The following is a 56911-nucleotide window of genomic DNA, read 5'->3' as shown; positions in this document are numbered from 1 at the left end:
CCTCGTCGCCCCTGCCCACCTGGGCGACGACCTCGATGCCGTCCTCCAGGTCGAGCAGCGCCGCGATGGCGCCGCGGATCAGGTGCTCGTCGTCGGCCAGCAGCACGCGGGTCGTCATGCGGGCACCGCCGCCCGCAGCAGGTAGCGGCCGCCCGCCACGGGCTCGGCCTCCAGGGTGCCGCCCGCCGCGCGCACCCGCTGCGCGAGCCCGGCCAGGCCGATCGGCGCGTGCTCGCCGACCGGTCCGCTGACCCCGTCGTTGGACATCTCCAGCACCCCGTTCTCGATCGTGATCGTGCAGCGTTCTGCCCTGCTGTGCTTCAGTACGTTCGTCGCGCCCTCGCGTACGACGGTGGCCAGCAGCGTCCTGGTCTCGGCCGGCAGCGAGCCGGTGTCCGCGCGCACCGTGCAGCGCACGTCCGCCGCCTCCAGCACCGCGCGCACGCTGGACAGCACCTCGTCCAGGTCCATGGCGCGGTAGTTCTGCACGACGGTGCGCACCTCGCGCAGCGAGCGCCGGGAAAGGTCGCGCACCTCGAACATCTCGGCCGCCGCCGCCTCCGGGTCCCCGCGCAGCCTCCGCTCCGCCTGCTCGGTGCGGACGGCGACGTCGGTGAGGCTGCGGCCGAGCAGGTCGTTCAGGTCGCGGGCGAAACGCAGCCGCTCCTCCGAGACCGCCAGCTTGGCCATCGCCTCCTCCCCCTCGTACGCCTCCATGGTGAGCCGCCACAGCTTGAGGTTGGCCAGCAGGGCGCCGACGCTGATCGTGGTGAAGACGGTCTGCACGAAGATCAGCAGCGGGACGGTGAAGTTCCCGGCGAGCGAGGCGTACACGTTGAACAGCACGATCGACACGGCGCACACGGCGATGGCGGTGCGGACGCGCACGAACAGCGCCAGCAGCGCCAGCCAGGTGGGCAGCGCGAACACCTGCCCGGCCGCGGCCAGCAGCACCGCGATCACCCCGGTGATCGCCAGGATGGCGGCGGGACGCTTCCCGCCGCGCACGGCGATCCTGAACGGACGCGTGCTGAGCACGTTGAAGATCAGCAGCAGGACGGCGCCGATGAGGACCAGCCACAGCGGAACCCCGAACTCCCGCCAGCGCAGATACAGGTCGTAGTAGCCGAAGAGCGGGACCAGCAGCAGCAGGTCCGCGCAGTAGACCATCAGCCAGCGGACCTTGGTCAGTTTGCTGGCGTTCCGCAGCCGGTCGAAGACCTTCACGCCGGCACCGCCGCGCGCAGCAGGAAGTGCCCGCCCTGCGTGGGGCCGGCGGAGAACGAGCCGCCCTCCGTGAGCAGCCGCTCCGACAGTCCGCGCAGGCCGCTCCCCGGCGCCGCCCCCAGGTCCGTCACCCCGTCGTTGACCATCTCCAGCACCCCCTCGTCGATCCTGATCACGCACCGCGTGGCCGCACTGTGCTTGAGGATGTTCGTGCCGCCCTCGCGCACCGCCCAGGCCAGCAGCATCCTGGCGGACGGCGACAGGCCGTCCGTGCTGGCCTCGATCACGCAGCTCGCCCCGGCGGCCTCCAGCGCCGCGCGCACCCCCGCGAGCTCCTCGTCCAGGTCGAGCGCCTGGTAGCCGTGCACCGCCTGCTGCACCTCGAACAGCGACTCACCGGCCAGCGCGCGGACCGCGGCCATCTCGGCGGCGGCCCGGTCCGTGTCCTTGGTCGCCAGCTTGGCGGCCAGCTCGCTCTTCAGCGTGATGACCGACAGGCTGTGCCCGAGCAGGTCATGCAGGTCGCGGGCGAAACGCAGCCGCTCCTCCGCCACGGCCAGCCTGGCCCTGGCCTCGCGGCTCTTGTGCGCGTCCCTGATCACCCACCACAACCAGCGCCACACGAGCATGGCGGCGATCATGATGAACGAGTTGAGCGCCTCGATGAGCAGGATGCTCTGCCAGGGCTGGCCGGTCACGAAGCCGGCGTAGGCCGCGACGCCGGCGGACAGCGACGCCGCCAGCACGATCGTCGCGCGCAGCGGCAGATAGAGGGCGGCCAGCGACATCCACAAGGTCAGCGTCTGCATCCACATCGCCGTCGACGCGCCGTCGAGAGGCGAGGTGAAGAACAGCACCACCGACATCAGGCCCGCGGCCAGCAGCTTCAGCGTGGGTTTCGGACGGTGCTCGAAGGCCTCGGTCAGCAGCATCGGGCTGAGCACGAAGAAGCCGGTCACCAGGACGGCGTTGACCACCGATGTGCCGACGGGCAGCTTGCCGCTCACCGCGTCGCCGGTGATGTAGACGACGGACATGAGCCAGACCAGGCCCATCGTGCCGTACATCCAGTAGAGCAGCAGCTTGCGCGCGGTGTCGGGACGTGTCGCCATCACGCCCTCCCCCTGCTGACTGTTGCCTCTCTGTCAGCGGAATCCTATCTTCAGGCAGGACTTCGCCAAAGAATTCGGGAAACGTCCGGCTTTGGGGTGACTCCGCGCAGTGACAACCATGCGAGGCCGCGACGGGCGGCGTAATCGGCGAGCGTACGGGCGTCGCGCTCGCTCATGTCACCCGCGTCCGCCAGCACCGGCGTCAGCGCGATGCTGCGCCACGCCGCCACGGGGTCCGTCAGGCCATGAGCCCGCGCGACCTGCTCCGCCGCCGCCCGCACGGACGCCGCCACCAGCCCCAGCCGGGCGCCCCGCGTGCTGCGCGGCTCGATGGCGGCCAGCAGGTTGACCGTGCCGACCTCGGCGCCCGCCTCGCGGGTGGCGCGCAACATCGCTGCGTCGCCGGGGGCCAGGCCGTCGCGGCGCAGCGGCAGCGAGAAACTCACCTTCAGCCGCCGCTCGCGTTGCACGGCGTGGATCGCCCGCGCGCGGCGCAGCACCGCGGCCCGGTCGGCGCTGTCACGCACCTCGAAGTCGACGGCCTCGGCGTCGAACGCGCCGACCACCCGGCGGTACGCGGCGGCAAGGCCGCCCGGCCTGGTGCAGGTGGCGGCCAGCTCCGGGCCGTCGGGGCCGCCGAACACGGGCGCGGCGTCGCCGCCCATCGCCCTCAGCTTGCCGATCCGGTTGGCCACCGGGTTCCTGCCCGGGTCGAGAAGGCCGGCGCGGGTGTGGGCGCGGGCGGCCCCGGCGCCTTCCTGATCGGGGACGTCGCTGTCCTGGCTCGCGTCGTCAGCCGTTGCGGCGCTCTGGTCCGCGCCGCCGGCCATGACCGGCGGGTCCGTGTCCGGCAGGCCGCTCCACTTGGGTGAGCAGCCGTCGCCGCCCGCCACCAGGTGGCCGAGCGCGTACCGGCGCACCCCCGTGCGACGCGCCTGTCCTGGCAGGTCGAACGTGGGCTCGCGGGCCGTGTCCACGAACCCCACGAACGCCGCGTGCGGCGCCCCCGCCGGAGTCGGCGGCGGCGTGCCGGACGGGCGCGCGGCAGGCGGACGCGACGGCGCGGTGGCGTCCGCCGGTAGCAGGCGCACCACCGTGACGGTGCCGGCCGCGAGCGCGAGCGCCCCGAGAACGGCGAACGGGCGCGGGAGCAGGCCGGGCTCCCTCTTGTGCCGAGGCATGGGCCACCCCGAGTGTTCGGTCGGCTACTTACAGCACTGCCCCCGCACGCTAGCAAGCCCGTACGGCGCGGCGCGGGCCTTTTCCGGTTCACGTCCGTTGTGTGCGGATAATGTGGACCATGAAGCTGCGGATCTTCACCGAGCCCCAGCAGGGCGCCACCTATGACGACCTGCTCGCCGTCGCCCAGGCCACCGAACGCCTGGGTTTCGACGCTTTCTTCCGGTCGGACCACTACCAGCGCATCGGCGCCGGCGACCAGGGCCCCGGCTCCACCGACGCGTGGATCACCCTTGCCGGCCTGGCCAGGGAGACGTCCGGCATCAGGCTGGGCACGCTGGTGTCGCCGGCCACGTTCCGGCTGCCGGGGCCGCTGGCGATCACCGTGGCGCAGGTCGACCAGATGAGCGGCGGCCGGGTCGAGCTGGGCTTCGGCACCGGCTGGTTCGACGGCGAGCACTCCGCTTACGGCATCCCGTTCCCGCCGATGAACGAGCGCTTCGGGCGGTTCGAGGAGCAACTGGAGATCCTCACCGGGTTGTGGGCGGCGCAGGAGAGCTACTCCTTCGAGGGCAGCTACTACCGGCTGGCCGACTCCCCCGCGCTGCCCAAGCCCGCCCAGCGGCCCCGGCCGCCGGTGATCATCGGCGGGATCGGGGCCAAGCGCACGCCCCGCCTGGCCGCCGCGTACGCCGACGAGTACAACGTGCCGTTCCACACCGTGGGCGACACCCGCGACGCCTTCGACCGGGTGCGCCAGGCCTGCGAGGGGACCGGGCGGACCCTGCGGCTCTCGGCGGCGCAGACGACCGTGGTCGGCAAGGACCGTGCGGAGGTCGAGCGGCGCGCCACCGCCATCGGTGAGGATCCCGATCGGCTGCGGGAGGGCGGTCTGGCGGGGACGCCGGAGGAGGTTCTGGAGAAGATCGGGCAGTTCGCGGGGATCGGGGCCGAGCGGATCTACCTGCAGATCCTCGACCTGGGCGACCTGGAGCACCTGGAGCTGATCGCCGCCGAGGTGCTGCCCCACGTGTGACGACCGGCCACACGGCTGCCCGGCCGGGCGGCCCAGCGCGGCGGCGGCCCCGCATGGGCGGCGGCCCCGCGTGGGCGGCGGTTCGGGGTGGGCGGCGGTTCGGGGTGGGCGGCGGTTCGGGGTGGGCGGCGGTTCGGGGTGGGCGGCGGTTCGGGGTGGGCGCGCGGGCGGTAATCGGTTGGCGGCGCTTTGCGAGGTTGCGGCAGACTTGGGATGTGCTGCTGACGATCACGACCACCGCCAGGCCCGCCACCGACCTGGGCTTTCTCCTGCACAAGCACCCCGATCGCGTGCAGGAGTTCAGCCAGTCGTTCGGCAAGGCCACGGTGTTCTATCCGGAAGCGGCCGAGGAGCGCTGCACCGTGGCGCTCCTGCTGGACGTGGACCCGATCGCCCTGGTCAGGTCGCGCGGCAAGAACTCCCCCGACTTCACCCTGTCGCAGTACGTCAACGACCGCCCGTACGCGGCCTCGTCGCTGCTGGCGGTGGCGCTGGCCGACGTGTTCCGCACGGCGCGGGCCGGGCGGTGCAAGGCCAGGCCCGAGTTGCCCGGCACGCCGCTGCCGCTGGAGCTGCGGCTGCCCGCGCTGCCCTGCCGGGGCGGTCCTGAGCTGGCGCGAAGGCTGTTCGAGCCGCTCGGCTGGGAGGTGGACGCACGGCCGGTGCCGCTGGACGACGGTTTCCCCGAGTGGGGCGAGTCCCGATATGTCGGGCTCACCCTGCGTGGCGCCATCCGCCTCGCCGACGCGCTCAACCACCTGTACGTGCTGCTGCCGGTCCTCGACGACGGCAAGCACTACTGGGTCGCGCCCGACGAGGTGGACAAGCTGATCAGGGCCGGTGAAGGGTGGCTGGGCGGCCATCCGGAGCGCGGCCTGATCACCCGGCGGTACCTGGGACGGCGCTGGGCCCTGGCGCGCACGGCGCTGGCGCGGCTGGCCGAGCTGGGCGACGAGACGGAGGAGGAGCTGGAACCGGCGGTCGAGGAGGACGCCCCCGCGAACGTGACGGCCGCCGACGAGGCAGCCGCCGCAGAAGCCGAAGCCGCCGACGAGGCAGCCGCCGCAGAAGCCGAAGCCGCCGGCCCTCACCCTGAGCCCCTCCCCCAGGACCAGCCCACCACCCCCAAGCCGAAGCCCCTCAACACCCTCCGCCGCGAGGCCATCCTCACCAAGCTGGAGGAACTCGGCGCGACCACCGTGATCGACCTCGGCTGCGGCCAGGGCGAGCTGGTCGGCGCCCTGCTCACCAGGCCCAGATTCGCCCGGGTCTCCGGCATGGACGTCTCCCCGATGGCCCTCACCATCGCCGCCCGCAAACTCCGCCTCGACCGCATGCCCGACGCCAGGCGCGCCCGCCTCACCCTGTTCCAGGGCGCGCTCACGTACACCGACAAGCGCCTGTCCGGTTACGACGCCGCGGTGCTCATGGAGGTGATCGAGCACGTGGACCCGCCGCGCCTGCCGGCGCTGGAACAGGTGGTGTTCGGCCGCGCCAGGCCCCGCCACGTGCTGGTCACCACCCCGAACGTCGAGTACAACGTCCGCTACGAGTTCCTGACCGGCCTGCGCCACCCCGACCACCGTTTCGAGTGGACGAGAGCGGAGTTCGCCGGCTGGGCCACCCGGGTGGCCGGCCGGTACGGCTACCAGGTCGCCTTCGCCCCGGTCGGCGACGACGACCCCGAGCTCGGCCCGCCGACCCAGATGGGAGTGTTCACCCTTGATCAGCGTTCCTGAGCTCTCCCTGGTGGTGCTCGTGGGGGTGTCGGGCAGCGGCAAGTCCACGTTCGCGCGCAGGCACTTCAAGCCCACGCAGGTCATCTCGTCCGACTTCTGCCGCGGCCTGGTCTCGGACGACGAGAACGACCAGGCGGCCACCCCGGCGGCGTTCGACCTGCTGCACCACATCGTCGGCGTGCGCCTGTCCAGGGGGCTGTTCACGGTGGTGGACGCCACGAACGTGCAGTACGCCGCCCGCAAGAGCCTCATCGACCTGGCCAGGCGGCACGACGTGCTGGCCGACGCGATCGTCCTGGACGTGCCGGAGGAGGTGGCGATCGAGCGGAACACGGCCCGCCCGGACCGTGACTTCGGCCCCGGCGTGGTGATCAGGCAGCGCAAGGACCTGCGGCGCTCGCTCGGCAAGATCTCCAACGACGGCTTCAGGCGGGTGCACGTGCTGCGCGGCCTGGAGGAGGTCGAGGCCGCCACGATCGCGTACGAGAAGGCGTGGTCCGACAAGACGGAGCTGACGGGCCCGTTCGACATCATCGGCGACGTGCACGGCTGCCGCTCGGAGCTGGAGACGTTGCTGCGCGAGCTGGGCTGGGAGGGTCTGCGGCACCCCCACGGGCGGACGGCGGTGTTCGTCGGCGACCTGGTGGACCGCGGGCCGGACACGCCGGGCGTGTTGCGCCTGGTCATGGACATGGTGGAGGCGGGCACCGCGATCTGCGTGTCGGGCAACCACGAGCAGAAGCTGGTGCGCGCGCTGAACGGCCGCAAGGTGAAGGTGGCGCACGGTCTGCAGGAGTCGCTCGACCAGCTCGCCGCGCAGCCGCCCGAGTTCGTGGCGCGGGCGAGGACGTTCATGGACGGCCTGCTCAGCCACTACCGGCTGGACGGCGGCCGGCTGGTCGTCGCGCACGCGGGGCTGAAGGAGGAGTACCACGGCCGCGCGTCGGGCCGGGTGCGGGCGTTCGCCCTGTACGGCGACACGACGGGCGAGACCGACGAGTACGGCCTGCCGGTCCGCTACCCGTGGGCCGACGAGTACCGGGGCAAGGCCATGGTCGTCTACGGCCACACCCCCACGATCTCCCCCGAATGGGTGAACAACACCATCTGTCTCGACACGGGCGTCGTGTTCGGCGGCCACCTGACCGCGCTGCGCTACCCGGAGCGTCAGCTCGTCCAGGTTCCGGCGGAGAAGATGTGGTACGAGCCGGCGAAGCCGCTGTCGGCCACCGGCGGCCGCGACCCGGGCATGCTGGACATCAACGACGTGACCGGCACCCGGCACGTCGAGACCAGGACCGGCGGCCGGGTCAAGGTCATGGAGCAGAACGCCGCCGCCGCGCTGGAGGTCATGAGCCGCTTCGCGGTGGATCCGCGCTGGCTGGTGTACCTGCCGCCGACCATGGCCCCGCCGGAGACGTCCAGGCTCGACGGCTACCTGGAGCACCCGCACGAGGCGTTCGAGGAGTTCGCCGCGGCGGGGGTGCGCGAGGTCGTGTGCGAGGAGAAGCACATGGGCTCGCGGGCCGTGGCCGTGCTGTGCCGGACGCCGGAGGTGGCCGCGGCCAGGTTCGGGGTGGACGACGGCAGCGCGGGCGCGCTCTACACCCGTACGGGACGGCCGTTCTTCGCCGACACCGCGCCGCTCGTGGAGCGGCTGCGGGAGGCGTGCGCGCCGCTGTGGCCCGCGCTGGAGTCCGACTGGGTGGTGCTCGACTGCGAGCTGCTGCCCTGGTCGGCCAAGGCCGGGGAGCTGATCAGGTCGCAGTACGCCTCCGTCGGCGCGGCGGCCCGCGCGGCGCTGCCGGAGGCGGTCGCGGCGCTGGAGGCGGCGGCCGGGCGCGGGCTGGGTGTGAGCGATCTGCTTGACCGCGCCCGCCGCCGCTCGCAGAACGCTGCCCTGTTTCGCGACGCTTATGCCCGCTACTGCTGGCCCGTCGACGGGCTGGAGGGCATCCGGGTGGCTCCGTTCCAGATCCTGGCCTGCGAGGGGCGGGCCACGGCGCTGGAGCCGCACGCCTGGCACCTGTCCACGCTCGCGCTGCTCGACTCGCCGCTGATCACCGCGACCCGGCACGTGTTCGTCACGCTGGACTCGCCGGAGTCCAGGGCGGCGGCGACCGCGTGGTGGGAGTCGATGACGGCGGACGGCGGCGAGGGCATGGTGGTCAAGCCCGCCTCGTACGTGCCCGGCCGGGTGCAGCCGGGGGTGAAGGTGCGCGGGCGCGAGTACCTGCGCATCATCTACGGCCCCGACTACACCGAGTCGCTGGACGTGCTGCGGCGCCGCTTCCTCGGCAAGAAGCGGTCGCTGGCGCTGCGCGAGTACGCCCTCGGCCTGGAGGCGCTGTCGCGGCTGGCGGACGGTGAGGCGGGCTGGCGGGTGCACGAGCCGGTCTTCGCCGTGCTCGCCCTGGAGTCCGAACCGGTCGACCCACGCCTCTGAGCTGCGACCTTGATGGAATAGGTGAGTGATCGCCGGGTAGTTCCCCGACCATTCGGGGAGGTAACCGCATGGCTACGCAATACACCCATCATGAGCATCTAGGGCACGTCATCTTCATCACGGCGGCCGCCGCCATCGGTGGGTTCCTGTTCGGGTACGACAGCTCCGTCATCAACGGCGCCGTCATCGGCATCCAGAAGCACTTCCAGGTGGGCTCGTTCGAGACCGGCTTCGTGGTGGCGATCGCGCTGCTGGGCTCCGCCGTGGGCGCCTGGGTGGGCGGCGGCCTGGCGGACCGATGGGGGCGTACGCGCTCCATGCAGGTCGCGGCGTTGCTGTTCGCGGTCAGCTCGATCGGGCAGATGTTGCCGTTCGCGGTGTGGGACCTGGGGTTCTGGCGGGTCATCGCGGGCTTCGCGATCGGCATGGCGTCCGTGCTCGGCCCGGCCTACATCGCCGAGGTCGCCCCGCCCGCCTACCGGGGGCGGCTGGGATCGTTCCAGCAGCTCGCCATCGTGCTCGGCATCGCGGTCGCGCAGCTCGTCGACTATTTGATCGCCCGCCTGGCGGGCGGCGACGTCAACAACGAGCTGTGGGGGCTGGAGGCGTGGCAGTGGATGCTGGGCGTCTGCGTCGTGCCCGCCCTGTTGTTCCTGCTGTTCGCCTCCACCATCCCCGAGTCGCCCCGCTACCTGGTCATGTCCGGACGGACGCGGCGCGCCCGCGAGGTGCTGGCCGAGATCGAGGGCGACGACGTGGACCTCGACAACCGCATCACCGAGATCCAGCACGTGCTGCGCACCGAACGCGTCCCCGGCCTGAAGGACCTGCGCGGCCGGACGATGGGTCTGCTGCCGATCGTGTGGATCGGTATCGTGCTGTCGGTCTTCCAGCAGTTCGTCGGCATCAACGTGATCTTCTACTACTCGTCCGTGTTGTGGCAGTCGGTCGGCATCAACCAGAGCGACTCCCTGCTGATCAGCTTCTCCAGCTCGATCATCAACATCGTGGGCACGTTCATCGCGATCTCGCTCGTGGACAAGATCGGCCGTAAGCCGCTGCTCCTGATCGGCTCGGCCGGCATGGCGGTCGGCCTGGCCACGGCCGCGTGGGCGTTCAGCTTCGCGGGGGGCGAGGGCGAGTCGGTCTCGCTGCCCGACCCGCAGGGCGCGATCGCGCTGGTGGCGGCGAACCTGTTCGTGTTGTTCTTCGCGCTGTCGTGGGGCGTGGTCGTCTGGGTGCTGCTGGGCGAGATGTTCCCCAACCGCATCCGCGCCGCCGCCCTGGGCGTCGCCGCCGCCGCGCAGTGGATCGCGAACTGGCTGATCACGGTGTCGTTCCCGGCGCTGGCGGAGTGGAACCTGCCGGTCACCTACGCCATGTACGCGCTCTTCGCGGTGTTGTCGTTCATCTTCGTGAGCAAGTGGGTGCGCGAGACCAAGGGCCGCAGGCTGGAGGACATGGGCTGATCACGCCCGCTCGCCGGCCACAGAACACGGCCTGCTTACGCCCTTTCATCGGCTAACCTCCGGCATGTGCTCGACGACGTCCTCGGCCCCTCCCTCGACGTGCTGTTCTGCGGCATCAACCCCGGCCTCATGTCCGAGGCCACCGGCCACCACTTCGCCCGCCCCGGCAACCGCTTCTGGCCGGCGCTGCACCTGTCCGGCTTCACGCCGCGCCTGCTCGCGCCCGCCGAGCAGCACCTGCTCCCCTCGTACGGGCTGGGCATCACCAACATCGTCCCCCGGGCCAGCGCCAAGGCCGCGGAGCTGACCAGCCAGGAACTGGTGGCGGGCGGCGAGGCCCTGGCCGCCAAGGTCGCCGCGCTCGGCCCGAAGGTGCTGGCCGTGCTCGGCATCTCCGCCTACCGCACCGCGTTCGCCCGCCCCAAGGCGGTCATCGGTCCGCAGCCGGAGACGGTGGGCGGGGCCCGCGTGTGGGTGCTGCCCAACCCGAGCGGCCTCAACGCCCACTGGACGGTGGCCACGATCGCCAGGGAAATGGGCCGCCTGCGCTCCTCCCTCGTGACGGAATGACCACCGATGCTGCGACATCTCGTGATCGCCACCCTGTTATCCCTCGATGTGCCCACCCAGGTCGCCCCGCTGCACGTAATGACGTGGAACGTCTGCGCGGGCACGTACAGCGGTTGCCCCCTCCACCGCCGCACCACCGCCGAGCTGGCCTGGCACGTCGCCGTACTGGCCACCAAGGCGGACGTCATCTTCCTCCAGGAGTTCTGCACGGGCGCTGACGCCGGCCTGGAACGCGAACTGGAGGCGCGCACCGGCCGGCCGTGGAGCGTCAAGTCGGCCGCGTTCGCCCACCCGGACGGCTCGCCGTACCAGTGCTCCCCCGACTGGAACGGCCGGGCACGCGGCGTGCAGAGCGTCACCCTGGCCCTGGCCCGGCAGGACGCCCGCTTCGAGGTGCACGCACTGACGACCCCGCCCTGGGGGCTGCGCAGGCCCGCGATCTGCACGGCCGACCGGGCGTTCTGCACCGCGCACCTGTCGTCCGGCTCGGTCTACGACGACCGGCAGAAGGGCGCGCCCTACCGGCACCGGCAGCTCCGCGAGCTGTTCGCGCTCGGCCGCCGGGGTGTCGTCGGGGGCGATCTCAATCTCGTCCCGCGCGCCGCTGCCGCCGCCTATGAGGGACGCGACGAGTGCGACCCGCGCGAGCGCTGGACCTACGTCACCCGGAAACGGAAGATCGACTACGTGTTCGCGGGCGACGGCCGCATGCGGGGCTGCTTCGTCGATCACGCCAGGAAGGGGTGGTCGGACCACGTACCGGTGCACGCGTGGGTGGCGGCACGATAACAGAGCGGCCCCCGCCGCCTTCGAGAAGGTGGTCGACACCCCGACCGGCGAACCGCCACGAGTACGGGGTCATGAACAGGGCCGAGGCTCCGGCGCCTCAGCACCCGGAGAACCCCGGCCCTCATCGCAGGCGAAACCCGATCACCCGCGGGAGATCACCTGGCCGCGAAGTCCTGCGTCCAGTAGAGCGTGCCCGACGAGTCCTTCGCCAGGCCGACACCGATCAAGTTGTACTTGCAGTTCATGATGTTCGCCTTGTGCCCGGAGCTGTTCATCCAGGACTGCATGACCGCGGCAGGCGTGCGCTGCCCCTTGGCGATGTTCTCGGCCCAGCCTGAGCCCCCGGTGAAGCCTGCCGCCCTGATCCGGTCCATGAAGGAGCGGCCGTCCTGGGAGGTGTGGCTGAAGTAGTTCTTCGCCGCCATGTCGGCCGAGTGCCCGAAGGCGGCGGCGCGAAGCTGCGGGTCGTGCTTGACGGCGGAGCAGCCGCCCTTGGCCCGCTCGGCGTTGACCAGCGCGACGACCTCGTTCTCCTCGGCCGTGCCGACGGTGCCGGTGGACGGCGTCGAGGTGGTGGGGTTCGGCGCGGGCGCCGTCGTGCTCGGGGAGGGAGCGGGCGTGCTCGGGCTGGGGGTCGGCGTTCCCGGACCCGGCGTGCCGCTGCCCGGCGTGCAGGTCAGTTTGACGGCCTTGGACTTGACGGGACGGCCGCGGTAGTCGGTGGCGGTCGCGTAGTAGGTGCCGGGCGCGCAGGCGAGCGTGAGCGTGAGGCGGCCCTTCCTGGTGGCGCCGCTCTTGACGACCGGGTCCTTGCCCGGGACGGCCCGCAGGATGCGGATGCGCAGCAGCGCGGAATTGAAGCAGCCGCGGCGAGCGGCGGAGGTCTGAATCTTCAGTGTGTCGCTGACCTGCGGCTTTGCCACACTCACGCGACACCGCGCCGTCTCCGACGCCGCGGCAGCCTGCGCGGCGCTCACGGGCGCTGCGATCGCTGCCAGGCTGACGGCTGCGGCGAGTACCCCAAGGGGTCTACGCATAGGGGGTTTCCTCCAGTTGCGGTAGACGCTGGATGGCACCGCATTCTGTCGGGACCGATACCGACTTGTCATCTAAAACGGAATATTTCCCTAAAGCGGGTGTAAACCAAAGTGATCGGTGGGACGTCTGTGCAGGCCATCGGGCCTGCACACCGGAGGGACCGAAACCCCCTTGCGTGGCCGGGATGCCGCCGAGGCTCGGCCGATCGGACTGAAAGATCATCCGCGCGGTGTGGCGGGCCAAGGGTGATGTCGACCACCCATGCGCGGCGTCTCACGCCAGGCGCGCCGCCGTCAGGGCGCAGCAACTCCACCGCGCTCGCCTGATACGCTGCAGCCCGGACGGTCACCTCCCCTGCCGCACCGGCATCCCGCGCCATGCGCCCCGAGCCCCGCGCCATGCGCGCCGAGCCCCGCGCCATGCGCCGACCGGCGCTTCCGCCGCCCCTCGCGGCGCGTTCTCCGGCTTCACCGCCACCGTCCTGGCACCCCAACGACCAACGGATCAGGACGATCAGTCGTCGAACGGCGTCCGGATCCAGGACCATGTGAGGAGCGTTCCAGTGCAGCGCTACATCCTGACCGGCACCCCCGGAGCGGGCAAGACCGCCATCCTCCGGCGGCTGGAATTCGACGGCCACACCGTCGTCGAGGAGGCGGCGACCGACGTCATCGCCCTGCGCCAGGCCGAAGGGGACGATGAGCCGTGGACGAGCCCGTCCTTCGTGGCGGACGTCGCCACCCTGCAACGGCAGCGCCAGGAGCGGGCCGACGGCCTGCCGGGCGACGTGCACTTCTACGACCGCTCCCCGATCTGCACCTACGCCCTGGCCGTCTACCTCGGCCATCCTGTCCCGCCGGTGCTGGCGCGAGAGTTGGAACGCCTCGAAGAGCTGCGGATTTACGAGAAGACGGTCTTGTTCGTGTGCAGCCCCGGGTTCGTGACGCCGACGGCGGCGCGGCGGATCAGCTCCGAGGAGGCTCGTCGGTTCGAGCGGATTCACCGGGACATCTACGGCTCGCTTGGGTACGAGTGCGTCCCGATCCCCTGGGGGCCGCTGGAGGTCCGGGTGGCGGCGGTGAAGGAATGGCTCATAACGGCTCGATGACCGCAATCTGCACTGCTGCTCTGATGCACTAGATCTCGCGGCAACCATCCAGGACTTGGCGCGGAGCTCCTCGTGGTCCTTCATGTGAAAGGCCACCAGTCCCGGACCGCGGTCCTAGGGCGCTTCTTCTCGAGGGAGACCGCTTGAATCATCATCTTCAGAATGCGTTCTGACATAGACTCGCAGGGTGAGCACCAGCCCTGCCGACACCGTCACCTTCTCTGACTTGTCGAGAAATCCCCGCGCAGTCGCCGAGCGTGCGGCACGCCTGGGACGCGTCCGTGTCACACATCGGGATGCGCCGGACTTCTACCTGACTGCGGCAAGCCGTGAAGAGGAACGCGATCAGACGCTGGCCACCGCATCTCGTCTGTTCCTTGCCTTGCTCAAACACGACCCCACTGCACGTGCGCTGGTCATCGCCATGCCGGAGGTATTTCCCTGGGTTCGACACCTGTCACGGGACGAACTACGGGCTTTCACCCTCGAACTGGTCGAAGCGCTCTCCGACGCGGTCGAGTTGGACGTTGACACCACCACTCAGGAGGTCATCGCAGGCTGGCGGGCCACGGCAAGAATCAAGGCTGATCCTGCGGACTACGCCAAGGCCCGCCAGGCTACGAGCGGCGACTTCGGCCAAGCGCAGGTCTCGGCGTGAGCCCGAAGCGGGGAGATCGAGTCACGATGCCTCCGCAGGATGACGAGTGGGATATCCGGTTCGGCACCAGCGACGCAGCCATCGGCTGGGAAGAATTGTGCCGTCATGCTCTGGCCAACACACGCCGATGTTTCGAGACGCTGCGCCTGGCGCCCCGTTCACGCGCGAGTCCCGATCGGCAGCATCGACTACGCGGAGCTCTCGCGACCTATCGTCACAACGGCAAGGACTTGGAGCAGTGGGAGTTCGAGGTCACCAGCGGGGGGCGGGTGCGCTACGCGATCGATGACTCCAACCGCATGGTCTGGGTCGTCTATGCATCTCCTCGACATCCCAAGGACACCGAGTGATGATCTGGACCGCTCCAATATTGAGTGCGAGGTCCTGATACTCGAGTTAACGCACAGGGGTGCAGGGGGCCGGGAGGCCCCTTGCCTGCGGGATCGTGGCGAAGCCGCGATCCCGCGACGAACACAGCCCGAGCCGAAGGCGAGGCCCGCTCGGGGCGGGCTCCCAACGGCCAGCCCGGTAAACGGGATTCGGGTGGGAGCAAGGCTCAGTGCTGGGAGAGCAGGTGAGCGAGCTCCTCCTCAACCTCCTGACTGGCCACGAACAACAACTCGTCCCCCGCCTCCAACGGATCATCCGCAGTGGGCACCAGCACCCGCCCTTCCCGCAGAATCGCCACCAAGGCGGAGTCCACCGGCCACGGCACCGACCCCGCCCGCTGCCCCACCACCGGCGCGTCCTCCGCCAAGGTCAGCTCCACAAGGTTGGCCTGCCCCTGCCGGAACGTCATCAGCCGGACCAGGTCGCCAACACTGACGGCCTCCTCAACGAGCGCGCTGAGCAGTCGCGGCGTGGAGACGGCCACGTCCACCCCCCACGACTCGTTGAACAGCCACTCATTGTTCGGATGGTTGATCCGCGCCACCACCCGCGGCACCCCGTACTCCGTCTTGGCCAGCAGCGAGACAACGAGATTCACCTTGTCATCACCAGAAGACGCAACGACGACGTGACAGTTGTTCAGCCCCGCCTCGTCCAGCGAGGCGATCTCGCACGCGTCCGCGAGCAGCCACTCAGCACGCGGCACGCTGTCGATCTTGATGGCCCGGGGGTCGTTGTCGATGAGCAGGACCTCGTGCCCGTTCTCCAGCAGCTCAGCCGCGATGGACCGGCCGACGGCCCCCGCCCCGGCGATGGCGACGCGCATCTCACTCGTCCTCTTCCGGTGCCGCGGCGAGCACCTTGTTGATCCGGTCCATGTCGTTCTCCGCGGCGATGACGTGCAGTACGTCGCCTTCCTGCACCACGGTGTCGTCGGCGATGGTGACGGCCTCACCCATGCGGTTGATGAAGGCGGCGCGGGTGCGGGCGCGGGTCTCGAGGTCGATGACGCGGGTGCCGATCCAGGTGGAGTTCACGGTGACCTCGGCCAGGACGACGGTGCCGGTGGGGTCGCGCCAGAGCGGCTCGGCGCCTTCGGGCAGGATGCGGCGCATGATCTGGTCGGCGGTCCACCGGACGGTGGCCACCGTGGGGATGCCGAGCCGCTGGTAGACCTCGGCCCTGCGCGGGTCGTAGATGCGGGCCACCACGTTGTCGACGCCGAACGTCTCACGCGCCACGCGGGCGGAGATGATGTTGGAGTTGTCGCCGCTGGAGACCGCGACGAACGCGGTGGCCGATTCGACGCCGGCCTCGGTGAGCACGTCGCGATCGAAGCCGACGCCGGTCACCCGCCGCCCGCGGAACCCGGCGCGCAGCCGGCGGAACGCCTGCGGGTCGCGGTCGATGATGGCGACGGAATGTCCGCTGTCTTCGAGGATGTGCGCGAGGGTCGATCCCACCCGGCCACATCCCATGATCACTATATGCATTTCCCCCCGCATCGTCAGCGGTCGGCCGGTTGCTGGACACCAGTATGGCCCCAGGGGGGAGCGCCGCGTTTAGGGCCTCGGCATGCGGCTAGCATCTCGTTACGTGGCGAAGGTAACGGATCTTGTCAAACGCTTGCTCGTGGGGCGCGCCCTGCGAAGCGGGCAGCTCCACGAGCAACTACTCCCCAAACGGATCGCACTGCCGGTCTTCGCGAGCGACGCGCTGTCCTCCGTCGCGTACGCGCCCCAGGAGATCCTGGTCATCCTGTCCCTGGCCGGGGTCTCCTTCTATTCCTTCAGTCCCTGGGTCGCCATCGCCGTCGTGGTCGTGATGCTCACGGTCGTGGCCTCGTACCGGCAGAACGTGCACGCCTATCCCAGCGGCGGCGGCGACTACGAGGTCGCCACCACCAACCTGGGCAAGAACGCCGGGCTCACCGTCGCCAGCGCGCTCATGGTCGACTACGTGCTGACCGTCGCGGTGTCCGTCGCGAACGGCGTCGACTACGTCGGCGCGACGATCCCGTTCGTGGGCCAGCACAAGCCCGCCGTCGCCATCGTCATCGTCGTCCTGCTCACCGTGGTCAACCTGCGCGGCATCCGCGAGTCCGGCGCCGCCTTCGCCATTCCCACGTACGCGTTCATGATCTCCGTTCTGGGCCTGATCCTCTGGGGCGGCTTCCGGCTGCTGGTGCTGGGCGAGGACCTCGAGGCGCCCAGCGCGCACTTCACGATCGAGCCCGAGCAGACGAACCTCACCGCCTTCGCCGCGGCGTTCCTGGTCCTGCGCGCGTTCTCGTCGGGCTGCGCGGCGCTGACCGGTGTGGAGGCGATCAGCAACGGCGTGCCCGCGTTCAGGAAGCCCAAGAGCAAGAACGCGGCCACGACGCTGCTGATGATGGGCCTGGTCGCGATCACGATGTTCAGCGGCATCATCGCGCTCGGCCTGGCGTCGGGCGTGAAGGTGGCCGAGCCGTCCGTCGTCGCCGAGGACCTGCTCAAGCCGGACGGCACGCCCGTCGGCCCCGACTACTACCAGCAGCCGATCATCTCGCAGGTGGCCGACGCGGTGTTCGGGGGCGGGTCGCTGCCGTTCATCGTGATCTCGGCGGTGACGGCGCTGATCCTGTTCCTGGCGGCGAACACGGCGTTCAACGGCTTTCCCGTGCTCGGCTCGATCCTGGCGCAGGACCGTTACCTGCCGCGCCAGCTCCACACGCGGGGCGACCGGCTGGCCTTCTCCAACGGCATCATCATCCTGGCGCTGGGCGCGTGCCTGCTGCTGTGGGGGTTCCAGGCGGACGTCAGCCGCCTGCTGAACCTGTACATCGTCGGCGTCTTCGTCTCCTTCACGCTCAGCCAGACCGGCATGGTCATCCACTGGACCCGCCACCTGAAGACCGAGACCGACCCCAGGGTCCGCCACCAGATGCACCGCTCCCGCGTGATCAACTTCTTCGGCGGGGTCATGACGGGCCTGGTGCTGATCGTGGTGCTGCTGACGAAGTTCCTGGTCGGGGCGTGGATCGTGGTGATCGCGATGCCGATCCTGTTCCTCATGATGAAGGGCATCAGGCGGCACTACGACAAGGTGGCGGCCGAGCTGGAGCTCACCGAGGACTACGAGCCGGCCATGCTGCCCGCCCGCAACCACACGATCGTGCTCGTCTCGAAGATCCACAAGCCGACCATGCGGGCCCTGGCGTACGCCCGCGCCACCCGTCCGTCCACCCTGGAGGCCGTCACGGTCGGCGTGGAGGGCGACGAGGCGCGCAAGTTGCAGGAGGAGTGGGAGCGGCGGGGCATCCCGGTGCCGCTGAAGATGCTCGACTCGCCGTACCGGGAGATCACGCAGCCGATCCTCGACTACGTCAAGGCCATCCGCCGGCGCTCGCCGCGCGACGTGGTGACGGTCTTCATCCCCGAGTACGTGGTCGGCCACTGGTGGGAGCACCTGCTGCACAACCAGAGCGCGCTGCGGCTGAAGGCGCGGCTGCTGTTCAAGCCCGGCGTGATGGTGACCAGCGTGCCGTGGCAGCTCCATTCGTCCGACAGGCTGCTGGGCAGGCCCGAGCCGTTCGCGCCCGGCGCGGTGCGGCGGCCCTGGCACCAGACGGTCAAGGAGGAGTCGCAGCAGCTAGCCGACAAGCGCCCGTAGCCGCCACGTGTCGTTGGGGCCCCAGCCCGGGGGCGCTGCCACGGCGGCCCAGCCGTCGACGATGTTGGCGCCGTACCGGTGGCCGTGGCCCGGCGGCACGTCCAGCGCGCTCGTCATGTCCACCAGCACCTGCCAGAACGTCACCAGCGGGAACCAGTTCATCTGCGGGTTGACGCCCGGCCCGCGCGGCCCCTCCAGCCACGCCGGCCTGCGGTAGATGAGCTGCGGCGACCACCACACGACGGGGTCGGAGGCGTTCTGCAGGTAGACCACGCGCGGGCGCGGCCACGGCGCGGCCGGCCGGTACAGGTCGAAGGGATGCTGGGCGAACCTGGCCGTCCTGCCGTCCTGGTAGACGGGCCGCCACACGGGGCTGCCGCGATCACGGCCGCTGGTGAGACGGTGCCAGATCGGGTTGGCGTTCGGCGGGCCCACGAACACCGCGCCGTCCGCCCGCGCCACCAGGTCCGCCAGGTCGCCGAACGCCTGCTCCAGCTCGTACGAGCCGAGACTCTCCCCCGACAGCAGCAGCCTCGGCCGCTCCCCCGCGGGCAGCCGCGCCCACCGCTCCCGCACCGCCTCGAACAGCGCCCTGCCCGCCGCGGCCGCCTTCTCCCTGTCGACCAGGAACGACACCCAGCTCGGCAGGTACGAGTACTGCATCGCGACCATCGCGGAGCGGCCGTTGTACATGTACTCCAGCGTGTCGGCGATGTGCGGATCGACCCAGCCGGTGCCCGTCGTGCCGAGCACGGCCAGCACGGGCCTGCCGAACGCGCCGGTGCGCTCCAGCTCGCGTACGGCCAGCGCCGCCTGCGCCTGCGGAGTGGCCGCGCTGTCAAGACCGATGTAAACCCTGATGGGCTCCTCCGCGGGCCTCCCGGAGAAGGCCCGCAGCCGGGCCGGCGTCGCGGCCGTCCCGGTGAACCGGCGGCCCTCCCGGCCCAGCGACTCCCAGCTCACCAGCGAGCGCGGCCCACCCGACACGTACGCCGACACCGGCGGGCGCACCCCCGGATGCGTGCCGTCGTTGGCGACGGACGAGATGTCACTCACCCTGGCCACGAACCCGTTGAACAGCACGTCGTTGGCGAACACCGCCACCAGCAGGCCGATGACCACCACCCCGACGGCATGACCCACGTACACCGGGACGTACCGGTCCAGCCAGGAGATCAGCTTGCGGCCCCCGAGGCGTACCAGCCGGGCGGCCAGCAGCGCGGCGGCGAACAGCACGGCCGCCATGGCCAGGATCACCGGCGGGAACCACTCGATCCGCGTGTCCATGCCCATGAGCGCCCGCAGGTCGCGCTGCCAGTCGTAGCTGTACCACAGCGCCACCACCACCAGCGCGGCACACCCGCCGAGCATCACCCGCCAGGCGGCCCGCCGCCCCCGATCAGGCAGTTTGATCATCGTACGGCACAGCGCCCCGACCGCCGCGCCTGCCGCGTACCCGAGAATGCCGGTGACCGCGCCCATCACGCCCTGGTAGAGCCACGTGCGGGGCAGCAGCGACGGCGTCAGCGAGGCGCAGGCGAACAGCGTGGCCAGCAGCGTCCCCCCGAACCCGAGCCGCCGCCGCACCACCCTTTCCATGAACACCCAGAGTAATGGATCAAGTCCGATAAGTGGTCATCCGGGTAGGGGCACTAAGGTGTCGGATGTGGAACAGGCATCTCTGGAGTTGACGGTAGGTCCGGTCGCCCATGGCGGCTGGTGTGTGGCGCGCCATGAGGGGCGGGTGGTGTTCGTACGGCACGCCCTGCCAGGCGAGCGGGTGATCGCCGACGTCACCGAGGAGACCACCCGCTTCCTGCGGGCCGACGCCGTCGAGATCCTGGACGCCTCCCCCGACCGCGTCGTCCCGCCCTGCCCGTACGCGGGCCCTGGCCGCTGCGGCGGCTGCGACTGGCAGCACGCCACCCTGGACGCGCAGCGCCGCCTCAAGGCCCAGGTCGTGGCCGAGCAGCTCCGCCGCCTGGCGGGCATCGAACGCGAGGTCGTGGTCGAGGAGGTGCCGGGGGCCAAGGACGGGCTCGGCTGGCGCACCCGCGTGCAGTTCGCCGCCACCCCCGCGGGCGAGCTCGGCTTCCGCCGGCACCGCTCCCACGACATCGAGGTCGTCGACGCCTGCCTGATCGCCCACCCGGAGGTCGAGGCCGTCGGCGCCGAGGACCACGCCTGGCCGGGCGCCGCCGGCGTCGAGGTCATCGCGTCCTCCGGCGGCGACCGCGCCGTCGTCGTCGCCCCGCGCCCCCGCCGCAGCGTCACCGTCCCCGACCTGGAGGCGCCCGCCTCCGTCCTGCTCGACCAGGGCAAGGGCCGCACGGTCCCGCGCCGCGGCTCGGGCGTCCTGCACGAGCAGGTCGGCGACCGCGAGTTCCGGGTCGCGGGCAGCGGCTTCTGGCAGGTCCACCCCGGAGCCGCCGAGACGCTCCTGGACGCGGTGCTCTCCTACGCCGCCCCCGAACCCGGCGAATGGGCGCTCGACCTCTACTGCGGCGTCGGCCTCTTCGCCGCCGGCCTCGCCGAGATCGTCGGCCAGGAAGGGGCGGTGTTCGGGCTGGAGTCCGAGGCCGCCGCCGTCCGCGACGCCCGCGCCAACCTCCGCGACCTGCCGCAGGCCCGGGTGGAACGGGGGCGCGTCGAGGAAGCCCTGGACCGGTTCCAGATCGAACGGGCCGATCTGGTGGTGGTGGATCCGCCTCGGGCCGGGTTGGGGCGGGACGTGGTGGAACGCATTGTGTCGCTGGACGCTCTGCGGATCGTGTACGTGTCCTGCGATCCGGCTACGTTGGCCCGGGATCTGGCTTGGCTGCGGGAGGGGGGCTATGTGCTTTCCGACCTGCGCGCTTTCGATGCCTTTCCGATGACTCACCATGTGGAGTGCGTCGCCCTGGTCGTCAAGGAGTAGGTCGGCCGACGCGCACCCACCCGTTGCCTCGATTGCCGAGTGGGCCGTCCGATGCCCGCCCCGAAAGGGCCTCGCCTTCGGCTCGGGCTGTGTTCGAGCGGGATCGCGGCTCTGCCGCGATCCCACAGGCAAGGGGCCTCCCGGCCCCCTGCACCCCCGGGCAACAGCCTCGTGAGCAAACGGGGAATTCATCAACATCGGCGCCATGGCCGGCGATCCAGCAGAAGACGACTTGTCACTGCGCCGACTCAGCGGCTTTCAGCGCGTTCGCCGTTTCGTCCGCACCCAGTGATCGCGAACGATGCGCAGAAGGCACTGGATTCGTCTTCGAGCACCTGATCGTCGGTCCTGCCGGGCCGCCTGAGCACCTACCGACAGCCCGGCCTGCGCCTTGAACCGAAGGCAAGTCCCAAAGCGCTGTCGCGATGACCGGGCGAGAAGGCGATGTGTGCCCGTGCTCGTAGATCACTGCCGGTGGTCACGTCATGCGTCCAGGCTCGTTGCCGCAACTTGAGTGCCGCGACTCGCAACGGTGACTTGCGTCCCCGCCATGGGCCGTCGCGAGCGATCCACATCGTTACCGTCCGCCACAACACCGTCACTCCTGACGCTGACGGTCGCGGCGGCCAACGCCCCTTGGCCACAGAAGAGACGGGACACACTGCCATAAATATGCACATATAACCGGCACGCCAGCGCCATAAAGACCGAATCGCTCGTTGAGGCCGATAAATACGGCCTATAGACCAAGCAGTACGGCTAGGAATAACATCACCCCATGCCCAAGAGTGATCGCGCGATGCCCGACGGCGCACGGAGCCGCAGTCCGCGATGCACGCATGCCAGCCCCGTACCTCCGCCCATCCACACAGAAGGAGCTGCAAGGCGGCCGGTTCATCACCGTCGGCGTCATCTGCTGCCCGAACCGGCACGTCGCCCCTTGAGATGACGTGCTGCGGCCCGACCACCTACGCCCGTTTCAGCAAGTCGCTCGCCGCGGGCGTGGGACCGCTGCGCGCAGGCGGGCGTCCATCCCGGCAGGTATGAGAAAGGAAAATCACGTGGCAGATACACACGACAGCAATCCCAGAGATGCCCCCTCCGAAGAGGACACCAGCACCGGTGCGGGTGCTGAAGCGGGCGACAGAGGAAGCAGAAGCCACCTGTCTTTTCTCAACGGGCTCCACGCCTTTCCTCACCCGAAGCCCGCACGGCCTGGCCACGTCAGAATCGACTGGTCCGAATCGGCGGGCAGGAGTGCCTCCTTCAGGGTCCGCAGCCACACATGCGAGTGCATGCCCACCATCTACGAGCTGTGCGCCGCAGGCGGCCTGCTGTACATCCGCCGTACCGAGAGAACAGCTCAAGACGAGCGGGTGTATGAGAGCCCTTGGATCCCGACACCCGAAGGGATCGCACTCTGGACCGCCCTTCTCGAAGGACGTGCCCGATAGCCCTCGCACCACAGCGGGAGGCCCCTCGCGACTCTCCCGCGAGGGGCCTCCCGCATCACGTACGAGCTCAGTTCATGCCATGCCAGGGAGTTGCGTCGTCGTCCGTGTCCGCACACCCGGCGGTCGTGGTCCACAGGGTCATCGGCGCGTCCATCTTGACCACGTTGGTCATCCCGTTCTCGCACATGACGAAGGTCGGCCCATGGAAGTCGAGGTCGTCGCCGGCGAGGGCGGGTGCGGCGGCGAGGAGCAGGGCGGCGGCGGTCATGGTGAAGGCGGCGAAGGCGGCTTTGTACATGGTGGTCCCCCGTTGTGGCGTGAGGTGATCTTTCGCCAGCCTTCGTACCCGCGGATGTGGATCAAGTGGTTCAGGGTTCGATGCGAAGATCTTTACCCGGCTGCCGCGCCCTCGCCTTCAAACCTTGATCCACGCCTCAGCCCGGCACCACCCGAGACCTGGAGCTCCTCAATCGATGATGAGATCGCCGCCGCTCTTGGCAGGGCGGCGGCGATCAAGCAAACGTTGCGGATTGAGGGCTTTGTCGTTCTTGACGGTTCCATACGGCCGTAGCTCGAATATTGGCGGGCTCGTTACACGCTCCCTCCGGGATCGATATGGCCGACTTCAGCTGGCCGCTGATGGCCCGGCCTCGTCAGCCGGCGGTCTGCTGGTCGCAGAACACCTTCTTGACGAGCCCGTCCACGAGCGTCTGGAAGCTGGCCGCCGGGCCCCTGGTGGCGTCGTCCACCCAGGTCACCGCGCCGGTCACGGTCGTCTTGCCGTCGGGCGAGCTGTACATCAGCGCGCCGTAGCCGTGCGGCGGGCTGCCGTTGTGCCGCAGGACGGTGCAGTTCGGGCCCAGGTTCTCGACGAACAGCCCGAGGCCGTAGCCCATTTTCGGGTTCGGTGTGCGCATCTCGGTGAGCAGCGCGGGCGGCAACAGCTTGCCGGCGTTCAGCGCGGAGATGAACGTCTGCAGGTCCTTGGGGGTGGAGGCGAGGTTGCCTGCGCCGGCCGTCATGGTCAGGTTCTGGCGGCTGATGTCGACCGTCCTGGTCCTGCCGTTCTCCTCGTAGCGGTAGTAGCCGTGGGCGTGCGGGCCGGGGAGCTGGGCGCGGTCGCCCGGCACCGAGGTGTCCTTCAGGCCGAGCGGGCGCAGGATGCGCCGCCGCAGCTCCTCGGCGTAGCTGCGGCCGGTGATCTTCTCGATCAGCAGCAGGGCCAGCGTGTAGGTGGTGTTGGTGTACTGCTGGTCGGTGCCCGGCTCGAACCGGGCCGGCTTGGACAGCGCCACCCGGATCAGCTCTTCCGGCTGGTAGCTGCGGAACCGGTTGTCCAGCCAGTCCTTGTTCATCGAGGGGACGCCCGTGACCCACGACCCGTCGGGGTCGAAGTCACCGGTGTAGTTGAACAGGCCGCTGGTGTGATCCAGCAGCATCCGCACGGTGATCCGCTCGTCCAGCCCGAATTCGGGCAGGTAGCCGGCCACCGGGGCGTCCAGCTCGACCTTGCCCTCGGCCACCAACTGCAACACCAGGGTCGCGGTGAAGGGCTTGATGTTGCTGCCCGCCCAGAACGAGCCGTTCACCGGCGGCTTGGCGCGCCGGCCGAGCTCGCGCACGCCGGCGCTGGCGGCCCACTCGCCCTGCTCGTCCTGCACGCGCAGTTGCACGCCGGTGAAACCGGCGTCGATGAACGCCTGCATGGCCTGCTGTAGTTCCGGGCGGTCCCGGTTCGTGGTGGCTGTCGCGGGGGTGGCCGTCCCGGCCAGCAGTGCGGCGGCCAGCGCCGTGACCGCGATGCGTCGCGTCGTTCGGGTTCTCATGGTTTCCCTCGTCTTCGTTGTCGTCGGGTTCTACGAACGGTCAGGGCTACGCGGCCGGGCCGAAGACCTCGGCCAGGAGGCGCTGGCTGGCCTGCTGGAAGGCAGCGCCCATGGACATCTCGGCGTCGTCGACGTAGGCGAGCGTGGCGGTCAGGCTGGTGGCGCCGTCGGCGGTGCAGAGCATCAGCGCGGCCTGGCCCGCGTTGCCGCCGTTGTGCGAGATGAGGGTGCCGCCGTTCTGGACGAACACGCCCAGCCCGTAGCCGGCCTTGGCCTCGGGGGTGAACATCTCGGCCAGCAGGTCGGCCGGCAGGAGCTTGCCGGTGACCAGCGCGGTGATGAAGGTCTGCAGGTCGCGGCTGGTGGAGATCATGTCGCCGCCGCTGGAGATCCAGGACGGGTTGTGCCGGGTGACGTCGACGAGGGTGTCGTCGTATCGGTAGTAGGCGTGGACGTGCGGGGCGGGCAGGTCGGTCTCGGTGGTGGGCTGGTGGGTGCCGGTCAGGCCGAGCGGCCCCAGGATGAGGCGCTGGAGCTCGTCGGCGACCGGGCGGCCGGTGACCTTCTCGATGAGGAGCCGGGCCAGGACGTAGTTGGTGTTGGCGTAGCTCCAGTCGGTGCCGGGCTCGAAGCGGGCGGGCTTGGACAGGGCCAGCCGGACCAGGTCTTCGGGCTGGTAGGTGTGGAAGCGGTTGTCCACCCATTCCTTGCCTGCCTGGGTGGCGGGGATGCCGGGGGCGAAGGTGCCGTCCTCGTAGTACTCGCCGGTGAAGTTGAAGATGCCGCTGGTGTGCTGGAGCAGCATCCGTACGGTGATCCGCTCGTCCAGGCCGAACTCGGGCAGGTAGCCGGCCACCGGGGCGTCCAGCGCGATCCTGCCCTCGGCCACCAGCCGCAGCACCGCGGTGGCGATGAAGGTCTTGGTGTTGCTGCCGATCCGGACGTGCGCGTCGATCGGCGCGGGGGTGGTGCCGCCGCGTTCGGTCGTGCCGGCACTTCCGGCCCACTCGCCGCGCTGGTCGCGGACGCGCAGCGTGACGCCGACGAAGCCGGCCTCGACCATGTCCTGGAGGATCTGCTGCAGCTGCGGGCGGTCCTGCGGGACATCGAGGGCTTCGGTGATCTTGCGGGCCATCTCGGTCATGGTGGGGTTGGCCTCGCCTGAGTGGGTGGCCGCGTCGAGGGCGACCAGGACGGTGCGGCGGAAGTCGCCGGCCTCAGCCGGGTCGCGCAGCAGGCGCATGGACGCGGTGAGCGCCGGCAGCACCTGGTCGGCCAGGTCGGCCACACTCTTGCCCCAGCTCACGCCCTTGGGCGCCTTGGCCAGAATGTGCCCGACGGTGCCGGTGGCCGAGGTCAGGGCGAGGGAGCCGGCGGTGGCGACCTGGTGTGCCGAACCGGCGGCGCCGGCGGCCGACATCAGCGACACGGCGCCCCAGGCGGCGATCCGGAGGGTGTGCTGGTCCTGCTCGGCAAGGGTGATGGACATGGTGACGCACTCCTTAGAGGGGTTCGTTCGCGGCGGGTTCGTCCGTCGAACGAGAGCAACGTTAGGGGAGTTGTCAGAGGTTTGGCAACTAATTGCCAAATCAAATTGCCAAGCTTCGGATCGAGAGGCAATAACTTGTCTGCGCGTAGGCAAGTAGGTTAGTCTCAAGCCCGCACGCCGCAGCCACGCAGGAGTACAGGCATGCGCGAGCAGCCAGTTCTCGGCCGACGGCTCAGGCAACGGAGAACCGAACGCGGCCTCACCCTCGCCGCGCTCGCCGGCGAGGGCATGTCCACCGGATACCTGCCCCGCCTGGAATCGGGCGCCCGTCAGCCCACCGAGCGCGCCATCGCCCACCTAGAGGACGTGTCTCGAAGAATGACGAGCCAGTCGTTGATCGACGGCTGAGCGGGCGCGGTAGTCGACGGGGTCGAAGGCCGGAGGCCGCCTTGTCCGCGCGGACGGTCTGGGGGCGGGTACGCAGGCGACCGCGCCCGAGCCGGGGCACCCGAATCGCGGCCATGACCGCGGCGCATCACCGCACTGCCCAGCGGTGAGCACCCGTGTCAGCAGCCGCCGGCCCCGTTCGCAGGCCAGATGCAGCTTGGTCGACAGCCCACCTCGGGAGCGTCCGAGGGGCGTGATCTGCGGCCTCGGACCCTACTCCGCCGGACGGCTCGGCCTGCCGCGTGTCGATGGGCCCGGCAGATGGTGGAGTCCACCCCGACGTGCCAGCCGACCAGCTTCTGGGCATCGGCCAACGCATGCAGCCGGGTGAGGATCTGCTGCCAGCGGATCCCGTCGATCAGTTGACGCTTGCTCCACCGCGACGGCCGACCCGGCCTTCAGCCCGTAGGTAGCCACGGCTCCAGCCGCGCCCACTGCGCATCGGTGAGGTCGAACGGCCGCGTCACCGCCAAGGTGGCGTAGCTCCCGCCGCGCACCTCAGTCCGGCACCACCCCGATCCCCCACTCCTCACGCAGACCCGCCAGCGCCTCATGGAACCCGGGGAACGTCTTCTTCACGCACCCCGGCTCATCCAGCGTGATCCCCGGCGTGCGCAGCCCCGTGACGCTGAACGACATCGCGATCCGGTGGTCACCGTGGCAGGCGATCTCGGCCGCGCGGGGCCGGGTTGGGGTGATCTCGATCCAGTCGCGTCCGACGGCCACGGGCACGCCCAGCCGCCGCAGGTTCTCGGCACAGGCCTCCAGCCGGTCGCACTCCTTGACCCGGGTGTTGTAGACGTCCTCGATGCGTACGGGGCCGTCGGCGAAGGGGGCGATGGCGGCGAGGGTGGGGACGGTGTCGGAGATGTCGCGCATGTTGACGGTCAGGCCGTGCAGGCGGCCGGTGCCGGTGACGGTCACGGAATCGTGCGACATATCCACAGATGCGCCCATGCGCGACAGGACCTCGGCGAAGCGTACGTCCCCCTGCAGCGCACCCGACCCGAGTCCGGGCACCGTGATGGTGTTCCCCGTCAGGGCCGCAGCGGCGAGCGGGTAGCCGGCCGCGGAGGCGTCGGGCTCAATGGTGTACTCCGTCGCCCGGTACCCCTGCGGCGGGACGTGGAAGGTCTGCCCCTCGCGCCGCACCTCGACCCCGAAGCTGCGCATCATGGCGAGCGTGATCTCCACGTACGGCACCGAGACGAGATCGGTGACGGTGATCTCCAGCCCTTCGGCGGTCAGCGGCCCGACGAGCAGCAACGCGGTGAGGAACTGCGACGACAAGCCGGCGTCCAGCGTGATCCGGCCGCCCTTGATGCCGTTGGCCCGGATCGTGAGCGGGTGATGACCCTCCTCGCCCTCGTGCGTCAGGTCCACACCGAGTTCCCGTAGCGCGCGGGTGAGGGGGCCGAGGGGGCGGCGGCGCATCTGCGGGGAGGCGTCGAAGTGGAACACGCCGTGCCCGGCCGCCGCGAGTGCGGGCAGGAAGCGCGCCGTCGTGGCGCCGTCGCGGCAGAACACCTCCGCTTCCCCGTGAGCAGGCCCCTCCGGCCGACCCTCGACTGTCCACACCTCGCCACCCCACGCAGAACCGCCCGCAGCCGGGCCGCCACCCGTCCGCGCCCGGCCGCCCCACGCAGAACCGCCCTCAGCCGGGCCGCCACCCCTCCGCGCCCGGCCGCCCCACGCAGAACCGCCCTCAGCCGGGCCGCCGCCCGTCCGCGCCTGGCCCCCGTTCGCAGACTCCACCAAGCCGCCCGCAACCACCCGCGCCCCGCCGCCGAACGCAGCCCCCTCCGGGCCGCCCGTGAACGCCCCCGGCCCGCGCTCCACCCGGTACCCGAGCGCGCCCAACCCCTCCACGAACCCTTCCGTGTCGTCGGACACCAACGGCCGCCTCAACACGGTGGCCCCCCCGGGCGGCGGCGGCCAGGAACAGCGCGCGGGCCGTGATGGATTTCGATCCAGGAACCTGCATCATCGTCATGCAGGCAGCCTAGACACGGACGAACTAGGTCGTGTCCCGAGATCTTTGATGGCGGTTTGGTGTAGATCATCCGTGTGGATGAGGAGCGTCTGAAGCGTCATGACCTTACGGACGAGGAGTGGGCGCGGCTGGCGCCGCTGCTTCCTGCGCAGAACGTGCACGGGGCACGGTGGAGCGATCATCGGATGGTGATCAACGGGGTGTTCTTCCGGACCCGCGCGAGCTGCGCCTGGCGGGACCTGCCGCCGTGTTACGGCAGGTGGAAGACGATCTACAACCGGCATCGCCGCTGGTCACTGGACGGGACGTGGGAACAGATCCTGGACGGACTACGCGCCGGGTGCGACGAAGCCGGGGGCAAAGATTGGACGGTCAGCGCTGACTCCACGATCGTGCGGGCGCACCAGCACGCGGCCGGGGCCCGGTATGCCCCGGCTGTCGACATCACCCAAAGGGGGCCGGTAAAGATCACGAACGGGTGACGAAGGGCGGTCGCGAAGCGCTCGGCCGATCCCGGGGCGGCCTGACCACGAAGATCCACCTGGTCGCCGACCGGCGGTGCCGTCCGATCGCCCGGCTCACCTCGTCCGGCCAGCACGCCGACTGCCCGAAGTTCATCGCGCTGATGGAGTCCATCCGCATCCGCCGCCGCGGTGTGGGCCGCCCTCGTAAGAAGCCGGCCCGCGCCCTGGCCGACAAGGCATATTCCTCCCGCGCCAACCGCCGCTACCTGCGGCGCCGCGGGATCAAGGCCGTCATCCCGGTCAAGAAAGATCAGGCCGCTCACCGCGCCAACCGCGGTTCGAAAGGCGGACGGCCACCAGTCTTCGACCGCGATGCCTACAAAGAACGCAACACCGTCGAACGCTGCGTTAACAAGCTCCGCCAGCACCGCGCCGTCGCCACTCGCTACGACAAGAGAGAACGCATCTACCAAGGCATCATCGACGTCGCCTCGATCCGCATCTGGCTCCGCCATCCCGTCACGTGACGGGCACACCCTCACCATCGCCGAGGGCGGCCACCGTCTCCTCCAGGATGGCCATGAACTCGGCGGTCGGGAGCTCGGCCGCGAAGACCGTTCCCGCATGCTCGGGATGCGTGAGAAGGTGCCTCTCCCGCCAGAACTCCGTCGTGATCACCATACGGTCCTCGTCCCGCCAGAGGAATGACGTCACGTTGTCGGTCGTGGGGCCCCAGCCCCAACGGCCAAAGAAACCGAACCGCTCGTACTCCTGCTCGCCGTGCCTGACCCCGGCCAGAAGCCGTCGATGAGTAGCGGCTGGAGACAGACCGGCGAACGGCTCCGCCGCAATCTCTCCGAAACGCACTCCCACAGCGGTGCGTTCCACATAGTGGCGGAACTGCTTGACGAAAGTCATGTTGTCGTCGCACGTCAACCACTGATCCGCGACCCACAGGTCAACCCGGCGCAGCGCCGAGCCGTCCCAGTCTCCAACCTCGACGGCGAACCTGTGCTTGTCACCCAGAAGCCCAGCCACCCGAGCACCGTGGCAGATGCATCGCCCACGAACAAGCCACACCTGTCGCTCACACCATGCATGATCACGGGACACGGCCTAGACGCGGACGAACCAGGCCCTCAGCCCTCGGCCTCAGCAGACGGCGGCGGCACCGATCCGGCCCTGGCGAGCACCCCCACGACACCCAGCACGCCCACGGACAGCGTGGCGAGCAGGACCAAGCCCAGCAGATCCTCCTTCCGCACCATCCCGACGGCGATGATCGAAGCCATCGGCACCAGCACAACCGCCACCCGCCGTCCGACGGGAGAGCGGAACGCCGGCACCGCCGCGATCAGCACGACCGCGACCGCGACGGGGATACCCGCCCATCGGACGACCATGGCGCCCAGAACGGACAGCCCGACCAGGGCGGCCGTCCACTTGAGCAGGCGCGGGGTGCCTGCCGAGCCGGGGCCCGGCGACGGAGCCAGGGCCAGCATCACGGCGCACAGCGCGGCGGGCAGCATGCCCATGGCGATGTCGCTCGCATCGACGGGGTCCGCCTGGATGAGCACGCCGTCGGCGTTCCACAGCGCGAACTCGTACTCGGCGCGATAGATCGACCACCCCGAGAGCAGCGCATAGCCCGAGGCGCACGCGACCGCGGCCCAGGGCCGGTTGAGCCAGGCGAATAACGCGATGAGCCCGTACGGGAGCGCCTGCAGGCCCGTCTCCCCCATCAGCCGCAGGCCTTCCCGGTTGAACTCGCCCCGCAGGACCCACTCGCCGTAGCTCGCCGCGGCGTCCAGTCTGAGCACGAAGAGTGCGATGGGGGCGAGGAGTGCGGCGATGTTGAGCGCGTCCCGCCAGTGCAGGTTCGAACGGCCTTCGACGGCGCGCCGCAGCCGGATCGCCAGGCCGCCGCGCAGCACGTCGCAGGCGTCCGTGAGCGACGGCCGCCGGCGGCCCGGCTCCGCGCTCGCGAGCAGCACCGCTACCATCTCGTCCTCGTGCCGGGCGCGGTGCTCTTTCGGGTACGCCGCCAGCAAGCGCCGGAAGCCCCGCTCCAGCCCGGTCATGCGCCACTCCCCATCGGCCTCAGGCCGTGCCGGGTGCGCAGCCGGGCGGTGGCGGTCTCCACGTTGCGTCGCAGTTGCTCGGTCTCGGCCGCCAGGCGCTGCTCTCCCGGCGAGGTGAGCCGGTAGTAGCGCCGGGCGCGGCCGTCCACGGTCTCCTCGCGGTCGGGCTCCACCAGACCTTCGCCTTCCAGGCGGTCAAGGGCCGCGTACAGGGTGCCCGCTCGTAGCCGGACCCGCTCTTCGGAGATGCGCAGCACGTCGGTGATGATGCCGTAGCCGTGCTGCGGGCCGGCGGCGAGCGCGGTGAGGATCAGGAACGTCGGCTCCTGCATTGATCGGCTATTCACATCACCGATATATACCGATGATCTGACTATGCCGCAACCCGGCCGCGCTCAGCCGAGAGCGGCCGCTGCGGCCCGCCGTTCGTCGAGCGCCTCCCGGGCCGATTCGGGGAGCGACCGTGAGCGTCCCCGCCGAGCGGGGCGGGAAGCGCTTCGCGTTCTTCGCCACGTTCGCCGGGCTGAACCTCACGATGCCGAACGCGGACCCGCGCCCGCCTCCTCGGCTGGGCCCCGGCCCGCTCGCCGACCTGGAGGGGGGCCACTGCTTCACCGCGGGCTGACGCGGGGTCAAAGTTCACCTCGCTTTCACCTGGACCGCCGGATGCGAGCCCCTCCACGGGTAGGGAGGGATCATGCGCTACAACGTGCTGGCCTGCGATTATGACGAGACCCTGGCCAGGAACAGCCAGGTGGACGAGGCGACGATCGAGGCGCTGGAACGGCTGTCCCGGGCCGGGTTCAAGCTGCTGCTCGTCACCGGGCGCGAGCTGGACGACCTGCTGTCGGTCTTCCCGCACCCCGCCCTGTTCGACCTGATCGTGGCCGAGAACGGCGGTCTCCTGTACGACCCGCGCCAGCGCACCACTGACACCCTGGCCGCGCCCCCGCCTCCCGGGCTGGCCGAGCGGCTGCGGGCCGAAGGGGTGAGCCCGCTGGGCGTCGGACAGGTGCTGATCGCCACGCGGGAGCCCCATGACGTGCACGTGCTGCGGGCGATCCGGGAGCTGGGCCTGGAGTTGCAGGTCATCTACAACAAGGGCGCCGTCATGGTGCTGCCTCCCGGCGTGAACAAGGCCACCGGCCTGTGCGCCGCCCTCGACCGCCTGTCGCTGTCGCGGCACAGCGTGGTCGCGGTGGGCGACGGTGAGAACGACCACGCGTTCCTGACGGCGGCCGAGTGCGGCGCCGCCGTGGCCAACGCCCTGCCCGCGCTCAAGGACGCCTGCGATCTGTGCCTGGACCAGCCGGACGGGCGGGGTGTGGCCGAGTTGGCGAAGCTGCTGCTGGCGGGCGACCTCGACGAGCTGGACCTGCCCCGCCACCACGTGCTGCTCGGCCACGCGGCCCAGGAACGCCCGGACGAGGAACACGCGGACCAGGAACACGCGGCCCAGGAACATCCTGACGAGGAACACGCGGCCGAAGAACGCCCGGACGAGGAACGCCCGGACGAGGAACGAGTCGATGAACGCGCGGGCCAGGAGGAGGTGCGGTTGCCCGCGTACGGGGTCGGCCTGCTGGTGGCGGGCCCGTCCGGCAGCGGCAAGTCCACGGTCACCACCGCGCTGCTCGAACGCCTCACCGGCGACGGCTACCAGTGCGTCATCGTGGACCCGGAGGGCGACTACGCGGAGTACCCGGGCGTCACGGTGCTCGGCGACCCCGACCGGGTGCCGGCCGTGGACGAGGTCGTGCACGTCCTGGAGCAGCCCGCGCACAGCGTGGTGATCAACCTGATCGGCCTGCAGCTACGCGACCGGCCCGCGTACTTCGCGGAGCTGCTGCCGCGCCTGACCGGCCTGCGCGCCAAGCTGGGCCACCCGCACTGGCTCATCCTGGACGAGGCCCACCACCTGATGCCCGCCGAGGTACGGCACATACCCCTCCAGCACCCCGGCGACCTCGGCGCGCTGCTGCTGATCACCGTGCATCCTGACGCGCTGAGCCCGGCCGCGCTGCGTCTGGTGACCAGCGCGATCGCGGTGGGCAAGGCGCCGGCGGACACGCTGGCCGCCTTCGCCACCGCCCGCGGCCTCCAGCCCCCGTCGCTGCGCCCGGCGCCGAAGAGCGACATCGCGCTCTGGCTGGACGGCGCGGACGAGGCACGCGAGCTGACCCTGGCCCCGGCCCGCGTCGAGCGCACCCGCCACCGGCGCAAGTACGCGGCGGGCACCATGGCCAAGGACAAGAGCTTCTACTTCACCGGGCCGGAGGCGCGGCTGCGGCTGCGGGCCAGGAACCTGCACACGTTCGTCGAGCTGAGCGAAGGCGTGGACGACGACACCTGGCTGCACCACCTGCGGCGCGGCGACTACTCGGGGTGGATCAGGGAGCAGCTCGGGGACGCCGAGCTGGCGGACGAGGTGGCCGCCGTGGAAGAGGCCGACCTGTCGCCACAGGACAGCAGGCAGCGCGTGGCCGACCTGATCGGCGCCCGTTACACGCTGCCCGCCGAGCCCACCGACTTCGACCCTGACCACAGGGACCGCTGACCACAGGGACCGCTGACCACCCGGGGGCGGTCGAGCGGGCCCGCAGGCGGATCAGGCGGGTGCGACCGGCGGTTTGATCGGCGTGCGACCACGGCCGAGCAGCCACAACATGGCGCCCAGCGCGGCCACCTGCAACGGCCACCCCATCACGATCTTGGCGAAGCCGAGGGCCGCGACCGCCTCGTCACCGCCGCCGAACAGGTACACCGGCCCCTGCACGGCCACCCGGACCGCGCAGGGCAGCAGGAGCAGCCACGTCAGCCGCTGGCAGAGCCGCACGATCCCGGGATCCTTGTGCCAGGCGGTCGGATCACCCGTCACCGAGCCGATCAGGAACCCGACGACCGGCCACCGCGTGACGATCGAGATCAGCATCGCCACCGCGTAACCGGCGTTGTACAGGATGCCGGGCAGGAAGTAGTCCTTCGCGTCGCCGGACCTGCTGGCGAAGAACGCGCCGATCGCGATGCCGATCAGGCTGTTGATCACGAACTGCGGTGTGGATCGCTGGACGACCCGGATCAGCAGCAGCACCACCGACAGCGAGACGCTGATGATGAGCGACAGCTTCAGGTCTTCGCTGAAGATCCAGGACAACGTGAACGCGATCGTCGGGACGGCCGCCTCGATGATGCCGCGCACTCCGCCGAGGGCCTTGGCGAGCTGCGCTCGCACCGCCGCCTCAACGGTGTCGTGGGCGACCTCTTCCGCCTCAGCACTCACCTGATCAACTCCCTGGGCGCAGCTCGTAACGCGGATTGAACATCACCTTGCGCCCGTCCTGCATGCTGACCAGGCCTTCGGCCTTGACCGTGCGGCCGGGCTCGATTCCGGCGATCTTGCGGCGGCCGAGCCACACCAGGTCGATCACGTCGGACCCGTCGTACAGCTCGGCTTCGAGGGCGGGGGCGCCGCCCCTCGGACGCAGGGTCACCGTACGTAGCGTACCCGCCACACAGAAGCGGCGGCGACCGCCACACGAGACGATCGGGGTCGCGCCGACCTCGTCGGCGTCCTCCCGGAGCTCCTGGGCTTCGATTTCGGACTGGCTGGTGGCCAGCCGACTGAAGAACCCGCGCAATCCCCCGCGTTTAGGGGGTTCTGCCGTACTCATGATGCATCAGCCTATGTGATGTCAGCTCTTAGCGAATCTCACTGATTTCAGGTCCCCGTTTGAACGGGTTGAAACCCTGCCGCTGCTCGCCCGCCTCGCCCGCTTGCTCGTTCGGACGGCGCAGCGGGATGGGCTCCTCGCGGGCCATCGGCTCGTCGCCGCGGACCACGACGACGTCCTTGATGAAGTCGATGTACGCCTGCGCGACCGCGTCGTCGGCGGCCGCCTTGCCGGAGATCACCGCCAGCAGGAACCAGCGCGGGCCGTCGATGCCGAGATAGCGGGCCGGGCGGCTGTTGCCCTCGACCTTCATCTCGCCGGTCAGCTCGCTGCCGAACGGGCCCTGCCGCTCCTCCAGGTGCTTGGCCTGGGCCAGGATCTTGGTCTTGACCTCGTCCCACAGGCCGGAGCTGCGTGGCGCGGCCAGGGCCTGGAGCTGCAGCGAGCTGTCCTCGTACAGGACGACCACGCCGACGTGCTGGTCGCCGACGGAGGCCAGTCGCACGTCGAACTCGGGGTTGTGCGGCAGCCGGAGGCCGCCCAGGTCGATCCGCTCGGCCTCCGGGTGGGGCTCGTCGGCGTCCCACGGGCCGGACTCTCGCGTTGGCGCCGCGGCCTCCTGATCGGCCGCCTGCTCCGGCTGCTCACGACGACGACGTCGGAACACGTTCCTCACTCTCCCTGCTCGTCGGGCCGCTGCGGGCCCGTGGTTCGTCGGGCCCTGCCGGGCCCCTTCCCGTCAGCGGCCGGTCGATCCGAATCCGTTGGCGCCGCGCACGGACTCCGGCAGCCGCTCGGCCACCGTGAACGCCACCCGCTCGACCCGCTGGATCACGAGCTGCGCCACCCGGTCACCCCTTCGCAGCCGGAAGGGCTCCTTGAGGTCCGTGTTGATCACCGTCACCTTGATCTCGCCCCGGTAGCCGGCGTCCACCGTGCCGGGCGCGTTGACGAGCGTGACGCCGTGCCTGGCCGCCAGCCCCGAACGTGGATGCACGAACGCGGCATAGCCATCGGGCAGGGCGATCGCCACGCCCGTGCCGACGACGGCGCGCTCGCCGGGCATCAGCTCCACGTCTCCGGCCGCGTAGAGGTCGGCTCCCGCGTCTCCCGGATGGGCGTACGACGGGATCGGCAGCTCGGGGTCGAGCCGCTGGATGAGGACCTCTGCCTCGCTCAAGGGTTCACCTCGTAGTCCTGGTGTTCGGCGGCGATGGCGGCCAGATCGCCGTGCTTGGCGAAGTGTTCCATGTTCACCTCGATGAACAGCGCTGCCGCGCGGACGGCGACCGGTCCGTCTGGGGCGCCGATGCGCCCCTCAGCCTCAAGGTACGCCTTTCTGCCGTCGATGCCGTTGCACCAGGCACGCAGGTGGAGTGTCGTGCCCACGGGAACGGGGAGCAGATAGTCGGTCTCCAGCCGTCCCGTCACATAGGGCTTGTGGAACAGGTAGACGGACATTCCGATGACTTCGTCCATGGCCGCGGCCAGGACGCCGCCGTGGGCGAGGCTCGGCGCGCCCTGGTGCGCCTCCCCCACCGTGAACTCGGCCTCCACAGTGGCGCCGTCGGGGGTTCTGGCGTTGAGGTGCAGCCCGGTCGGGTGGCCGGTGCCGCAGCCGAAGCACTGACTGTAGTGGGAGCCCAGGGTGGTGCCCGCCTGCGGCGCATCGGGATGCGCGGCGGGCGCCTGCGCGCCCGGCGGCGGGGTGGTGATGGAGGAACGCGTCACGGGTGACGAGGTTACTCCGTGTCCTCCCCGTGCTTGTCGCCAGTGGCACCCGGGCCCGCGGCCCCGCGCGGCTCGTCACGGGCTTCGAAGGCGTCGCGAGGCGCCCCGGCGGGCCGCGGCCCCGGCGACGGTGGCGGCGGTGGCGGTGGATCGTCGCCGGGCGGGGCGTCGGAATGGCCTGGTGGCAGTTCGGGTGGTTGATGCCGGAGCTCCGGCAGCGCCCGGTAGATCACCGCCGCCACCGGCACGGCCACGGCGGCCCCCGCGATGCCCGCCAGGATGCCCCCGACCGACAGCACGAGGATGATGGCCAGCGGGTGGAAGTTGAGCGCCCGCCCCACGATCAGCGGCTGCAGCACGTGGTTCTCGAGCTGCTGCTCCACGATGAGGATGCCGAGGAAGATCAGCGCGTACACGAGCCCCTTGGCCCCCAGGGTGACCAGGGTCGCGATGGTGCCCGCGAAGAAGATGCCGACGATCGGGATGAAGCTGGCGAAGAAGATCAGCACGGCCAGCGGCGCCCAGAGCGGCACGCCCATCCCGGCCAGCACGATGCCCATGATCAGGCCGTGCACGGCGGCCACCGCCACCGTGCCCTGGACGTAGTGGGAGAGCGTGGCCCAGGCGGCCCGCCCGGCCCGATCGACGCGCGGCGACACCCCGCCGAACCCCTTCAGGAACCACGACCAGATCCGGTCGCCGTCCTTGAGCAGGAAGAACGTCACGAACAGCAGCAGCACGATGGACGCCAGCACCTCGACGGCCACCGCGCCGGCCGACAGCACGGTGCCGGTGATGGCGGTGCGCTGGGCGTTGAGCATGGTGGCGAGCTCGTCGACGTAGCCGGTGATCTGCGTCTGTTCCAGGTGCAGCGGGCCCTGGATCAGCCATTCCTGCACGGATCTGGCCGTGTCCTGGACCTGCTCGACCAGGTTGGGGAACTCCTCGCTGGCCCGCGCGCCGACCAGCCAGCCGGTGCCGACGAGCACGGCCAGGGCCACCAGCATGGTGATCCAGGTGGCGTAGATGGGCCGCATGCCGGCGTTGCGCAGCGCGTTGGTCAGCGGGAACAGCAGCGCGGTGAGCAGGAGCGCGATCGCCACGGGCAGCGCCACGAACGCCAGGCGGGCGATCGCCTGGACGATGAAGTAGACGACCACGCCGACGAGGATCAGGCACCCACTCCATGCGGCCATCCTGGCGAGCACGGGCGGCACGAGCTTGGTTGGGCGGTCGGAGAGCACGTGTTCAAGACTGGCACGTCCTGGCCCTGGATGCGCGCGGATATCGGCCCGGCAGCCGAGAGCGTAATGGCGCAGCACATGAAAGTGCCGCTCACCTCCGGCAGATCGGGCCTGGGCAAGGGCAGGAGCGCGTGTCACCGTCATGGTCATGAAGACGGTGCTGGTCCTCACCCTGCTGGCGTCACTCGCCCCCGCTCCCGTCTCCCGCGCCGACGTGGCGCTGGAGGTGCTGTCCAGCCGCCCCGACCAGGTGACGGGCGGCGACGCCCTGATCAGGGTGCGTGGCGCGAGCAGGGTGCTGCGCAACGGCGAGGACGTGACGGCGGTCTTCAGGCGGACCGGGGACGGCCTCACCGGCCTGGTGGACGGCCTGGTCACGGGCGACAACACGATCACCGCCACGTCAGGCCCGCACAGGAGGTCGTTGAAGATCCGCAACCACCCCGTCGAGGGCCCGGTCTTCTCGGGCGCGCACCAGTACCCGTTCCTGTGCAAGACCGAGCGCAGCGGGCTGGGCCCGCCGGTCGCGGACAACCAGGACGGCCAGGGCATGCGCGTCGAAGGCGGCTGGAGCAGGGACTGCTTCGCCCCGACGGTGACCGACCGCCTCTACCGCTCCACTGACGGCACGTACAAGCCGATGCCCGAACAGGGCCGCCCCGCCGACCTGGCGACGACGACGCTGCTGGACGGCCGTACGGTCGACTTCGTGGTACGGCGGGAGCGCGGCGTCATCAACCGCTTCCTCTACTCGATCGCCATGATCGAGAACGGCTGGAACCAGCGGGCGATGTACCGCTTCGACGGCGGCGTGGCGATCGGCCACGACCAGGGCACGCTGGGCGGCGGCGCGCTCGACCCGTACGGGCTGGGCAAGGGCTACGCGGTCCTGCACTCCTCGGGCACCCGCACCTCCACCCACTACAACCTGATCCTGGGCGGCGAGACGGCCCTGATGGTCAAGGAGCGCTTCGTCGAGCGGCACGGCACGCCGCTCTACACGGTGGGCGTGGGCGCCTCGGGCGGCGCGATCCAGCAGTACGTCTACGGCCAGAATCACGGCGACCGGGTGATCGACGCCGCCATCCCGCAGTACTCCTATCCGGACATGGTCACCCAGACCATCCACGTGGGCGACTGCGAGCTGCTCGAACGCTACATGGATCAGCACCCCCGATGGGCCCGCTGGGACGACCGCACGGCCCTGATCGGCATGAACGCCAGCGACACGGTCGTCAACCCGCTAACGGGCCGGCCCGGCTCCGACGAGTGCGTCAACGGCTGGCGCGGCCTGACTCCGCTGACCATGAACCCGCTGTGGACGAGCAACAACGACCCCGAGTGGCAGCGCATGGACCCGCCGGGCGTCAAGGACACCGTCCAGTGGACGCACTGGGACGACCTGCGCAAGGTGTACGGCGTGGACGAGCGCGGCTACGCCCGTTCGACCTGGGACAACGTCGGCGTCCAGTACGGGCTCAAGGCGCTGACGGACGGGGTGATCACGCCGGAGGAGTTCCTCGATCTCAACGCCGAGGTGGGGTCGTGGAAGGAGGCGGCCGACATGGTGCAGGAGGGCTGCCCGTTCGTCCGGACCGCCTGTCCGGCCGACCTCGACCCGTGGAGCGCCCGCAACGCGAACCTGAGCGGCGATCCGGCCCCGAGACGGACGGGCGACCCGGAGGCGATCAGGAACGTGCGGCGCAGCGGCCTGGTGTTCGGCGGCGACATCGACCTGCCGGTCATCGACTGGAGGCACTACCTGGAGGAGCAGTTGGACATGCACAACGCGCACCAGTCGTTCGCCTCCAGGAAGCGCATGCTGGACCACGACGGCCGGGCGGGCAACCAGGTCATCTGGTTCACCGACGCCCGTCCTGACGGGCCGATGTTCGACCAGACGCCGGAGGCGCTCCAGGTCATCGACGCCTGGATGGCCAACATCCGGAGATATCCGGCGCGGGGCGTCGTCGGGAACAAGCCGCCCCAGGCCGTCGATCGCTGCTTCGCCACGGACGGCACCGAGATCGCCGCGGGCCCGCACGCCTGGGACGGCGTCCTCGACCGCCGCTCCCCCGGCCCGTGCACCCAGCGCTTCCCCCTCTACGGCACCTCCCGCACGGTGGCGGGCGGCCCGATCGAGGGCGGCGTCCACAAGTGCCGCCTCCAGCCGGTCGAGCGGGCGGTCGCCAAGGGTCTGTACGGCTCGTGGCACCCGGAGCCCGGCCAGCGGGCCAGGCTGAAGCAGATCTTCCCGGCGGGGGTGTGCGACTACTGAGGCCGCGCGGGCACGGGCAGCTCCCGCATCGTGCGCAGGGGCGAGGTGAACACCCACAGGAACGCCAGGCACCCCCCGACGGCGCCGACCACCAGCGCGCCCCTGATGCCGATCGTCTCGCCCAGCACGCCGCCGAGCAGCGCGCCCAGCGGCATCGTGCCCCAGACGAGGAAGCGCATGGTGGCGTTCATCCGGCCGAGCAGCGCCTCGGGGGTGGCGGCCTGGCGGAAGCTGAGCTGGGTGACGTTGTAGACGACCACGCCCGCCCCCATGCAGAACTCGTACAGCACGACCAGCCCGAGCCGCCAGTCGGCCTGCACCCACGGCAGCAGGAACGCCAGCGGCGCGGGCACCACGATGGCCAGCCACATCGTCGGCCCCTGCCCCAGCCACCGGGCCAGCCGCGCGTTGAGCAGCGCGCCCGCGAAGCCGCCGAGCCCCGCCGCCGACATGAGCAGGCCGATCGTGCCCGCGCTCACGGCCAGCTCCCTGGCCAGCAGCAGCAGGACCATCGGGTGGATGATCGAGGAGAACAGGTTCGCGGTGCCGGTGCAGCCGGCGATGCGGCGCAGCAGCGGGTGGCCGAGCACGAACCGGACGCCTTCGGCGATCTCCTTGCCCAGGTGGGCCCTGGGCCGCTCCTGGCGCTCCTCCCGCTTGCGGATGGTGCCCAGGCACAGCGCCGACCAGGCGAACCCGGCCACGGTGATGATCAGCGCGAACGGCGCGGTGAGGAACTGGATCAGGTAGCCGCCGACGCTGGGCCCGCCGAGCTGCGCGACCGTGCGGACGACCTCCAGCGTGGAGTTGCCCTCGACCAGCCGCTCGCGCCCGACGAGGTGCGGCAGGTAGCTCTGGTACGCGGCGTCGAAGAACACGGTGAACACCCCGAGCACCAGCGCCACGGCGTACAGCTGGTAGATCGTCAGGACGTCCAGCCACCAGGCCAGCGGCACGGAGGCCAGCGCGAGCGCCCGCGCCCAGTCGCTGACCACCATGACGACCCGCTTGCGCCGCCGGTCGACGATCGCGCCGGCGGGCAGCCCGATCACCACGAACGCCAGCGTCTCGCACGCGGTCAGCACGCCGAGCTCGAACGCCGACACGTCCAGCGCGGTCACCGCGACCAGGGGCAGGGCCAGGAACAGGAGCTGGCTGCCCACCTGGCTGGCGGCGTCGGCCAGGAACAGCCCCCGGAAGTCGTGGTCGCGTAAGAGGCTCACTCCCAGAACCTCTCATAACCGATTGGGTAATTTCAACCGGTTATAGGGTGGCCTGCCATGGCCACCAAACGCCGTCCCGCGACCGAGGCCGAGGCCCGCGCGCTGGCCTCCTCCGTACGGCTGCGCATCCTGCGCCTCTGCCTGGACCAGGCGCTCACCAACAAGGAGCTCGCCGACCGGCTCGGCGCGAACCCCGCCACGACCCTGCACCACGTGCGCAAGCTGGTGGAGACCGGATTCCTGGTGGCCGAGCCGAGCAGGCCCGGCCCGCGCGGCTCGACCGAGATCCCCTACCGGGCCACCGGCAAGTCGTGGGAGATGGACGTCCGCGAGAGCGGCGTGACGGGCGGCAGGACCGCCATGCTGGACGCGTTCCTGGAGGAGATCAGGCTGGTCGACATCGAGGAGGGCAGCTTCACCAGGCTCGGGCTCAGGCTCACCCCCGAAGGGCACGCCGAGCTGACCGAACGGCTGCAGGAGGTGTTCGACGAGTTCGCGCACCGGCAGCCGGCGCCGGGCGGGGAGGCGTACTCGCTCTTCCTCGCCATTCACAAAGACGTCAGCAGGGACGTCAGCAGGGACGCGTGACGCCGGGCGCGAACCACGCCCGGCGTCCCGCGTTCACCAGCCTCAGCCCAGGTGGACCTCGACCTTCAGCGTGTCACCTGACTCGAGCACGAACTCCTCGACGTTCCCGGCGGCGCACAGGTCGTCCTGCGCCTGCCGGACCAGCTCCAGGTCGGGCGTCCACACGGTCAGCCGCGACACCTCGGCCCGCATCGACAGCTTCGCCTCGGACTTGGCCTTGCGGATCTGCCCGAGCACCTCCGAGGCGACGGTCAGCACGGCGGGATCGCCGGTGCCGCGCTCGGCGGCGGGCCAGGAGGAGCGGTGCACGGAGCCCTCGCGCCACCACGACCACACCTCCTCGGTCACGAACGGCAGGAACGGCGCGAACAGCCGCAGCAGCACGTCGAGCGCCTGCCGCAGCGCGGCGTGCGCAGAACCCGCGCCGGACTCGCCGCCGGACCCGTCGTAGGCCCTGGCCTTGACCAGCTCCACGTAGTCGTCGCAGAACGCCCAGAAGAAGCGCTCCACGGCCTCGACGGCGCGCGTGTGGTCGTAGGCCTCGAACGCCTCCGTGGCCTCGCGCACGGCGTCGGACAGCGCCGCCAGCATGGCCAGGTCGATCGGCTCGCTCACCTCGGCGGCGGACTCGTCGGCGGCCAGCCCCAGCACGAACTTCGAGGCGTTCAGGATCTTGATGGCCAGCCGCCGGCCGACCTTGAGCTGCCCGGCGTCGAAGGCGGTGTCGACGCCGTAGCGGCCGTTGGCCGCCCAGTAGCGCACCGCGTCTGAGCCGTGCTGCTCCAGCAGGTCGATCGGGGTGACGACGTTGCCCTTGGACTTGGACATCTTCTTGCGGTCGGGGTCGAGGATCCACCCCGAGATCGCCGCGTCGCTCCACGGCAGCGTGCCGAACTCGCAGTGCGACCTGACCACGGTCGCGAACAGCCAGGTGCGGATGATCTCGTGGCTCTGCGATCGCAGGTTCGTGGGGAAGACCTTGCGGAACAGCTCGTCGTCGGTGCCCCACCGGCCGGCGATCTGCGGGGTGAGCGACGAGGTGGCCCAGGTGTCCATGACGTCGGGGTCGGCCATGAAGCCGCCGGGCACGCCGCGCTGCTCTTCGGTGTAGCCGGGCGGCACGTCGGAGGACGGGTCGACCGGCAGCATCTCCTCGGTGGGCAGGATCGGCGCGTCGTGGACGGGCTGCCCCGCCTCGTCGATCGGATACCACACGGGGAACGGCACGCCGAAGAAGCGCTGCCGCGAGATCAGCCAGTCGCCGGTGAGCCCCTCGACCCAGTTGTCGTAGCGCACCCGCATGTGCGGCGGGTGCCAGTTCAGCTCGCGCCCGCGCGCCAGCAGCCGCTCGCGCAGCTCCTCGTCGCGCCCGCCGTTGCGGATGTACCACTGGCGGGTGGTGACGATCTCAAGGGGCTTGTCGCCCTTCTCGAAGAACTTCACCGTGCGCCGCACGGGGCGGGGCTCGCCGTCGAGGTCGCCGGACTCGCGCAGCAGCTCCACGATGCGCTCGCGGGCGCTGTGCACGGTCTTGCCGGCCAGCTCCTTGTACGGCTCCGCCTCCACGCCCTCCGGCGGCTCGGGCAGCAGCCGCCCGTCCCAGCCGATCACGGGCCGGGTCGGCAGGTGCAGCTCCCGCCACCAGGTGACGTCGGTGATGTCGCCGAACGTGCAGATCATCGCGATGCCGGTGCCCTTGTCGGGCTCGGCCAGCCGGTGCGCGAGCACCGGCACCTCGACGCCGAACAGCGGAGTCAGCACCGAGGTGCCGAACAGCTCCTGGTAGCGCTCGTCGTCGGGATGCGCGACCAGCGCCACGCAGGCCGGGATCAGCTCGGGCCTGGTCGTCTCGATCCAGACCGGCCCCTTCTCGCCGTAGAAGGAGATCTTGTGGAAGGCGCCGGGCCACTCGCGGTCCTCCAGCTCGGCCTGGGCCACGGCGGTGCGGAACGACACGTCCCACAGCGTCGGCGCCTCGGCCAGGTAGGCCTCGCCGCGCAGCAGGTTGCGCAGGAAGGCGCGCTGCGCGACGGCCCGCGACTCGTCGCCGATCGTGGTGTAGAGCATCGACCAGTCGACCGACAGGCCGATGCGCCGCCACATCTCCTCGTACGCCTGCTCGTCGACGGCGGTGAGCTGGTGGCACAGCTCCACGAAGTTGCGCCGGGAGATGGAGATCTCCCGCTTGCCCGGCTTGTCCGGCGGCACGAAGCCGGGGTCGTACGGCAGCGACGGGTCGCAGCGCACGCCGTAGACGTTCTGCACGCGGCGCTCGGTCGGCAGGCCGTTGTCGTCCCAGCCGATCGGGTAGAACACCGACTTGCCGAGCATGCGCTGGTAGCGCGCCATGATGTCGGTGTGCGTGTAGGAGAAGGCGTGACCGACGTGCAGCGAGCCGGACACGGTCGGCGGGGGCGTGTCGATGGAGTAGACGCGCTCGCGCGGCGCCGACCGGTCGAAGCGGTAGGTGCCCTCTTCCTCCCAGCGAGCTACCCATACCTGCTCCAAGCCGTCAAGGGTCGGCTTTTGGGGCATGGATGGACGGCGTAGTCGCTGTTGAGTCATGCCTCCTTATGGTACGGCTTCGCGGGCGTCGCAGCGGTAGAGACTAGTGTTCGTTACAAAGGGGAAGGGAGATCGACATGGCGGAGGACAAGCCCGATATCGCCTGGCGCGTCGTCGGCGGCCTGGTGGGGCTGGTGACGGCGTGGGCGGCCAGGAAGGTGCTCGGGTTCGCCTGGAAGAAGGCGACCGGCAAGGAGCCGCCCATCGACACCGACTCGCCCGAGGTCAGCATGGGTGAGGCGATCGGTTACGCCGTCGTCATGGGGGTCGGCATGTCCGTGGCGCAGATCGTGGTCAACCGGACCGCCAAGAAGCGCTACGACGCGTGGAAGTCGCTGAAGCAGGTGACTCCAGGGCAGTGAGGAACTCACTGGCCCAGCGGTCCACGTCGTAGGTGGCGACCCGGCGGCGCATCGTGCGCATCCGCCGGGCCAGCTCGTGCGGCGTGGCCCGCATCGCCGCCAGCATCTGCCGTTTGACGTCCTCCACGTCGTACGGGTTGACCAGGTACGCCTGCCGCAGCTCGTCGGCGGCCCCGGCGAACTCGCTGAGCACCAGCGCCCCGTGCAGGTCGTGGTGACAGGAGATGTACTCCTTGGCCACCAGGTTCATCCCGTCGCGCAAGGGCGTGACGACCATGACGTCGGCGGCCAGGTAGAGCGCCGCCAGCTCGTCGTGGCCGTACGACTGGTGGAAGTACCACACCGGCTGGTAGCCGAGCTGGGCGTGCTCGCCGTTGATCCGGCCGACCTGCAGCTCGATGTCGTCGCGCAGCCTCTTGTACTCGTCCACGCGTTCCCTGCTGGGCGTGGCGATCTGCACGAACACGGCCTCGCCCGGCCGCAGCCGGCCGTCCTTGAGCAGCTCGCCGAAGCCTTCCAGGCGCTGGCCGATGCCCTTGGTGTAGTCGAGCCGGTCCACGCCGAGCAGCACGTGCTCGGGGTCGCCCAGCTCGACCCTGATCTCCTTGGCCCGGTCCACGATGCGCGGCTCGCGCACGAGCGAGTCGAGCTGCGCGAAGTCCACGGAGATCGGGAAGGCCTGGGTGGTGACGATCCGGTCGTCGAGGAAGATCTCGTTCCCCTTGTACGGCAGCCCGAGCAGCCTGCGGCACAGCCGGCGGAAGTTCGAGGCGCCGCCGGGGAGCTGGAAGCCGACCAGGTCGGCGCCGAGCAGCCCTTCGACCAGCTCCTTGCGCCACGGCAGCCGCCAGAACAGCTCCGTGGGCGGGAACGGGATGTGCAGGAAGAACCCGATCCGCAGGTCGGGCCTGAGCTTGCGGAGCATCGCGGGCACGAGCTGGAGCTGGTAGTCCTGCACCCACACGAGGGCGTTCTCCTCGGCCGCTTCCGCGGCGGCCTCGGCGAAGCGCTGGTTGACGCTGCGGTAGGTCTCCCACATCTCCCTGTCGAAGACGGGCGTGGCGACGACGTCGTGGTAGAGCGGCCACAACGTGGCGTTGGAGAAGCCCTCGTAGTAGAGCTCGACCTCACGGGCGGACAGCGGGATCGGGATGAGGCTCATCCCGTCCTGCTCGAACGGCTCCAGCTTCTCGTCGGGCGCCCCGTGCCAGCCGGCCCAGGCTCCGTGGCGGCGCTGCATCACCGGCGCTATCGCGGTGACGAGGCCGCCAGGACTCCTGCGCCACGAAGCCGTTCCGTCTGGCTCGATCGTGCGATCGACCGGCAACCGGTTCGCGACGATCAGAAACGAGCTACGGCCACTCAACGCAGTCCTCCTATGGGGTCACATATCAGGAAAGCCGCCTAGCGCACGGCTCACAGCAGCCGCCACCGACTCCGGCCCCGCATGGGGGATGATCGCGGCGATGTGGGAATCGGGCCTGATGAGCCATGCCTCATCCGGCCCGGCGCCGAGCCTCTCAGCGAGCGAGCCTGTCCCATCCATCTCCGCGAGCCCGCGTACGGCGAGCGGCGCCGTAATGACCTTGCCCAGGACCTGCACAAACAAACTCGAATCGCACATATCGCCCAGTAGGACCAGGAATCCATCCCGGGTGTGCTGCCGCAACCGGCCCCCGGGGAGCGGCAGATCGGGCAGGATCACGCCGGGCGCGGGCGTGCACAGCGCCCCCTTGGGCGGCCGGCCCAGGAACGGCCGGGCCGGCTCGGGCGTGGTGAGCGGCGAGTCCACATACCAGAACGGCTCGGCGAAGCGCCCCGAGTCCACCTCCTCGATCCGCCCGCCCTCCAGCGCCGCACGCCTGCGCATCCGCTCCTCCACCGTTCCGGGCGCGAGGAAGCGCATGGTGGCGGCGGTGACCTCCAGGTTCTCCAGCGCGGCCGCGTGCCGCTCGGCGTGGTACGACTCCAGCAGCCCTGGCCCCGCCCAGCCGTTGAGCGCGAAGGCCAGCTTCCAGGCGGCGTTCTCGGCGTCCGGCACCCCGGAGTTCAGCCCTCGCGCGCCGAACGGGGCCACCAGATGGGCGCAGTCGCCCGCCAGGAGGACCCGGCCGACCCGCATGCGGGAGGCGAGGCGCGAGTGGAACCGGTACGTGCTGTGCCAGAGCAGCTCGTACGGCCGCTCGCCAATGATCTGCCTGATTTTTCGCGAAATATCAGCATCCGTCGGGATGAAGTCGGGGGCGATCTGCCAGTCGATCCGGTACGTCCCCCCAGGGCAGGGGTGGATCAGCACCTGGCGGCCGGGGTTCCAGACGGGGTCGAACCAGAAGCGCCGCTCGCTCTCCCAGCCCGGCAGGTCCGCCTTGATGTCGCAGATCAGGAACTGGTCCTCGAACGTCTCCCCGGAGAACGTCACGCCCAGCGAGTCGCGGATCGCCTGCGCCCTGGCGCCCGCGCAGACCAGCACGTACGACGCCCGCAGCAGCCGCTGGCCGCAGTGCACGGTGACGCCGGAGTCGTCCTGGCTCAGCCCTGTGACCTCGTGGCCCCAGCGCACCTCGATGAGCGGCTGGGCCGCGATGGCCTCGTCGAGAAGCTGCTCCGTGCGCGTCTGGGAGATGTTCACGCACGGCGGCAGCGGCCCCTCGCGCTGGAACGTCCAGGAGAACAGCTCGCGCTCGCGGTAGTAGGTGCGGGCCGTCGTCCAGGCCAGCCCCTCCTCCGCCACCCCGCCCGCCCCGGCGGCGGCCCAGATGTCGAGCACGTCGCGCTGCTGGCAGATGGACTTCGACCCGCCGCGCCCCCGCTCCGGCCGCTGGTCCAGCACCAGCACCGGCACGCCCCACCGGGCCAGCAGCAGCGCGGCGCTCTGCCCGACCGGCCCGGCCCCGACCACGATGACCTGGTAGTCGTTCATGACTGCAGCTCGTCCCACACCTGGCGGTCGCGCTCGGCGGTCCAGACACGCGGGCGCTCGACGCCGTGCAGCTCGTCCCAGAGCCTGGAGACGTTGAACGGCAGGCAGTGCTCGAAGATCGGCCAGCGGCCGTAGCGGGGCTCCAGGGCGGCGTGCGTGCGCTGGAACGCCTCCTTCAGCGACCCGGCCGCGCCCGTCTCGCGCAGCATCACGGCCAGGAAGTCGCGCGTCTGCCCGATGGCCGACTCCACGCCCTCCTTGCCCCTGGCCACCGCGCCCCTGCCGCCGACCAGCGTCTGCGCCCCGAGTGAGGCGACCCGGTCGAGCGTGCCCGACGACCAGTCGCGGTGGAAGGCGTCGCCGGTGTAGAGGGCCGCCTGCGACTCGACGAGGTCGCCGGCGAACAGGATGCGCTGCCGGGGCAGCCACGCCACCAGGTCGCCCTCGGTGTGGCCGCGCCCGCAGTACTGCAGCACCAGGTCGCCGCGCCCGCCGCCCAGGTCGATCGTGAAGCGGTCGCTGAACGTGGCCGTCGGCCAGGTCAGGCCGGGGATCGAGGCGGGTTCCCTGAACAGGCGGGGCATTCTGGCGTACTCGCTGGCCCAGTCCTGCTCGCCGCGCTCGGCGATCAGCTCGCGGGTCTTCTCGTGCGTGACGATCACGTCCGCGCCGAACGCCGAGGCGCCCAGCACGCGGACCGCGTGGTAGTGCGACAGCACCAGGTACCGGATCGGCTTGGTGGTGTGCTCGCGCAACCTGGACAGCCACTCGCGGGCCGCGACCGGGGTGGCCAGCGCCTCGAAGCAGACGAGGAAGTCCTCGCCCTCGATCGCGCCCACGTTCGGGTCGCCCTCGGCGGTGAGCGCGTACACGCCCTCCGCGAGCACCTCCAGGACCTGCTTCTTCTCGCCGAGGTCCGCCGACGAGGCGAACGGTTTGGCCATCGCTCCTCCTGCCATCCGGGCGTAGCTCCGTCACAGGCATACCCCGCGGCGCCGCTCGCGCCCTCTTGACAGGCCAGTCGGGCGATGGTGTGTTTACCGAACATTCGGTCAGTTGACGAGGGAGATCGTGTTGGAGAGCGCGCGCCGCATGATGGACGCCGACACCGCCTCCGCCGCTCTGGGCATCGAGCTGGCGGAGCTGGCCGAGGGCCGGGCGGTGTGCCGCATGACCGTGACCGGCCAGATGGTCAACGGCCACGGCCTGTGTCACGGCGGGTACGTGTTCCTGCTGGCCGACACGGCGTTCGCGTGCGCGTGCAACACCTACGGCCCCGTCACGGTGGCGGCGGGCGCCGAGATCGCGTTCGTCTCCCCAGCCCGCGCCGGGGACGTCCTGGTGGCCGAGGCGGCCGAGCGCACGCGCTACGGCCGCAGCGGCATCTACGACGTCACCGTGCGGCGCCCCGACGGTCAGGTGGTCGCGGAGTTCCGCGGCCGGAGCCGGGAGTTTAAGTGAAACTTGGAGATCCCCCCGCCGCGCACGAGCTCGACCCGATCGAGCGCGTCTCCCGCGACGAGCTCATGGCGCTCCAGCTCGAACGCCTGCAGCGCACCCTGCGCCGCGCGTACGAGAACGTGCCGCTCTACCGGGACAAGTTCGACCGGGCGGGCGTGCATCCGAGCGACTGCAAGGAGCTCGGCGACCTGGCGAAGTTCCCCTTCACCACGAAGCAGGACCTGCGCGAGTCCTACCCGTTCGGCATGTTCGCCGTGCCGCGCGAACAGGTCGCCCGCATCCACGCCTCCAGCGGCACCACGGGCCTGCCCACGGTGGTCGGGTACACCAGGAACGACCTCGACGTGTGGGCGGAGGTGGTGGCCCGCTCGATCCGCGCCTCCGGCGGGCGGCCCGGCGACATCGTGCACGTGGCCTACGGCTACGGGCTGTTCACCGGCGGCCTCGGCGCGCACTACGGGGCCGAGCGGCTGGGCTGCACGGTGGTGCCCGTCTCGGGCGGGATGACGCCGCGGCAGGTGCGGCTCATCCAGGACTTCCGGCCCAGCGTGATCATGGTGACGCCGTCGTACATGCTGGCCCTGCTGGACGAGTTCGCCGCGCAGGGGCTCGACCCGCGCGAGTCGTCGCTGCGCGTCGGCATCTTCGGCGCCGAGCCGTGGACCGAGCAGATGCGCGCCGAGATCGAGAACCGCTTCGACCTGCACGCCGTGGACATCTACGGGCTGTCGGAGGTGATGGGCCCCGGCGTGGCCAACGAGTGCGTCGAGACCAAGGACGGGCTGCACATCTGGGAGGACCACTTCTTCCCGGAGACCGTGGACCCGTTCACCGGCGAGCCCGCCCCGCAGGGCGAGCTGGTCTTCACCACGCTCACCAAGGAGGCCATGCCGGTCATCCGCTACCGCACCCGCGACCTGACGCGACTGCTGCCCGGCACCGCCCGGCCGGCCTTCCGCCGCATGGAGAAGGTGACGGGACGCACCGACGACATGATCATCCTGCGTGGCGTGAACGTGTTCCCGACCCAGATCGAGGAGCTGGTGCTGGGCGTCGACGGCCTGTCGCCGCACTTCCAGCTCCGCCTGACGCGGCCGGAGCGGCTCGACGTGATGACGGTCAGGGTCGAGGCGCGCCCCGGCTTCCCCGGGCGGCGGGAGGCGGGCGAGACGCTGCGCAAGGCGGTCAAGGACACCGTCGGCGTCAGCGTCGAGGTCGAGGTCGTGGACCCCGAGACGCTGGAGCGGTCGGTCGGCAAGCTCAAGCGGGTCGTCGACCAGCGGAAGACCTGACCCCATGACCACCGCGAAACCCGCCCGCCGGCGCGGGCGCGGCCACGACCCCGAGTCGGTGCTGGCCATCGCCGTGGACGTGTTCAACGAGCGCGGCTACGACGGGACCAGCATGGCGGAGCTGGCCAGGGCGCTCGGGGTCACCAAGTCGGCCATCTACTACCACGTGCCGGGCAAGGAGCAGCTCCTTGCCCGCGCGCTGGAGCGGGCGCTGGACGGGCTGTTCGCGCTGGTGGCCGACCCGCGTGCCGCCTCGGGGGCCGCGATCGACCGGCTGGAGTGGGTGCTGCGGCAGAGCGTGCGCATCCTGGTGGAGCGGCTGCCGTACGTGACGCTGCTGCTGAGGGTGCGCGGCAACAGCGTGACGGAGCAGGCGGCGCTGGAGCGGCGGCGGGAGTTCGACCGGTTCGTCAGTCACCTGGTCAAGGAGGCGGCGGCGGAGGGCAGCATCCGGGCCGACGTGGACCCGGCGCTGGTGACGCGCCTGCTGTTCGGCGCGGTCAACTCGATCACCGAGTGGTACCAGCCGTCGCGCGGCGCCTCGGCGGACGTCCTGGCTGAGACGCTGCTCACCATCATCTTCGACGGCCTGCGCTCCCCTAGGGAGTGAGCTCGTCGTGCCCTTGGTCCTGGGGCAGTGAGGGGCGCTTGACTCGCAGGTCGCCGCGGATGGCCTCGCCCAGCTTCTTGGTGGCCAGGCGGTTGAGCGCGCCACCGGCGATGGCTCCGGTGAGGAAGGGCCCGAAGGTGGTCAGATGGCGCCCCAGCGTGCGCATGAGACGGTTGCGCAGGGCGGTCTTGGTGGCGGCTCCCAGTGCCAGCGAGACGGACGCGGGCGCGAGCGGGTCGATGCCGCGCTGTTTGGCCCAGGCCGCCGTGAACGCGACGGCGCGCTGGGTGCCGGAGCCCTGGACGCGTACGCCATAGACCTCGTGCAGCTCGGCCAGCATCTTGACCTCGATGGCGGCGACGACGATGGTCTCGGCGACGAGCTGGGCGGGGGCGGAGAGCAGGAGGGGTGGCGCGGCGAACTCGGCCGCTGCCAGTGCTCCGCCGATAGCGCCGACCGTCATCGTGGCCTTCTGCGCGGTGCGCACGAGGTCGTCGGCGAGCTCTTCGCCGGTCAGGCCGTGATGATGCTCGGCAAGGGTGTGCAGATCTCTGATCGGGATGCGCGGCGCGATGTTGAGGAAGACGTCGGCCAGCCAGCGGCCCCGGCCGATGCCGGTTTCCCTTGCCCTCTTGGCCCCGGCGGACAGCGCCTGGGCTAGTCGGCCGAGCAGCTTGCGCCGCTCGGCCGGCTCGAGCTCACCGGGAGCGGTGAGCCTGCCAACGAGCTCGCCGACCTCATGTTCGGGGTCGGCGATCTCACTGCCTGGTTGCTGGTCTTTCTCTGGTGCGGCCACGCGGTGCCTCCGTTTTGTCTTGGTCGCGATCGCTCAGGGTGTGCCGTTCGCGCGCCCCGGGCTCCTTCGCTCCAGGATTTAGGCGGCGCACTCCCGGCAGACCTGCTGGCCGTTCTTCTCAGAGGCCAGCTGGCTGCGGTGGTGCACCAGGAAGCAGCGCGAGCAGGTGAACTCGTCGGCCTGACGGGGGATCACCCGCAGGGAGAGCTCTTCGTTCGACAGGTCCGCACCGGGCAGTTCGAGCGACTCGGCCAGGTCGGTCTCGTCGATGTCGATGCTGCCAGACGACTTGTCGGTGCGCCGCGCCTGAAGCTCCTGGAGGCTGTCCTCCCCCAGGTCGTCGTCTGTCTTGCGCGGGCTGTCGTAGTCGGTAGCCATTGTGCTTACTCCATCCCCCTCATCTATATGTCTTCGCGCTCATCGCGCGTCTTCTAACGTCCGGGAAGCCCATCTTGTGCCCGTTCCGTCGGGGAGATTTCCCATCGGTACCCCGCGGAAACGGACAACGAACCTCCCAACACGTCAGGGCCTGCTGCCGACGGCAATGGTTAGCCAAATATGGCGAAACCCACAGCCTTGGCGTCATGCACCACCGTGTTCGACGGCACATCCAACCACATGTGCGGCGTGGATGAGACGCCCCCCGTGACTCAACACGCACACGAACGCGACAGAGCGGCCCAGCCGGTCATCGCAACGGAAGCCGAATGGTCACGACCAGCCCTCCACCATCGCGCGGCACAGCGGTGACGTTCCCGCCGTGCGCCTGCACCACCGCACGGACGATGGACAGCCCCAGACCCGATCCCTTGGCCGAATCCACGCGGTCCGCGTGAAGCCTCCTGAACGGCTCGAACAGGCTGTTCACCTCGTACGCCGGCACATGCTGTCCTGTGTTGGCCACCTGAACAACCAAGGCACCGTCCGCCATTCCCGTTCGGATCCAGACTTTTCCGTTTTCGGGAATGTTGTACTTGACGGCGTTCTCCAGCAGGTTGCTGACAGAGCGTTCCAGGAGCACCGGATCGCCGATGGTAGGCGCGCTGACCAGTTCGGTGGAGACCGTTACGCCGTGCTCTTCAGCGAACGGCGTCACCTGTTCCACGGCGGTCTGGGCGACCTCCATGACGTCGAGGGGTTTGCGCACGGCCAGCTCGCGTTCGCTCCTGGCGAGCAGCAGCAGGCCCTCGATGAGCTTCTCGTTGCGGGCGTTGACCTCCAGGAGGGTGCGGCCGAGGGCCTTGAGGTCCTGGGAGGCCTCCGGGTCGGACAGGGCGATCTCCAGGACCGTCCTGTTGATGGTGAGGGGGGTGCGCAGTTCGTGGGAGGCGTTGGCGACGAATCTGCGCTGGGTGTCGAAGGCGACGTTGAGGCGGGCGAGCATGGCGTCGAAGGTGTCGGCCAGTTCCTTCAGCTCGTCGTTCGGGCCTTCGAGGGCTATGCGCTGGTGGGCGAGCGTGCTCTCCGACAGCTTCCTGGCCGTCGCGGTCATCTGCGCCACGGGCCGCATCGCTCGGTCGGCGATGAAGTAACCGATGATCAGCGCCAGGATGCCGACGCCCACGAGCGCCATCACCGAGCTGGTCAGCAGGGCGTCTCTGGCGTTCTGCACCGCCAGCTTCTGGAAGCTCTGCATGTACTGCTGGAACTGCGCGTCCAAGGTGGGCGGCAGGTTGGTCTCGAAGATGGGCCACGCGGCGCTGATGGCGTTGCCGACGATGGCGTAGACGGAGAACAGCAGCGCGGCCGCCGCCGCGAAGACCAGCGCGCTGTAGGTGATCGTCAGCCGCCAGCGGATGCTCACCTTGCCGGGAAGCTCCTTCACACGCTCCATGGTGGAGCGTGGAGCAGGCCGTTGCGTCGGCGGGGGCGGGCCGTCCCAGGCGGGCGGACCCTTGGGCGGCGGCGCCTCCTGCACACGCGTCGCTCTCCTGGCGGAGTGCGGACTGATCATCGGATGCGTCGGGCCCGCCTCGCGGTCTGACCGTTCACTCACAATTTGTACCCAACCCCGGGCACAGTCTCGATCACCTGAGGCTCGCCCAGCTTCTTCCGCAGCGTCATCATGGTCACACGGACCACGTTCGTGAAGGGATCGATGTTCTCGTCCCAGGCCTTGTCCAGCAGGTCCTCCTGGCTGACGACGGCCCCTTCGGCCCGCATCAGCTCCTCCAGGACCGCGAACTCCTTCTTGGTCAGCACGATCTCCCTGCCGTCGCGCTCCACCAGCCGCTTGCCGGGGTCGAGCTTGATCCCGGACCGCTCCAGCACGGGCGGCAGGGCGGGCGCGGAGCGGCGGCCCAGCGCGCGGACCCTGGCGACCAGCTCGATGAACACGAACGGCTTGGCCAGGTAGTCGTCGGCGCCCAGGCCGAGCCCCTCCACCTTGTCGTCCACGTCGCCCGACGCGGTCAGCATGAGGATCCGGGAGGCGGTGCGCTGCTCCACCAGCCGGCGGCACACCTCGTCACCGTGCACCACGGGCAGGTCGCGGTCCAGCACGATGACGTCGTAGTCGATGTAGGAGGTCCGTTCCAGGGCGCCGCCGCCGTCGTAGGCGACGTCCACCGCCATGGCCTCGCGCCGCAGCCCCGTCGCGATCGCGTCGGCGAGCACCCGCTCATCCTCTACAACCAGCACCCGCACGCCGGTACACCTCTCTCCGATTCTGGGCACTCATTCTGCCCACAGGCTCGATAAGCGCACGGTAAGGCATGTTCAGGGGTCGGTGACGTAATCGTCAGGCAGAGCGGCGCGAAATTCATGTTTCGGAGGGCGACAACCCGGGGTATGCCTGCGGGACACCCCTTGCCCGGTCTTCATCCGGCAATGGGAGACTTCGCCCCCTGCACGAGTCGAACCCCCCAGAGAGTAGGTGAGATGGGCGAGTTCACGACCACGATCGAACACCGCCTCGACCAGGCTTACAAGGGCCTTCGGGAGGCCCGTAGCGCCGGCGACGACTACCTCGCCGACACCCTCACCGCCGAGATCGAGGACCTGCGCCGGCTGGCCGACGATCACGGCATCCCGTTGCCCCGCTGACCCCGTACGAAACGGCCGGAGCCTTTCCGGCTCCGGCCGTTTCGTCACCACCGGGCGCGTGGTCAGGAGTCGCGTTCGGGATCGAGCGGCGCCAGCAGGTCGTGCAGCTCCTCGAACAGCCCGGGAGCCGCGCACACCGCGTAGCTCGGGCTGACCGGACGGCCGTTCAGCCCGCCGAGCCTGGCCCCCGCCTCGGTGGCGACCAGGCCCGCCGCGGCGTAGTCCCACGGGTTGATGCCGCGCTCGTAGTAGGCGTCCACCCGGCCGGCGGCCAGCGAGCACAGGTCCACCGCGCATGATCCGCCGCGCCGGATGTCCCGCACGCGGGGCAGCACATGGGCCACCACCTGTCCCTGCACCTCGCGCCGGCCTTTCAGGTAGCCGAAGCCGGTCGAGACCAGTGCCTGCGCCAGCGGCACCCCGGTGTTGCAGCGCAGCGGCGAGCCGTTCAGCCAGGCGCCCCGGCCGCGCGCCGCGGTGAAGACCTCGCCGCGCGCCGGCACGTTGACCACCCCGGCCACGACCTCGCCGCGCACCTCGACGGCGATCGACACCGCCCAGTCCGGCAGGCCGTACAGGAAGTTGACCGTGCCGTCGATCGGGTCGACGATCCAGCGCACGTCGGACTCGCCGGGCTCCTCGCCGCCCTCCTCGCCGAGGATGCGGTCGTCCGGCCTGGCGGCCAGGACGCGCTCGCGGATGAGCTCCTCCGAGGCCTTGTCCAGCGTGGTGACCACGTCGGTCGGGCTGGACTTGGTCTCGATCTCGCCGGACATCGTGGGCCGCTTGGCCAGCAGCATGTCGCCGGCCTCGCGGGCGATGTCCTCGGCGAGCGTCAGGAAGTCCGTCATCACGCCACCGAGTCCGGGCGCTTCCACTCCTGGCCGAGCACGTGCTGGCCGAGGAAGGCCAGGACGGTCTCGTACCAGGCGATGACGTTGCCCGGCTTCAGGATCCAGTGGTTCTCGTCGGGGAAGTACAGGAACTTGGCGTCCACCTCGGTGCGCCGCAGGTCCCACCACAGCCGCAGCGCCTCGCCGATCGGCACCCGGTAGTCCTTGTCGCCGTGGATGACGAGCATCGGGGTGGTGATCTTGTCGAGGGCGTTGTGCGGCGACAGCAGCTGGTAGCGCTCCGCGCCGGGCAGGCCGAACTCGCGCTGCCAGTACATCGCGGCGTCGGTGGTGCCGGAGAACTGGTCGAGGTTCCACAGCGAGGCGTGGGTGACGATGGCCTTGTAGCGGTCGGTGTGACCGGCGAGCCAGTTGGCCATGTAACCGCCGAACGAGCCGCCCATCGCGGCGACGCGCTCGCTGTCGATGTCGTCCCTGGCCAGGGTGGCGTCCACGATCGCGTCGAGGTCGGCCTGGGTGCGCGGGCCCCAGTCGCCCCAGCCGCGGTCGATCATCTCCTGGCCGTAGCCGGTGGACATGCACGGGTCGGGCATGAGCACCGCGTACCCGTGCTGGGCCAGGATCCACGACTGCCAGCGCCACTGCCAGTCGTTCCAGGAGCCGAGCGGGCCGCCGTGAATGAACAGCACGAACGGGGCGGGGTTCGCGGCGGAGGCGCCCTCGGGCAGGGCGAGCCAGCCGCGGATGGTGGTGCCGTCGTCGGCGGTGGCGGTGACCTCGGTGAGCGTGCCGGGCACCTCGGGGCGCGGCGCGGGCGTGGGCAGGTCGGCGATCTCGCCGGTGGCGGCGTCGATCCTGGCCGGGGCGGGCGCGAGGTTGACGGCGCTGCGCAGGGCGTAGATCCAGCGGCCGTCGGGCGACGGGTTGAGGCCGAGGTAGGAGGCGTCGTCCTGGGTGAGCCTGGACAGCTCGCCGTCCAACGGGACGCGGAAGACGGGGCGGCGGCCCTGGTGGTCGGCGGCGACGTAGACGGCCGAGGAGTCGGGCGCCCAGTCGACGTCCGAGGGGAACAGATCGCCCGCGTACGCGCGGCCCTGCCCGGTGGCCAGGTCGGCGATCCACAGCTCACTGCGGGCGGAGACGTCAAACCCGGTGAGCCGGTCGCGGGCGCAGGCCAGCTTGGTGCCG

General features: G+C 70.4%; 54 protein-coding genes and 1 pseudogene (2 of these 55 running past the window's edge). 22 read left to right on the top strand and 33 right to left on the bottom strand.

All coding sequences use genetic code 11. The annotated features are described in order from the left end of the window. The 4 genes in view from FXF51_RS11620 to FXF51_RS11605 are tightly spaced (at most 50 nt apart) and all read right to left on the bottom strand, a layout consistent with a single transcriptional unit that may run on beyond the window. Positions 1-118, bottom strand: partial view of a response regulator transcription factor gene (locus FXF51_RS11620; protein WP_148434298.1) — the beginning only. It extends 482 nt beyond the left edge of the window; 118 of the gene's 600 nt are visible here — the first part of the coding sequence; it begins with the start codon at positions 116-118; its stop codon lies off the left edge, out of view. Continuing rightward, a complete protein-coding gene (locus tag FXF51_RS11615) occupies positions 115-1227 on the bottom strand; it encodes a sensor histidine kinase (protein ID WP_148434297.1) in 1113 nt (370 codons plus the stop codon). The genes FXF51_RS11620 and FXF51_RS11615 overlap by 4 nt, the downstream gene beginning before the upstream one ends. Beyond that, positions 1224-2339, bottom strand: coding sequence for a sensor histidine kinase (locus tag FXF51_RS11610; RefSeq protein WP_148434296.1), 1116 nt, complete (start codon positions 2337-2339; stop codon positions 1224-1226). The genes FXF51_RS11615 and FXF51_RS11610 overlap by 4 nt, the downstream gene beginning before the upstream one ends. A 50-nt stretch (positions 2340-2389) precedes the next feature. After that, complete coding sequence (locus FXF51_RS11605) at positions 2390-3520, bottom strand: hypothetical protein (RefSeq protein ID WP_148434295.1); 1131 nt, start codon at positions 3518-3520, stop codon at positions 2390-2392. A 119-nt stretch (positions 3521-3639) separates the two neighbouring features. On the opposite strand from FXF51_RS11605, the gene FXF51_RS11600 reads away from it, so the two are divergent. The 6 genes from FXF51_RS11600 to FXF51_RS11575 all read left to right on the top strand — a co-directional run bounded on the left by FXF51_RS11600 (position 3640) and on the right by FXF51_RS11575 (position 11567). Then, positions 3640-4554: an LLM class F420-dependent oxidoreductase gene (locus tag FXF51_RS11600; RefSeq protein ID WP_148434294.1), complete on the top strand. Its 915-nt coding sequence runs from the start codon at positions 3640-3642 to the stop codon at positions 4552-4554. Between the two features lie 215 nt (positions 4555-4769). Then, positions 4770-6293, top strand: a complete 1524-nt coding sequence (locus FXF51_RS11595; protein WP_148434293.1) for a 3' terminal RNA ribose 2'-O-methyltransferase Hen1 — start codon at positions 4770-4772, stop codon at positions 6291-6293. Further along, positions 6277-8739 (top strand): polynucleotide kinase-phosphatase, encoded by a 2463-nt coding sequence (locus FXF51_RS11590; RefSeq protein WP_148434292.1) that lies wholly within the window; start codon positions 6277-6279, stop codon positions 8737-8739. The genes FXF51_RS11595 and FXF51_RS11590 overlap by 17 nt, the downstream gene beginning before the upstream one ends. Positions 8740-8807: 68 nt before the next feature. Beyond that, the gene (locus FXF51_RS11585) at positions 8808-10208 is read left to right on the top strand and encodes a sugar porter family MFS transporter (protein WP_148434291.1); all 1401 of its coding nucleotides are present in this window, start codon (positions 8808-8810) and stop codon (positions 10206-10208) included. A 66-nt stretch (positions 10209-10274) separates the two neighbouring features. Then, positions 10275-10778 (top strand): G/U mismatch-specific DNA glycosylase, encoded by a 504-nt coding sequence (gene mug, locus FXF51_RS11580; protein WP_148434290.1) that lies wholly within the window; start codon positions 10275-10277, stop codon positions 10776-10778. Between the two features lie 6 nt (positions 10779-10784). Continuing rightward, positions 10785-11567 (top strand): endonuclease/exonuclease/phosphatase family protein, encoded by a 783-nt coding sequence (locus FXF51_RS11575; protein ID WP_148434289.1) that lies wholly within the window; start codon positions 10785-10787, stop codon positions 11565-11567. A gap of 155 nt (positions 11568-11722) precedes the next feature. Here the strand turns inward: FXF51_RS11575 and FXF51_RS11570 are convergent, their stop codons facing one another. Further along, the gene (locus FXF51_RS11570; RefSeq protein ID WP_148434288.1) at positions 11723-12496 is read right to left on the bottom strand and encodes a CAP domain-containing protein; all 774 of its coding nucleotides are present in this window, start codon (positions 12494-12496) and stop codon (positions 11723-11725) included. Between the two features lie 671 nt (positions 12497-13167). On the opposite strand from FXF51_RS11570, the gene FXF51_RS11565 reads away from it, so the two are divergent. The 3 genes from FXF51_RS11565 to FXF51_RS11555 all read left to right on the top strand — a co-directional run bounded on the left by FXF51_RS11565 (position 13168) and on the right by FXF51_RS11555 (position 14721). Beyond that, positions 13168-13713, top strand: a complete 546-nt coding sequence (locus FXF51_RS11565) for an ATP-binding protein (protein ID WP_148434287.1) — start codon at positions 13168-13170, stop codon at positions 13711-13713. Between the two features lie 187 nt (positions 13714-13900). Beyond that, positions 13901-14371 carry a hypothetical protein gene (locus FXF51_RS11560; RefSeq protein ID WP_148434286.1) on the top strand — a complete coding sequence of 157 codons (471 nt, stop codon included), beginning with the start codon at positions 13901-13903 and terminating at the stop codon, positions 14369-14371. Positions 14372-14397: 26 nt separating this feature from the next. After that, the gene (locus FXF51_RS11555; RefSeq protein WP_262379441.1) at positions 14398-14721 is read left to right on the top strand and encodes a hypothetical protein; all 324 of its coding nucleotides are present in this window, start codon (positions 14398-14400) and stop codon (positions 14719-14721) included. A 206-nt stretch (positions 14722-14927) separates the two neighbouring features. On the opposite strand, the gene FXF51_RS11550 is transcribed toward FXF51_RS11555, so the two are convergent. Both FXF51_RS11550 and FXF51_RS11545 read right to left on the bottom strand, forming a co-directional pair. Then, positions 14928-15587, bottom strand: a complete 660-nt coding sequence (locus tag FXF51_RS11550; RefSeq protein ID WP_148434284.1) for a potassium channel family protein — start codon at positions 15585-15587, stop codon at positions 14928-14930. 1 nt (position 15588) lies between these two features. After that, complete coding sequence (locus FXF51_RS11545; RefSeq protein ID WP_148434283.1) at positions 15589-16254, bottom strand: potassium channel family protein; 666 nt, start codon at positions 16252-16254, stop codon at positions 15589-15591. Positions 16255-16357: 103 nt separating this feature from the next. Between FXF51_RS11545 and FXF51_RS11540 the strand changes: the two genes are divergently transcribed. After that, positions 16358-18412: an APC family permease gene (locus FXF51_RS11540; protein WP_148434282.1), complete on the top strand. Its 2055-nt coding sequence runs from the start codon at positions 16358-16360 to the stop codon at positions 18410-18412. Here the strand turns inward: FXF51_RS11540 and FXF51_RS11535 are convergent. Further along, on the bottom strand, positions 18392-20011 hold the full coding sequence (locus FXF51_RS11535; protein WP_148434281.1) for an alpha/beta hydrolase: 1620 nt from the start codon (positions 20009-20011) through the stop codon (positions 18392-18394). The genes FXF51_RS11540 and FXF51_RS11535 overlap by 21 nt on opposite strands. Before the next feature lie 88 nt (positions 20012-20099). Between FXF51_RS11535 and FXF51_RS11530 the strand changes: the two genes are divergently transcribed. Then, a complete protein-coding gene (locus tag FXF51_RS11530; RefSeq protein WP_262379469.1) occupies positions 20100-21329 on the top strand; it encodes a class I SAM-dependent RNA methyltransferase in 1230 nt (409 codons plus the stop codon). 1521 nt (positions 21330-22850) lie between these two features. Here FXF51_RS11530 and FXF51_RS11525 read toward each other — a convergent pair. The 3 genes from FXF51_RS11525 to FXF51_RS11515 form a co-directional block, all read right to left on the bottom strand. Next, positions 22851-23081, bottom strand: coding sequence for a hypothetical protein (locus FXF51_RS11525; RefSeq protein ID WP_148434279.1), 231 nt, complete (start codon positions 23079-23081; stop codon positions 22851-22853). A gap of 355 nt (positions 23082-23436) precedes the next feature. Then, positions 23437-24609: a serine hydrolase domain-containing protein gene (locus tag FXF51_RS11520; RefSeq protein WP_148434278.1), complete on the bottom strand. Its 1173-nt coding sequence runs from the start codon at positions 24607-24609 to the stop codon at positions 23437-23439. Between the two features lie 46 nt (positions 24610-24655). Beyond that, entirely contained in the window at positions 24656-26098 is a 1443-nt protein-coding gene (locus tag FXF51_RS11515; protein ID WP_262379440.1) for a serine hydrolase domain-containing protein, read from the bottom strand. Between the two features lie 201 nt (positions 26099-26299). On the opposite strand from FXF51_RS11515, the gene FXF51_RS11510 reads away from it, so the two are divergent. After that, positions 26300-26506 (top strand): helix-turn-helix domain-containing protein, encoded by a 207-nt coding sequence (locus FXF51_RS11510; protein ID WP_148434277.1) that lies wholly within the window; start codon positions 26300-26302, stop codon positions 26504-26506. 31 nt (positions 26507-26537) lie between these two features. On the opposite strand, the pseudogene FXF51_RS63720 reads toward FXF51_RS11510, so the two are convergent. Continuing rightward, a pseudogene (locus tag FXF51_RS63720) lies at positions 26538-26734 on the bottom strand (IS5/IS1182 family transposase); the annotation flags it as partial. Between the two features lie 309 nt (positions 26735-27043). Beyond that, the gene (gene aroA, locus FXF51_RS11500; protein ID WP_148434469.1) at positions 27044-28123 is read right to left on the bottom strand and encodes a 3-phosphoshikimate 1-carboxyvinyltransferase; all 1080 of its coding nucleotides are present in this window, start codon (positions 28121-28123) and stop codon (positions 27044-27046) included. A 504-nt stretch (positions 28124-28627) separates the two neighbouring features. Between aroA and FXF51_RS11490 the strand changes: the two genes are divergently transcribed. Beyond that, positions 28628-29529, top strand: a protein-coding gene (locus FXF51_RS11490; protein ID WP_411268354.1) for an IS5 family transposase whose coding sequence is annotated in 2 segments (ribosomal slippage) — positions 28628-28975 and positions 28978-29529 — 900 coding nt in all. Because the reading frame shifts where the segments join, the coding sequence is not laid out codon by codon here. Here the strand turns inward: FXF51_RS11490 and FXF51_RS11485 are convergent. From FXF51_RS11485 to FXF51_RS11475, 3 genes are all read right to left on the bottom strand, one after another. Further along, a complete protein-coding gene (locus tag FXF51_RS11485; protein WP_148434276.1) occupies positions 29522-30040 on the bottom strand; it encodes a hypothetical protein in 519 nt (172 codons plus the stop codon). The genes FXF51_RS11490 and FXF51_RS11485 overlap by 8 nt on opposite strands. 101 nt (positions 30041-30141) lie before the next feature. Then, positions 30142-31083, bottom strand: coding sequence for a hypothetical protein (locus FXF51_RS11480; RefSeq protein WP_148434275.1), 942 nt, complete (start codon positions 31081-31083; stop codon positions 30142-30144). Further along, positions 31080-31430, bottom strand: a complete 351-nt coding sequence (locus FXF51_RS11475) for a PadR family transcriptional regulator (protein WP_262379439.1) — start codon at positions 31428-31430, stop codon at positions 31080-31082. The genes FXF51_RS11480 and FXF51_RS11475 overlap by 4 nt, the downstream gene beginning before the upstream one ends. Before the next feature lie 116 nt (positions 31431-31546). Between FXF51_RS11475 and FXF51_RS60720 the strand changes: the two genes are divergently transcribed. Further along, positions 31547-31708 (top strand): hypothetical protein, encoded by a 162-nt coding sequence (locus FXF51_RS60720; RefSeq protein WP_187414316.1) that lies wholly within the window; start codon positions 31547-31549, stop codon positions 31706-31708. A 72-nt stretch (positions 31709-31780) separates the two neighbouring features. Continuing rightward, positions 31781-33640, top strand: coding sequence for an HAD hydrolase family protein (locus FXF51_RS11470; protein WP_148434274.1), 1860 nt, complete (start codon positions 31781-31783; stop codon positions 33638-33640). Positions 33641-33691: 51 nt separating this feature from the next. Here the strand turns inward: FXF51_RS11470 and FXF51_RS11465 are convergent, their stop codons facing one another. The 6 genes from FXF51_RS11465 to FXF51_RS11440 all read right to left on the bottom strand — a co-directional run bounded on the left by FXF51_RS11465 (position 33692) and on the right by FXF51_RS11440 (position 37729). After that, positions 33692-34363 (bottom strand): DUF3159 domain-containing protein, encoded by a 672-nt coding sequence (locus tag FXF51_RS11465; RefSeq protein WP_262379438.1) that lies wholly within the window; start codon positions 34361-34363, stop codon positions 33692-33694. 4 nt (positions 34364-34367) lie between these two features. Next, the gene (locus tag FXF51_RS63450; protein ID WP_043614113.1) at positions 34368-34754 is read right to left on the bottom strand and encodes an OB-fold nucleic acid binding domain-containing protein; all 387 of its coding nucleotides are present in this window, start codon (positions 34752-34754) and stop codon (positions 34368-34370) included. A gap of 28 nt (positions 34755-34782) precedes the next feature. Beyond that, positions 34783-35421 carry a DUF3710 domain-containing protein gene (locus tag FXF51_RS11455; RefSeq protein ID WP_148434273.1) on the bottom strand — a complete coding sequence of 213 codons (639 nt, stop codon included), beginning with the start codon at positions 35419-35421 and terminating at the stop codon, positions 34783-34785. A gap of 72 nt (positions 35422-35493) precedes the next feature. Continuing rightward, positions 35494-35934: a dUTP diphosphatase gene (gene dut, locus FXF51_RS11450; RefSeq protein ID WP_148434272.1), complete on the bottom strand. Its 441-nt coding sequence runs from the start codon at positions 35932-35934 to the stop codon at positions 35494-35496. Then, a complete protein-coding gene (locus FXF51_RS11445; RefSeq protein ID WP_148434271.1) occupies positions 35931-36485 on the bottom strand; it encodes a PaaI family thioesterase in 555 nt (184 codons plus the stop codon). Before FXF51_RS11445 ends, dut begins: the two co-directional genes overlap by 4 nt. Before the next feature lie 11 nt (positions 36486-36496). After that, positions 36497-37729: an AI-2E family transporter gene (locus FXF51_RS11440; protein ID WP_148434270.1), complete on the bottom strand. Its 1233-nt coding sequence runs from the start codon at positions 37727-37729 to the stop codon at positions 36497-36499. Positions 37730-37877: 148 nt separating this feature from the next. On the opposite strand from FXF51_RS11440, the gene FXF51_RS11435 reads away from it, so the two are divergent. Beyond that, positions 37878-40007 (top strand): DUF6351 family protein, encoded by a 2130-nt coding sequence (locus tag FXF51_RS11435; protein ID WP_148434269.1) that lies wholly within the window; start codon positions 37878-37880, stop codon positions 40005-40007. On the opposite strand, the gene FXF51_RS11430 is transcribed toward FXF51_RS11435, so the two are convergent. Further along, positions 40001-41230 (bottom strand): MFS transporter, encoded by a 1230-nt coding sequence (locus FXF51_RS11430; protein ID WP_262379437.1) that lies wholly within the window; start codon positions 41228-41230, stop codon positions 40001-40003. The two genes, FXF51_RS11435 and FXF51_RS11430, sit on opposite strands and share 7 nt — an antisense overlap. A 57-nt stretch (positions 41231-41287) precedes the next feature. On the opposite strand from FXF51_RS11430, the gene FXF51_RS11425 reads away from it, so the two are divergent. Further along, a complete protein-coding gene (locus tag FXF51_RS11425; protein ID WP_148434267.1) occupies positions 41288-41818 on the top strand; it encodes an ArsR/SmtB family transcription factor in 531 nt (176 codons plus the stop codon). A 42-nt stretch (positions 41819-41860) separates the two neighbouring features. Here FXF51_RS11425 and valS read toward each other — a convergent pair whose 3' ends face one another. Continuing rightward, positions 41861-44383 carry a valine--tRNA ligase gene (valS, locus tag FXF51_RS11420; RefSeq protein WP_187414315.1) on the bottom strand — a complete coding sequence of 841 codons (2523 nt, stop codon included), beginning with the start codon at positions 44381-44383 and terminating at the stop codon, positions 41861-41863. Between the two features lie 77 nt (positions 44384-44460). Here valS and FXF51_RS11415 point away from each other — a divergent pair, with 77 nt between their 5' ends. Then, positions 44461-44745 carry a DUF4235 domain-containing protein gene (locus tag FXF51_RS11415; protein WP_148434265.1) on the top strand — a complete coding sequence of 95 codons (285 nt, stop codon included), beginning with the start codon at positions 44461-44463 and terminating at the stop codon, positions 44743-44745. On the opposite strand, the gene FXF51_RS11410 is transcribed toward FXF51_RS11415, so the two are convergent. Genes FXF51_RS11410 through FXF51_RS11400 form a run of 3 tightly spaced genes read right to left on the bottom strand, consistent with a single transcriptional unit; the run spans position 44678 to position 48609 of the window. Continuing rightward, entirely contained in the window at positions 44678-46111 is a 1434-nt protein-coding gene (locus FXF51_RS11410) for a trehalose-6-phosphate synthase (protein ID WP_148434264.1), read from the bottom strand. The two genes, FXF51_RS11415 and FXF51_RS11410, sit on opposite strands and share 68 nt — an antisense overlap. Before the next feature lie 18 nt (positions 46112-46129). Beyond that, positions 46130-47665: an FAD-dependent monooxygenase gene (locus tag FXF51_RS11405; RefSeq protein ID WP_148434263.1), complete on the bottom strand. Its 1536-nt coding sequence runs from the start codon at positions 47663-47665 to the stop codon at positions 46130-46132. Next, positions 47662-48609, bottom strand: coding sequence for an MBL fold metallo-hydrolase (locus FXF51_RS11400; protein ID WP_148434262.1), 948 nt, complete (start codon positions 48607-48609; stop codon positions 47662-47664). Before FXF51_RS11400 ends, FXF51_RS11405 begins: the two co-directional genes overlap by 4 nt. A gap of 148 nt (positions 48610-48757) precedes the next feature. Between FXF51_RS11400 and paaI the strand changes: the two genes are divergently transcribed. The 3 genes from paaI to FXF51_RS11385 are packed head-to-tail and all read left to right on the top strand — an operon-like array spanning position 48758 to position 51028. Continuing rightward, the gene (gene paaI / locus FXF51_RS11395; protein ID WP_148434466.1) at positions 48758-49126 is read left to right on the top strand and encodes a hydroxyphenylacetyl-CoA thioesterase PaaI; all 369 of its coding nucleotides are present in this window, start codon (positions 48758-48760) and stop codon (positions 49124-49126) included. Next, complete coding sequence (gene paaK, locus FXF51_RS11390; protein ID WP_262379436.1) at positions 49123-50418, top strand: phenylacetate--CoA ligase PaaK; 1296 nt, start codon at positions 49123-49125, stop codon at positions 50416-50418. Before paaI ends, paaK begins: the two co-directional genes overlap by 4 nt. A gap of 4 nt (positions 50419-50422) precedes the next feature. Continuing rightward, positions 50423-51028: a TetR/AcrR family transcriptional regulator gene (locus FXF51_RS11385; RefSeq protein ID WP_148434261.1), complete on the top strand. Its 606-nt coding sequence runs from the start codon at positions 50423-50425 to the stop codon at positions 51026-51028. Here the strand turns inward: FXF51_RS11385 and FXF51_RS11380 are convergent. From FXF51_RS11380 to FXF51_RS11365, 4 genes are all read right to left on the bottom strand, one after another. Next, on the bottom strand, positions 51018-51824 hold the full coding sequence (locus tag FXF51_RS11380; RefSeq protein ID WP_262379435.1) for a hypothetical protein: 807 nt from the start codon (positions 51822-51824) through the stop codon (positions 51018-51020). The genes FXF51_RS11385 and FXF51_RS11380 overlap by 11 nt on opposite strands. Before the next feature lie 78 nt (positions 51825-51902). Continuing rightward, the gene (locus FXF51_RS11375; RefSeq protein WP_020542847.1) at positions 51903-52202 is read right to left on the bottom strand and encodes a DUF4193 domain-containing protein; all 300 of its coding nucleotides are present in this window, start codon (positions 52200-52202) and stop codon (positions 51903-51905) included. A 310-nt stretch (positions 52203-52512) separates the two neighbouring features. Further along, positions 52513-53778, bottom strand: a complete 1266-nt coding sequence (locus FXF51_RS11370) for a sensor histidine kinase (RefSeq protein WP_148434463.1) — start codon at positions 53776-53778, stop codon at positions 52513-52515. Between the two features lie 38 nt (positions 53779-53816). After that, the gene (locus tag FXF51_RS11365; protein ID WP_148434260.1) at positions 53817-54470 is read right to left on the bottom strand and encodes a response regulator transcription factor; all 654 of its coding nucleotides are present in this window, start codon (positions 54468-54470) and stop codon (positions 53817-53819) included. 234 nt (positions 54471-54704) lie between these two features. Here FXF51_RS11365 and FXF51_RS60715 point away from each other — a divergent pair, with 234 nt between their 5' ends. After that, complete coding sequence (locus tag FXF51_RS60715) at positions 54705-54869, top strand: hypothetical protein (protein WP_181449058.1); 165 nt, start codon at positions 54705-54707, stop codon at positions 54867-54869. Positions 54870-54931: 62 nt separating this feature from the next. Here FXF51_RS60715 and FXF51_RS11360 read toward each other — a convergent pair whose 3' ends face one another. Continuing rightward, on the bottom strand, positions 54932-55720 hold the full coding sequence (locus FXF51_RS11360; protein WP_148434259.1) for an inositol monophosphatase family protein: 789 nt from the start codon (positions 55718-55720) through the stop codon (positions 54932-54934). Beyond that, on the bottom strand, positions 55720-56911 hold the 3' portion of the coding sequence (locus FXF51_RS11355; RefSeq protein WP_148434258.1) for an alpha/beta hydrolase family protein. It continues 830 nt past the right edge of the window; the window shows 1192 of its 2022 coding nt (coding positions 831-2022); its start codon lies beyond the right edge, outside the window — the gene reads right to left on this strand; it ends in the stop codon at positions 55720-55722. Before FXF51_RS11355 ends, FXF51_RS11360 begins: the two co-directional genes overlap by 1 nt.

It is taken from the genome of Nonomuraea sp. PA05 (assembly GCF_008086045.1).
Lineage (GTDB): Bacteria > Actinomycetota > Actinomycetes > Streptosporangiales > Streptosporangiaceae > Nonomuraea > Nonomuraea monospora.
The sequence above is the reverse complement of the archived record's forward strand: the minus strand, read 5'-3'. Positions and strand labels throughout refer to the sequence as shown.

Bases quoted from the DNA above. Each gene is read 5' to 3' on its own strand.
- FXF51_RS11610 (WP_148434296.1), bottom strand. From the start codon at position 2,339: ATGGCGACACGTCCCGACACCGCGCGCAAGCTGCTGCTCTACTGGATG.
- FXF51_RS11605 (WP_148434295.1), bottom strand. From the start codon at position 3,520: ATGCCTCGGCACAAGAGGGAGCCCGGCCTGCTCCCGCGCCCGTTCGCC.
- FXF51_RS11600 (WP_148434294.1), top strand. From the start codon at position 3,640: ATGAAGCTGCGGATCTTCACCGAGCCCCAGCAGGGCGCCACCTATGAC.
- FXF51_RS11585 (WP_148434291.1), top strand. From the start codon at position 8,808: ATGGCTACGCAATACACCCATCATGAGCATCTAGGGCACGTCATCTTC.
- FXF51_RS11575 (WP_148434289.1), top strand. From the start codon at position 10,785: ATGCTGCGACATCTCGTGATCGCCACCCTGTTATCCCTCGATGTGCCC.
- FXF51_RS11555 (WP_262379441.1), top strand. From the start codon at position 14,398: ATGCCTCCGCAGGATGACGAGTGGGATATCCGGTTCGGCACCAGCGAC.
- FXF51_RS11550 (WP_148434284.1), bottom strand. From the start codon at position 15,587: ATGCGCGTCGCCATCGCCGGGGCGGGGGCCGTCGGCCGGTCCATCGCG.
- FXF51_RS11545 (WP_148434283.1), bottom strand. From the start codon at position 16,254: ATGCATATAGTGATCATGGGATGTGGCCGGGTGGGATCGACCCTCGCG.
- FXF51_RS11535 (WP_148434281.1), bottom strand. From the start codon at position 20,011: ATGGAAAGGGTGGTGCGGCGGCGGCTCGGGTTCGGGGGGACGCTGCTG.
- FXF51_RS11525 (WP_148434279.1), bottom strand. From the start codon at position 23,081: ATGTACAAAGCCGCCTTCGCCGCCTTCACCATGACCGCCGCCGCCCTG.
- FXF51_RS11520 (WP_148434278.1), bottom strand. From the start codon at position 24,609: ATGAGAACCCGAACGACGCGACGCATCGCGGTCACGGCGCTGGCCGCC.
- FXF51_RS11515 (WP_262379440.1), bottom strand. From the start codon at position 26,098: ATGTCCATCACCCTTGCCGAGCAGGACCAGCACACCCTCCGGATCGCC.
- FXF51_RS11510 (WP_148434277.1), top strand. From the start codon at position 26,300: ATGCGCGAGCAGCCAGTTCTCGGCCGACGGCTCAGGCAACGGAGAACC.
- FXF51_RS11480 (WP_148434275.1), bottom strand. From the start codon at position 31,083: ATGACCGGGCTGGAGCGGGGCTTCCGGCGCTTGCTGGCGGCGTACCCG.
- FXF51_RS11470 (WP_148434274.1), top strand. From the start codon at position 31,781: ATGCGCTACAACGTGCTGGCCTGCGATTATGACGAGACCCTGGCCAGG.
- FXF51_RS63450 (WP_043614113.1), bottom strand. From the start codon at position 34,754: ATGAGTACGGCAGAACCCCCTAAACGCGGGGGATTGCGCGGGTTCTTC.
- FXF51_RS11435 (WP_148434269.1), top strand. From the start codon at position 37,878: ATGAAGACGGTGCTGGTCCTCACCCTGCTGGCGTCACTCGCCCCCGCT.
- FXF51_RS11425 (WP_148434267.1), top strand. From the start codon at position 41,288: ATGGCCACCAAACGCCGTCCCGCGACCGAGGCCGAGGCCCGCGCGCTG.
- valS (WP_187414315.1), bottom strand. From the start codon at position 44,383: ATGACTCAACAGCGACTACGCCGTCCATCCATGCCCCAAAAGCCGACC.
- FXF51_RS11415 (WP_148434265.1), top strand. From the start codon at position 44,461: ATGGCGGAGGACAAGCCCGATATCGCCTGGCGCGTCGTCGGCGGCCTG.
- FXF51_RS11405 (WP_148434263.1), bottom strand. From the start codon at position 47,665: ATGAACGACTACCAGGTCATCGTGGTCGGGGCCGGGCCGGTCGGGCAG.
- FXF51_RS11400 (WP_148434262.1), bottom strand. From the start codon at position 48,609: ATGGCCAAACCGTTCGCCTCGTCGGCGGACCTCGGCGAGAAGAAGCAG.
- paaI (WP_148434466.1), top strand. From the start codon at position 48,758: ATGATGGACGCCGACACCGCCTCCGCCGCTCTGGGCATCGAGCTGGCG.
- FXF51_RS11385 (WP_148434261.1), top strand. From the start codon at position 50,423: ATGACCACCGCGAAACCCGCCCGCCGGCGCGGGCGCGGCCACGACCCC.
- FXF51_RS11375 (WP_020542847.1), bottom strand. From the start codon at position 52,202: ATGGCTACCGACTACGACAGCCCGCGCAAGACAGACGACGACCTGGGG.
- FXF51_RS11370 (WP_148434463.1), bottom strand. From the start codon at position 53,778: ATGATCAGTCCGCACTCCGCCAGGAGAGCGACGCGTGTGCAGGAGGCG.
- FXF51_RS60715 (WP_181449058.1), top strand. From the start codon at position 54,705: ATGGGCGAGTTCACGACCACGATCGAACACCGCCTCGACCAGGCTTAC.
- FXF51_RS11360 (WP_148434259.1), bottom strand. From the start codon at position 55,720: ATGACGGACTTCCTGACGCTCGCCGAGGACATCGCCCGCGAGGCCGGC.